Raw genomic sequence first — 57,519 nt, forward strand, 5'->3', positions numbered from 1 at the left:
GTCGAGCGCGCGTTCGCCGGCGTGCGCGGCGCTGTTGCCGCCCAGCACGATGGTCAGCGTCATCAGATTGGGCAGGGCCACGATCAACGCCAGCACCGCCGCGGCGCCGGCGGCGAATTTGCCGGCTCGGGTGCGCCATACCCGCACCGCGCCCAGCAGGAGCAACAGGGGGATCAGCGTGCACAGGAACCCGATCGCCAGGCCCGACCAGATGCCCTGGGCGAAGCTGCCGTGGCCGGACATGCCGGCGATCCGCTGCGCCCACCAGCGCGGAATGAAGGCCGACAGCACGAAATAGGCGACGACCAGCACGATGATGACCGCGAGCAGGCCGAGGGCTCGATTCCGCCACACGGTGGCTCGGGGTTTGGTCCCGGAGTTCGTGAGGGAGCTCGTCGATGTCATGAATCCAGCGTATGCGCGAGGCGCGCGGCGACGCCGGGAGAATCGTGTTGTGTCAGGCCGTCAGTGCGCTCTCACCAGGGGAAAGGCGGCGTGCACCCGGAGGCGGCCCGGTGTCCAGCTGGTCGATTCAGGCCCGGTGCTCGCGCAGGGCGGCCAGCGCGGCGTCGGCGTGGACGTTCGCGCGCAGTTCGCCCGAGATCACCGCCAGTACCGTGCGGTCGGTGTCGATCACGAAGGTCTGCCGCTTCACCGGCAGGAAGTTGCCGAGCAGACCGCCGATCGCCCCGGAACGTTTGACGCCGAACCGTTCCGCCACCGCGCCGTCGCGATCGGACAGCAGCGGATAGCCGAGGGTCTGCGCCTGCGCGAAACCGGCTTGGGTGTCGACCGAATCGGTGCTGATTCCCGCGCAACTCGCGCCCAGGGCCGCGAATTCGCTTGTCAGATCACGGAAATGGCAAGCCTCGGCGGTGCACACGGGAGTGTTGGCGGCGGGGAAGAAGAACAGCGTCAAAGGCCCGTCGGCCAGCAACGAATCGAGCGACCGGACGGTGCCGGTCTGATCGGGAAGTTCGAACCCGGGTGCGCGCTGGCCTTTTTTCACAATCGCGAGGGTACCGGGCGGCACGGTTGCCCGGTACCCGCCGCGGATCGCGCGGGTCGCGGCGGGGCCAGGAAATCTCGGTTGCGGCCGACTGGAATGATGAGCGATATGCACGGCGCCGCATTCGACCGTCCGGAAACCGCAACCACCACCACTCGGGACCAGTTCCGCGTGCTCGCGGCCGCGCACCGGGTGGTGCCGGTGACGCGCAAGGTGCTGGCGGATTCGGAGACCCCGCTGTCCGCCTATCGGAAGCTGGCCGCGGACCGGCCGGGCACCTTCCTGCTGGAGTCGGCCGAGAACGGTCGTTCGTGGTCGCGCTGGTCGTTCATCGGCGCCGGCAGCCCCACCGCGCTGACGGTCGTCGACGGCGAGGCGGCCTGGCTGGGCGCGACCCCCGCTGACGCCCCGGCCGGCGGCGATCCGCTGGAGGCGCTGCACGACACCCTGGAACTGCTGCGCACCGAGCGCCTGCCCGGCCTGCCGCCGCTGACCGGTGGGCTGGTCGGCTATCTGGGCTACGACATCGTGCGCCGTATCGAACGGCTGCCGGAACTGACCACCGACGATCTGCGGGTCCCGGAGATGGTACTGCTGCTGGCCGCGGATCTGGCCGCCTTCGACCATCACGAAGGCGCCATCACGCTGATCGCCAACGCGGTGAACTGGAACGGCACCGACGAGCGCGTCGACGAGGCCTACGACGACGCCGTCGCCCGGCTCGACCGGATGACCGCGGCGCTGGCCGCACCCGCCGAATCGACCGTGTCCGTCTTCGACCGTCCCGAACCGGACTACATCCGCCGCCGCACCAGCGAGGACTTCGGTGCGGGCGTGCGGCGGCTGGTCGGCGAGATCGAGGCCGGCGAAGCGTTCCAGGTGGTGTTGTCGCAGCGGTTCGAGATGGACTTCGACGGCGAACCGCGCGATGTGTACCGGATGCTGCGCGCCTCGAATCCCAGCCCGTACATGTATCTGATGCACATTCCCGACGGTGCGGGTGGCACCGCCTTCTCCATCGTCGGATCGAGTCCGGAATCGCTGGTGACGGTCAAAGACGGTGTGGCGACGACACATCCGATCGCCGGCACCCGGTGGCGTGGCGCCACCGAGGAGGACGATGTGCTGCTCGAGAAGGATCTGCTCTCCGACGAGAAGGAGAACGCCGAACACCTCATGCTCGTCGACCTGGGCCGCAACGACCTGGGCCGGGTGTGCGAGCCGGGCACCGTGCGCGTCACCGAATACCGCCACATCGAGCGCTACAGCCACGTGATGCATCTGGTGTCGACGGTGACCGGGCGGCTCGCGGCCGGTCGCATCGCCCTCGACGCCGTACGCGCCTGCTTCCCGGCCGGCACGCTGTCGGGTGCGCCGAAGGTGCGGGCCATGGAGTTGATCGAGGAGAACGAGCCCACCCGCCGCGGCGTCTACGCCGGAGTCGTCGGCTACCTCGACTTCGCCGGCGACGCCGATACCGCGATCGCGATCCGCACCGCGCTGCTCAAGGACGGCATCGCCTATGTGCAGGCCGGTGCCGGCATCGTCGCCGATTCCCAGCCCGACTACGAGGACGAGGAATCGCGCAACAAGGCGATGGCCGTTCTCAAGGCCGTCGCCGCCGCCCGCACCGTACGCACCTTCACCCCCGAACCCGACGGCACCCTGCTATGAGTAACCCGGAATCCGAACCAGCCGAACGACATTCGCCGAACGAGCCGGAGGTGAAGCCCGCGCCCGGCGCGAACGACGCGTCCGCGGCCGACGCGGCAGTGCGCCCGCGGCAGTCCGATGCCGACATCTCTGCCGCGGATCGCGCGCCGATTCCGAGCGGCCCCGTGGGGGATGCGGTCCGGTCCGGCTCCCGCCTCGACGACGCGGCCGCACGGGTGCATCCCGGCGACGGCGGCGACCCCGACCACTATGTCCCCGAGGCGGATGCGGGCGGCGCCGACAGCGTGCCCGGCAAACGCGCCCGCCCGGTGCTGCCGGTCCTCCTGCTGGCCGTCGGCGCGGCCGCGCTGTGGGGCTCCTCGCGCATGACCTGGGTGACCCTGCGGTCCTCCGACGGTCTGACCGAGCCGCGCACCCAGCATCTCAACGGCGGTCTCTGGTTCGGCGCGCTGACACCGCTGGCGCTGGTGCTGCTGGCCTCGATCGCGGCCGTCTTCGCCACCAAGGGCTGGCTGCGCCGGCTGATCGGTGTGGTGGTGGCGCTGGTCGCCGCCGTCGCCGCGGTGCCCGGCCTGGCGCTGCTGACCCAGCACGGCAAGATCGCCGAACGGGCCGCCCGGCTCGCCGAACTGCCCGCCCGCGCGCACGTCGACGCCGCCACGGCGGCCACGTTCCCGGCCGCACTCAGCGTCTTCGGTGCGCTCGCGGCCTTCGCCGCCGGCGTCCTGCTGGCCCGCATGCCCGAAACGACCGCCCGCATGTCGGGTAAGTACGATAATCCGGTCTTCCGCCGGGCCGCGGCCGCCGAACAGGTCGCCGAATTGCGCCGCACGGGTGATCCGGAATCGGCCGCCGACGCACCGCGGACGGCGACGTCGAAGTCCTCGCCGCACACCCCGGAACCGGAGTCGGGCGAACTCTCGCAGCGCGTGCTGTGGGACGCGCTCGATGCGGGCGCCGACCCGACCGACGACGAGCCGGGCCGATGAGCGCCCTACCACGGCACGCCGGGCGGCAGGCGTCACACCCCGCCGTCGGCTCGGCTTACCCTTCCATTTACTCTTTATCAGCATCGGTGAGACAGCACCTGGGGGGATTCTCAGGTAGCAAGTCCGTCTCCCCAGAAAGGATTCGAGCCAGATGACGGTACTCGACTCGATTCTCGACGGGGTCCGTGCGGATGTGGCCGCTCGGGAAGCCCTCCTGGATTTCCAGGCCGTCAAGAAGGCCGCCGCCGCGGCACCCTCGCCGCGCGATGCGCTCGCCGCTCTGCACGCGGACGGGATCGGAGTCATCGCCGAGGTCAAGCGCGCCAGCCCCTCGAAGGGTGAGCTCGCCGACATCCCGGACCCGGCCAGCCTGGCGAAGTCCTACGAGGACGGTGGCGCGCGCATCATCAGCGTGCTCACCGAGGGCCGCCGCTTCCACGGCTCGCTCGACGATCTGGACGCGGTCCGCGCGGTCGTCGACGTGCCGATCCTGCGCAAGGACTTCGTCGTCGGCCCGTACCAGATCCACGAGGCTCGTGCCCATGGCGCGGACGTGATCCTGCTGATCGTGGCCGCCCTGGAACAGGACGTGCTGGCCTCGCTGATCGATCGCACCGAATCGCTGGGCATGACCGCGCTGGTCGAGGTGCACACCGAGGAGGAGGCCGACCGCGCGCTCACCGCCGGCGCCTCGGTCATCGGCGTGAACGCCCGCAACCTGAAGACCCTCGAGGTCGATCGCGACGTCTTCGCCCGCATCGCGCCCGGACTGCCCACCGAGGTCATCCGGGTCGCCGAATCCGGCGTCAGCGGCACCGCCGACCTGCTCGCCTACGCCGGCGCCGGCGCCGACGCGGTTCTGGTCGGCGAGAGCCTCGTGACCAGCGGCGATCCGCGTGCCGCCGTCTCCGAGCTGGTGACCGCGGGTACCCATCCGTCCTGCCCGCGTCCGCTGCGGCGGGGTGTCACCCGATGACCGGCGTGCACGAGCCGCTGCCCCAGGCCAGCGAGGGTGTCACCCACCGCAGCCACGAACCGGATCTCGGCGGCCACTTCGGCGCCTACGGCGGCCGGCACGTGCCCGAGGCGCTGATGGCGGTGATCGAAGAGGTCTCCGCCGAATACGACAAGTCCCGCCTGGATCCCGATTTCCTGGCCGAACTCGACCGGCTGCAGCGCGATTACGCGGGCCGGCCCTCGCCGGTCTTCGAATGCAAGCGGCTCTCCGAACACGCCGGCGGCGCCCGCATCCTGCTCAAGCGCGAGGATCTGAACCACACCGGTTCGCACAAGATCAACAATGTGCTGGGCCAGGCGCTGCTCGCCCAGCGGATGGGCAAGACCCGGGTGATCGCCGAAACCGGCGCCGGTCAGCACGGTGTCGCGACGGCCACCGCCTGTGCGCTGCTCGGCCTCGAATGCGTGATCTACATGGGCGCGGTCGACACCGCGCGCCAGGCGCTCAACGTCGCGCGGATGCGGCTGCTCGGCGCCAAGGTGGTGTCGGTGACCACCGGCTCGCAGACGTTGAAGGACGCGATCAACGAGGCGCTGCGCGACTGGGTCACCAACGCGTCGGAAACCTACTACTGCTTCGGCACCGCGGCGGGCCCGCATCCGTTCCCGCTGATGGTGCGCGATTTCCAGCGCGTTGTCGGCCTCGAGGCGCGGGTGCAGGTGCAGGCGCAGACCGGTCGGCTGCCCGACGCCGTGGTGGCGTGCGTGGGCGGCGGATCGAACGCGATCGGCATCTTCCACCCGTTCCTCGACGACGAGGGCGTGCGGCTGATCGGCTACGAGGCAGCCGGCGACGGCGTCGAAACCGGAAGGCACGCGGCGACTTTCGCCGGCGGCCGGCCGGGTGCGTTCCAGGGCGCCTACTCGTACCTGCTGCAGGACGAGGACGGCCAGACCATCGAATCGCATTCCATCTCCGCCGGTCTGGACTATCCCGGCGTCGGCCCCGAACACGCCTATCTGAAGGACATCGGCCGCGCCGAGTACCGGCCGATCACCGATACCGAGGCGATGGACGCGCTGCTGCTGCTCTCGCGCACCGAGGGCATCATCCCGGCCATCGAATCGGCGCACGCGGTGGCCGGCGCTCTACAGCTGGGCCGCGAATTGGGTTCCGGCGCAATCATTCTGGTGAATCTGTCCGGACGCGGCGACAAGGACATGGATACCGCGGCGCGCTGGTTCGGCCTGTTCGACGACGACGCCGCCCCGGAGGAGAATCGCTCGTGAGCCGTCTGGAATCGACCTTCGCGGCCAGCCGCGGCGAGGGCCGCGCCGCGCTGATCGGATATCTGCCCGCGGGCTACCCGGACCTGGCCGGATCCATCGACGTGTGCACCGCGATGGTCGAATCCGGTTGCGACATCATCGAAGTCGGTATCGCCTATTCCGATCCGGTGATGGACGGCCCCACCATCCAGGCCGCCACCGAGCAGGCCCTGCGCGGCGGCGTGCGCGTGCGCGACGTCTTCGGTGTCGTCGAGGCGATCACCGCCGCCGGGGGCAATGCCGTGGTGATGACCTACTGGAATCCGGTGCTGCAATACGGCGTCGATCGTTTCTCTCGCGATCTCGCCGCGGCCGGCGGTCTCGGGCTGATCACCCCCAATCTGATTCCCGAGGAGGCGGGGGAGTGGTTCGAGGCCTCCCGCGCCCACGATCTGGACCGCATCTTCCTGGTCGCTCCCTCCTCCACCGAGGAGCGCCTGGTCAAGACCATCGAGGCCAGTAGCGGATTCCTCTACGCCGCCTCCACCATGGGCGTCACCGGCGCCCGTGACGCGGTGTCCTCGGCCGCGCCGGAACTGTGCGCGCGGGTGCGTGCCCACTCCGATATCCCGGTCGGTGTCGGCCTGGGCGTGCGCAGCGGTGCGCAGGCGGCCGAAATCGCTTCCTACGCCGACGGAGTGATCGTCGGCTCGGCGCTGGTCACGGCCGCGGGGCAGGGACTGGACCAGGTCCGCAAGCTCACCGCGGAACTGGCCGAGGGCGTGCGCTCGGCGACTGTCACCAGCTGATCGGAGACGCGAACTGGGCGGCGCGCGCCCCCTCCGTTACGGTGGGGCCCGTGACTTTTCCAGTCCTGGCAGACGGCGTCGATGTGCACGGTGGGGCAATACTGGCCTATATTCCCAGTCCGCCGCGAGGCGTATGGGATGTGGGGCCGTTCCCGCTGCGCGCGTATGCGATCTGCATCATCATCGGCATCATCGTCGCGATCTGGTGGGGTGAGCGGCGCTGGCGCGAGCGCGGCGGCGAGCAGGGCAAGGTGCTCGACGTGGCGATGTTCGCGGTGCCGTTCGGACTCGTCGGCGGCAGGCTCTATCACGTGGCCACCGACTGGGAGAAGTACTTCGGCGCCGGCGGGCATCCGATCAACGCGCTGAAGATCTGGGAGGGCGGTCTCGGGATCTGGGGTGCGGTGCTGCTCGGCGGTGTCGGCGCCTGGATCGGCTGCCGGGTGTATCGAATTCCGTTGCCCGCCTTCGGCGATGCCATCGCCCCGGCGATTCTGCTCGCGCAGGCCATCGGCCGCCTCGGCAACTACTTCAATCAGGAGCTCTACGGCCGCAAGACCGATCTGCCGTGGGGCCTCGAGATCTATCTGCGGTTCGATTCCGACGGCCAGCTGGACATGATGAACGGCGTTTCCACCGGCGTGGTGGAGAAGATCGTGCAGCCGACCTTCCTCTACGAGCTGATCTGGAATCTGCTGGGCGTTCTGGTGCTGGTGATGGTCGACAAACGCTGGCGGATCGGCCACGGTCGCTTGTTCGCCCTGTACGTGGCGATCTATACCTTCGGCCGCTTCTGGGTCGAGTTGCTGCGCGACGACGAGGCCACCCACATCTTCGGCATTCGGGTCAACTCCTACACCTCGGCGATCGTATTCCTCTGCGCGCTGGCGTATTTCGCCCTCGCCACCAAGGGCCGCGAAACCGCCGCCCAGCTCGCCTCCGGTGGTGAGCGCCCCTGGCCGTGGCAGTGGAGTGCGCTGCGCCGGTTCGGCGCCGCCGGACAGGAAGCCGCCGCCGAGAGCGCACCTGCCGCCACGGCCGACGAATCCGCCGCCGGCGAGAAGCCGGACGAAGCCGCGAAATCGGAGAAAGCTGCCGAATCCGAATCCGCTACTTCCGCATCCGGCGAATCGGACGATTCCACCCCAGGCCCTTCCGATTCGGTAGCGACCGGTACCGAGGCGACCGGCAACGAACTGGATCCGCCCGCCGATGACAAGGATGCGGCCGGTGTCACCACCGCCGGGAACAGCGAGCAGCGGGCCGAGGGCGAGTCGGGTAAGCCGGGCCGGAAGAAGGCGGACAAGAGCTGAGCGGGCCGACCGCTCGAATCAGGAGGACTTCGTGACCGACCCCTATCAGCCGCAGCCCGGCTACGGCCCGCAGTACGGGGCTCCGGGTACCGGGCCGGGAAATCCGGGCGGCTACGGCCAACCCGGCCCCTACGGAGGCGGGCAACCAGGCCCCTACGGGCCGGCCGGCTACAGCCAGCCCTACGGCCAGCCCGCAGACCCGTACGCCCAGCCGTACGCCCCGGTCCCCGGCTACCCGCCCGCGCCCTACGGCGGGGACCCGGAGGCGCCGTACGGGCGCAACATGTACGGCGAACCGTTCTCGGACAAATCGAAGCTGACCGCCGGGCTGCTGCAACTGTTCGTCGGTGGCCTCGGGATCGGCCGGTTCTATCTCGGCTACACCGGCATCGGCGTCGCCCAGCTCCTGGTCACGCTGTTCACCTGCGGTCTGGGCGGAATCTGGCCGTTCATCGACGCGATTTTGATCCTGACCGGCAAGGTTCGCGATCCGTACAACCGTCCCTTGCAGGAGTGACGACCATGCCGGTCGCGCATGTGATGTGCGTCATATTTTCGTCGATTGACAGTGGCGGGAGTGCCGATCAGCGCCACCGCGGCGGCAGGACTAGGCTCGGCTCGTGATGCGACGGACAAAGATTGTGTGCACCCTCGGGCCGGCCACCGCCACCGAGGACCGGATCCGTGAACTTGTCGACAGTGGCATGGACGTGGCCCGGTTGAATTTCAGTCACGGAGAACACGCCGATCACGCCGAGAACTATCACAAGGTGCGGCACGCCGCCGAGCAGATGGGTCGTGCGGTCGGCATCCTGGCCGACCTGCAGGGGCCGAAGATCCGCTTGGGCCGGTTCATCGAGGGCCGCACCATGTGGGCGACGGGCGAGGAAGTGCGGATCACGGTCGACGACGTGGAAGGCACCCACGATCGCGTCTCCACCACCTACAAACAGCTATCCGAGGACGCCAAGGCCGGTGACCGGCTGCTCGTCGACGACGGCAAGGTCGGGCTGACCGTGGTCCGCGTCGAGGGCAACGACGTGGTGTGCCGCGTCACCGAGGGCGGCCCGGTCTCCAACAACAAGGGCGTCTCGCTGCCGGGTATGGACGTGTCCGTTCCGGCGTTGTCCGAGAAGGACATCGAGGATCTGGAATTCGCCCTGCGGCTCGGTGTGGACTTCATCGCCCTGTCGTTCGTGCGGTCGCCGTCGGACGTCGAGCTGGTCCACGACATCATGGATCGCGTCGGCCGCCGGGTGCCGGTGATCGGCAAACTCGAAAAGCCCGAAGCCATCGACAATCTCGAGGCGATCGTGCTCGCCTTCGACGCGATCATGGTGGCTCGCGGCGACCTCGGCGTCGAACTGCCGCTCGAGCAGGTGCCGCTGGTGCAGAAGCGCTCGATCCAGATGGCAAGGGAGAACGCCAAACCCGTCATCGTCGCCACCCAGATGCTGGAGTCGATGATCGGCAACTCCCGCCCGACCCGCGCCGAGGCCTCCGATGTCGCCAACGCGGTACTCGACGGCGCCGACGCGGTCATGCTCTCCGGCGAGACCTCGGTCGGCCAGTATCCGATCGAAACGGTGCGGACGATGGCGCGCATCGTGCACGCCGTGGAATCGGAATCCTCGACCCGGGTGCCGCCGCTGACCCACGTCCCGCGGACCAAGCGCGGCGTGATCTCCTACGCGGCCCGCGATATCGGCGAGCGGCTCAACGCCAAGGCGCTGGTGGCCTTCACCCAGTCCGGCGACACCGTGCGCCGGCTGGCCCGCCTGCACACCACGCTGCCGCTGCTGGCGTTCACCCCGCTGCCGGAGGTCCGCAGCCAGCTGGCGCTGACCTGGGGTGTGGAAACCTTCATCGTCCCGCCGGTCGGTACCACCGACGAGATGATCGGCCAGGTCGACAAGGAACTGCTGTCGCTGAATCGCTACGCCAAGGGCGATCTCGTGGTGATCGTGGCCGGCTCCCCGCCGGGTACCGTCGGCTCCACGAACCTGATCCACGTGCATCGCATCGGCGAGGAGGACCACTGAGGTGAGCGCGTCACTGGGCGAATCGGTCGGCACCGGCCGTGAGAGCGGCGGCGATCTCGCCGTACTGCTCGGCCTGCTCGAACTCGAGGAGATCGGCGAGGACGTCTTCCTCGGTCACCATCCGGAGAAGGTGTGGAGTCGTACCTTCGGCGGCCAGCTGGTGGCGCAGGCGATCATCGCGGCCGGCCGCACGGTCGGGCCGGGGCGCCCGGTGCATGCGGTCAACGCTCATTTCGTGCGCGGCGGCGACGTGCGCAAACCGATCGAATACCGGGTCGAACGCCATCGGGACGGGCGTGCCTTCGCCAACCGCACGGTCACGGCGTATCAGGACGATCAGGAACTGTTCGTGATGCTGGCGGCGTTCCAGGACTGGGCCAAGGGCCTGGAACACGCCAGCCCGCAGCCGCAGGTGCCCGATCCGGACGGCCTGCCCCGGGTGGAGGAGTCCTTCTCCGGGTTCGAGGACAAACTGCAGATGTTCGTGCAGGCACCGCATCCGATCGATATGCGCTACACCAACGATCCGGCCTGGATCCTCAAGGGCACCGGCGGCACCCTGAACCACAATCGCGTGTGGATGAAGGCCGACGGCGAACTGCCCGACGATCCGCTGATCCACGTCGCGACGCTGGGTTATTCGTCCGACACCACGGTGCTGGATTCGATCATCACCACGCACGGGCTGTCGTGGGGCCACGACCGGATCGTGGCCGCCACGGTGAATCATTCGATCTGGTTCCACCGTCCGTTCCGCTTCGACGACTGGGCCCTGTACGCGACGCAGTCACCGGTGGCCGCCGGTTCGCGCGGCCTGGCCACCGGTCACTTCTATTCGCGGGCCGGCGAGCTGCTGGCCACTGTGGTGCAGGAAGGCGTGATCAGGCACTTCCCGGCGCGCAAGTAGCGCTGGGCGCCGGGAGTGCCGGTATCAGAGGCGTTCGCGGTTCTCGTCGAAGTCGTAACTGTCGCGATGGAGCGCGTGAATCGTGTAGGGGACGGCGTCGGCGGTGGTGGCGATCCCGAGGACCAGTCGATGCTCGAGTGCGGCCAGGCCGGATTCGGTCAGCTGATCGGGATCGCCCACCAGGCTGAGCGCTATCTCGTAGGTGCGCCGCGAGCCGGGGTCGCGGTGGGGGTGTTCCAGGCGCCACTGGGTCTCCAGGACCGTATGGCCGGGTTGATCGGCGTCGACGGGCAGGGTGAAGCGCCAGGCGAAAACATCGTGCTCGGCGAGGTGGTCGTCGACCACGCAGCGCACGGTGTGCACGACGCGGTCGAGCGTTTCCGGTGTGACGTAAACATGGAGTGAAACATCCGAAATTCGTTTCGGCATGTCTGTGTCCTGTTCCGGTGTCGAACCATCGGCGTCGGCAGTTACCGCGGGGAGTCTAACCCCGGATCCCGCTCCGCGGGAGGGCGGCATGCCCGGCGCCGGATTGTTCAGGCGTGGCGGCCGATTCGCACGGGCTCGATACCCCAGGGTGGGGTTTCGATACGTCCACCGGGCAGCAGCACCAGCCGGGGCCGGCCGGACTCCGTACGGCCCGCGTCGCGATGGGGGTGCAGGGCGAGCAGCAGCGGGACCAGCGTTTCGGCGATCCGATCGCCGACGGCACAGTACTTTTCGCTCGACAATCCCACCGGGTCGGCGATGTTCTCCCGGCCCACCAGCGCGAGATCGTTTCGCGCACTGTCGATCTGGGCGATCGTGCGGGCGCCGGAGACCTTCGTCACCCGGTAGGCCTCGAGCAGTGTGAAGGTCCGCGGCCGGGCTGCCGGAACCAGGTCGATGATGTGGTCGCGGATCTGCTCGGTCATCGCCAGCACGAGGTCCGCGCGCGTGACCATCTCCGGCTTCAACTTGCGTGCTGAGAAGTTGCCGGGATCCGCGCCGAGGCCTGTGATGGTCTGTGCCGCAAGGGGATCGACACCGAAGCCGACGAGCGCGCGGGTGCCGGCGCTCTCGGCGGTCAGGTCGTCGAGACCGTGTTCGGCCGCGACGGCGCGGGTCAGACGTTCGGCGATCACCGAGCGGCAGACGTTGCCGGAGCAGACGAACAGGACGTGCATGACCGCTACGGTAGGTCGCCGCGGGCCCCGGCAGAAGTCGAGGACGGCCGAAAACCGCTAATTTAACGCGATGTTCAGCTGCCGGTAGCGCGTCACGTTCGACCGTTTGCCGAATTTTCGCTGACCGGCTGGGTGACGGGTATGGCGCTACGGCTGCCGATCCGTGTCGGAACCCTCGGCGTCGTAGGCGTTTCGATAGTAGGAGGCTTCCTCGACGACCGGGGCGACCGTCGGTTCGGTGCCGAGATGAGCGTTGTCCGCGCCGGCGCGCGTGGCGTTGTCCTGAGCCCGGCCGCGTGCGCTGAACAGCGGTCCGCGCATGGACCGGGTCGGAGCGAAGGCGCCCAGTCCGGTGGGCGTGGTCATATCGTCGTACATGGTGTCGATGCCGCCGCGCAGGAAATAGGCCTCGTGCCAGAATCCGGTGCCGCCGGAGTCGCGCAGAAACCGCTGCCACCAGTCGCGATGCGGCTGGGACCGGGTCCAGCGCTCCAGGCTGTCCAGGTCGCGCCAGTATTGGCGGGCACCCCAGTGGGGCGGGAACAGCGACCAGATGATGTCCTCGTGCCGCAACAGGCCATCCGGCCGATCACGATGGGAGCGATACAGTTTCGGCCCCAAGCCGAGCAGACGCAACACCCCCCGCGGGGTCCGCACCCGCATCCCCAGATAGATCACCACCAGATCGGGATATCCCGAAAGATCCGCGGTGAGCCGGTTCACCCGCATACGCGACCTCCTCCTGCCCGGGGTCGTGTGCACCACCCTACGCGTAGTCACGGGTCATCCTGCCGATTCGGTTCGAATACGACAAAAGCGGCCCGATCGGACCGCCGACGATGGTGCCGAGTGTGGGACTCGAACCCACACGTCCGTGAGGACAACGGTTTTTGAGACCGTCGCGTCTGCCAGTTCCGCCAACTCGGCGCACCGGGAGGAAATGATAGCCGGTGGGTGCCCAGGTTACCGAATCGGTGCCGCGCGGGCGGGTTCCCGCTGGGTAGATGGGTTGTGAGCGAAGTTGAACGGTACGCTTTAGGACACTCGGCGTGCGTGGCCGGTGACAGGGTGGGACCGGAGGCGCACATCGGGTGTCGGCATCGGAATATCGAGGGGTCTGTCTATGGGAACGAATGCAGGGGGCGCGGGCGCGAAGCAGGACGCGCCGGCTGCCGCGAAGCGTGTCGTGGTGGCCGAGGACGAGGCGCTCATCCGGATGGACCTTGTGGAGATGCTCTCCGAGGAGGGCTACCAGGTGGTGGGTGAGGCCGGCGACGGCCAGCAGGCGGTCGACCTGGCCGTGGAACTGCGCCCCGATCTGGTCATCATGGATGTGAAGATGCCGCGGCGCGACGGTATCGACGCCGCCGGTGAGATCGCCTCCAAACGTGTTGCGCCCGTGGTGATCCTGACCGCGTTCAGCCAGCGTGACCTGGTCGAGCGGGCGCGCGACGCGGGCGCGATGGCCTATCTGGTGAAGCCGTTCACGAAATCGGATCTGGTGCCCGCGATCGAGTTGGCGGCCAGCCGTTTTCACGAGATCTCGGCGCTGGAACAGGAGGTCGCGAATCTGTCCGACCGCCTGGAGACCCGCAAACTGGTCGAGCGTGCCAAGGGCGTGCTGATGCAGACGCAGGGGCTGTCGGAACCGCAGGCGTTCAAGTGGATCCAGCGCACCGCGATGGATCGTCGCACCACCATGAAGGCGGTCGCGGAGGTCGTCCTGGAGAATCTCGCGCCGAAGTCCTGATCGCCCCTTGTGGTCGGCCGCGGCTCGTGTGCCGGCCGCGTGACGGTCGAGCGCGGGAGTGATCGAGTCGCGGCCCGCGCCGTCGGCGGGCTCGCTCGTGGGCTTCCGGTGAGCTCCTCGGGCGAACTCCGGCACCGATGCGGGAAAATCGCGGACATCGGCGAGCTTGTGCACGACCTCGCTGCCGGTCCGGTGGGGCGGATGTGGCCGGCGTGAAAGCGGGCAGCGTATCCGCGTGTGCGAATTCGAACGCGACACATGTCGGTCCGTGCCCGGTGGCCGGGGATGTCGGTGGATATCCCTAGACTCTGTGCCGTGACTCCAGCCTCCACCGATCAGCGTCAGGGCAGTGTGTCGTCCACCACCGCCGCAGCGGCCGCGCCGAAAGCCGGCAGTACGGCGCCGGGTGCTCCCGGCGAGCGGCCCACGCTGTTGTTGCTGGACGGCCATTCCCTGGCCTACCGCGCCTTCTACGCGCTACCGGCGGAGAACTTCAAAACCGTCACCGGGCAGACCACCAACGCCGTCTACGGCTTCACCGCCATGCTGATCAACCTGCTGCGCGACGAACGGCCCACCCATGTGGCGGCCGCGTTCGACGTCAGCCGGAAGACCTTCCGGGTCGAGGCCTATCCGGAGTACAAGGCCAACCGCATCACCACCCCCGACGAATTCCGCGGGCAGGTGGAGATCACCCAGGAGGTGCTGGGCGCGCTCGGCATCCCGGTGATGGCCATCGAAGGCTACGAGGCCGACGACATCATCGCCACCCTCGCGACTCAGGCTGTGCCGCAAGGCTTCCGGGTGCTCATCGTCACCGGCGACCGGGATTCGCTGCAGCTGGTCAACCCCGACGTCACCGTGCTGTACCCGAAGAAGGGCGTCTCCGAACTCACCCGTTTCACGCCGGAGGCGGTCGAGGAGAAGTACGGCCTGACCCCGGCCCAGTACCCGGATTTCGCGGCCCTGCGCGGCGACCCGAGCGACAACCTGCCCGGCATCCCGGGCGTGGGGGAGAAGACCGCCACCAAGTGGATTCGCGAATTCGGCGATCTGCCCACCCTGGTCGAGCGGGTCGACGAGGTGCGCGGCAAGGTCGGCGACGCCCTGCGCGCGAACCTGTCCAGCGTGGTGCTCAACCGGCAGCTCACCGAGATGGTCAAGGATGTTCCGCTGCCGTACACCCCGGAGCAGCTGGCGCAGCAGCCGTGGGACCGCGACAAGATCCACCGCCTGTTCGACGATCTCGAATTCCGGGTGCTGCGGGACCGGCTGTTCGAGACGCTGGCGCCGCCGGAGCCGGAGGCCGAGAGCGGTTTCGAGATCAGCGGCGGCCCGGTCGCGCCCGGCGCCGTCGCCGACTGGCTGGCCGAACACGCGAAAGCCGGTGTGCGCCACGGTGTGTCGATCGTGGGCACGACCACGCCCGTACAGGGGGATGTGAAGGCGATCGCGATCGCCGCCGCCGACGGGGAGGGTGGCTACTTCGACGTGGTCGCGCTGACCCCGGAGGACGAGCTCGCCCTCGGCCGCTGGCTCGCCGACGCCGGCACCCCGAAGGCGGTGCACGAGGCCAAGGCCGCCATCCACGCTCTGCGCGGGCGCGGCTGGCGGCTGGCGGGGCTCACCAGCGATACCGCGCTCGCGGCCTATCTGGTCCGCCCCGGGCAGCGCACCTTCAACCTCGACGATCTGTCGCTGCGGTACCTGTCGCGGGAGTTGCGGGTCGAGGCCGCCGAGGACGCCCAGCTGTCGCTGCTCGACGACGAAGACCAGGTCGACACCGAACTGGCCCAGGCCGAGATCCTGCGCGCCCGCGCGGTGGCCGATCTGGCCGAGGCGTTCGATGCCGAACTCGACCGCATCGAATCCGTGCCGCTGCTCACCGAGATGGAACTGCCGCTACTGGGCGTGCTGGCCGAACTCGAGCACGCCGGCATCGCCGTCGACTGCGACAAACTGGACGAGTTGCAGCGCGAATTCGCCGACCGGGTGGCCTCGGCCGCGGAGGCGGCCTATGAGGTGATCGGTGAGCAGATCAACCTCGGTTCGCCGAAGCAACTGCAGGTGGTGCTGTTCGACAAACTGGATATGCCCAAGACGAAGCGGACCAAGACCGGCTACACCACCGATGCCGACGCGCTCGAGTCGCTGTTCGAGAAGACCCAGCATCCCTTCCTCGAACATCTGCTCGCGCACCGCGACGCCACCCGCCTCAAGGTCACCGTGGACGGGCTGCTGAAGTCGGTGGCCGACGACGGCCGCATCCACACCACGTTCAACCAGACCATCGCCGCCACCGGCCGGTTGTCCTCGACCGAGCCGAATCTGCAGAACATCCCGATCCGCACCGACACCGGCCGGCGCATCCGCGACACCTTCGTCGTCGGCCCCGGCTACGAGTCGCTGATGACGGCGGACTACAGCCAGATCGAGATGCGGATCATGGCGCACCTGTCCAAGGACGCCGGGCTGATCGAGGCGTTCAATTCCGGCGAGGACCTGCACAGTTTCGTCGCGTCCAAGGCGTTCGACATCCCGATCGCCGACGTGCACCCGGAGATGCGCCGCCGCATCAAGGCGATGTCCTACGGTCTGGCCTACGGTCTGTCCGCCTACGGACTCTCGCAGCAGCTGCGGATCAGCGCCGAAGAGGCGAAGGCGCAGATGGAGGTCTACTTCTCCCGCTTCGGCGCGATTCGCGACTACCTGCGCGACGCCGTGGATCAGGCGCGCAAGGTGGGCTACACCGAGACGCTGTTCGGCCGCCGCCGCTACCTGCCCGATCTGGATTCCAGCAACCGACAGCGCCGCGAGGCCGCCGAGCGGATGGCGCTCAACGCGCCCATCCAGGGCACCGCCGCCGACATCATCAAGGTCGCGATGATCAACACCCAGGCCGCCATCGCCGAGGCCGGGCTACGTTCGCGCATGCTGCTGCAGATCCACGACGAACTCGTCTTCGAGGTCGCGTCCGGTGAGCGGGAGGCGCTGGAATCGCTTGCCCGAGAACAGATGTCGAGCGCCATCGACCTGTCGGTACCGCTCGAGGTCTCCGTCGGCGTCGGCCGGAGCTGGGACTCGGCCGCCCACTGACGGGCCGCCGAAGGCGCCGGCCGGCCCGGTCTCGCGCGGCGTATGGCGCCACAGACGGGGATGTGCCGCGCACAGTGCGCGAAATCGCACCCCGGCGGTCGGTGCGCGATCGACCGGTCGCAACGTAGGGTGGCGCGATGGGTGCAGTGGACTGGGATCACAACGCCTTCTACCACCGGACGCTGCTGCGGCAGCTGCCGCAGCGCTGTGAGCGGATCCTCGAAGTCGGTTGCGGGGCAGGCGCTTTGGCGGTTGAGATGGCGCGGCGCGCCGACCGGGTCGACGCGGTGGACCGCTCGCCGGAGATGATCGAGGCGGCCCGCGGTGTCGTCCCGGGCAACGTCGAATGCACCCGAGCCGACATTCTCGAGTACCCGCTGCCGGAAGCCGCCTACGACGCCGTCGTGTCGCTCACCACGCTCCATCACCTGCCCCTGGAACGGGTGCTGCCGCGGCTCGCGCACACGCTGCGGCCGGGCGGGGTGCTCGCGGTGATCGCGCTGCCGCGGGCAGATCCGCTGCGTGAACTGCCCGCGGAGATCGCGGGCGTGCTCGGCCATCGCCTCTTCGGCGCGACGTTCGCGACGCTGCGTGCCACGGGACGCGGCGCCTGGTACGCGCACGAACCCACGCATGCGGTGATGCCGGTCGTGCTCGATCCGCCACTGACCACGCGCGAGGTCGCGCGCCGGGCGGGCGACCTCCTGCCGGGCGCGCGCGTGCGGCGGCTGGTGTTCTGGCGCTATCTGTTGCGGTGGGACAAACCCGGGCAACCCCGGTGACGACACGCCGACCGTGTCCGGGGCCACATCCTGTGGACCCGCTGTGGCCTGCGCGAATGCGGCGTTCACCCCGGCACTGTCCGTTGGCATGCCGTTCACTCGAAAATGTGACGAAGTTACTCGTTGGTTCCGCCGCAATATTGTTGCCATCGACGCGGTGAGTCCATATTCTCGAAGCCGTGCCGAATCCCGCCGCAAGCCACAGCGCCGCGCGCAACGTCGCCGACCGCGACCGCGTGGTGCTCCTTCCGCTTACCGCGATGGTGGCTGCGGCGCGACTTCTCGTAGTACCTCGCCGTAGCGGGAGCTGATTCGGACCGGCCCCCTCGCTGCGGCCGTTACAAGTGTTTGCGCTGGTCCCCTCTGTCATCCGACCAACGACAAAGCTTCGGGAAGACCTAGTCCAATGACGATCACTATCGATACACATGCCTTCATCGCGGCCGCGCCCAAGGGGCTGCGCGCCGAATCCGCCGACCTGACTCCCGCGGAGTTCTACGACCGCTACTGCGCGCACACCGGCCCGGTCAAGCTCAGCGACTGGGCGCGGGCCGAACAGCGGGCGACCTACACCGCGACCATCGAACTGGCCGGACATGCGCGGACCGTGGTGTCCGCGGGGAGCCCGGTCGCCGCGCTGACCTCGGCGCTCTACGACGAGGGCTACCCGGTGGAGATTCTGCAGTTCCACCAGCGGCGTACCGGCGCCGGCACCGCCACCTTCGTGCAGTGCGAATGCAACGGCCGCCGAGGCTGGGGCGCCGCGCTCGCCGGGGACGGGCCGGAGTCGACCGTTCGGGCCATGATCGCCGGCATCAACAAACTCGGGAACTGAGCCGGTTCGGCAACCGAGCCGACACGCGAAAACCACTGTGCCGCATCCCCTTTCGTGAAGAATCGGGATGCGGCACCGGTTCGTGCGGGTCAGCCCTGCTGCTGTTCGGCGAGCTGCTTGCGCACCTCTTCCATATCGAGCGCCTTCACCTGGGAGACCAGATCTTCCAGCGCGGCCGGCGGCAGTGCGCCGGGCTGCGCGAAGACCAGGACGCCCTCGCGGAAGGCCATGATCGTGGGGATGGAGCGGATGTTGGCGGCGGCGGCGAGGCTCTGCTCGGCCTCGGTGTCGACCTTGCCGTGGACGACATCGGGATGCTGTTCCGAGGATGCCTCGAAGGTGGGCGCGAACGCCTTGCAGGGCCCGCACCAATCGGCCCAGAAATCGACCAGGACGACGTCGTTTCCGGTCACAATCTCGTCGAAGTTCTGCGCGGTCAGGGTCTGGGTGGCCATGGGTTCCTCTCGTCTCGTTGTATGCGGTGCAACGCGGGACGCTGTGCACATCTTCCGCGCGGCCGGCGTCCGCGGCTCAACCGTGGACCCCACCCCCTGGGGCGATCGGCCACTCGATCCGCCGATCACCGTCCCACCGCCGAATACCCACCACGGTAGCCGCAAAATCCCGCTCGGCGGCCACCGCGTCGATCGCCGCGGGCCAGTGCTCCGGTTTCAGCCGCCGTGCCAGCGTGACGTGCGGGGTCCACGCGTCCGGGCACATGTTCGCCGGAACGCCGGGGCACGCGTCGATGACCGCCGCGATGCGCCGTTGCATCGTCAGCAGGTCCTCGGTGGGCACCACCAGCCGTACCAGAATCGGATGGCGGGCGCCGAATATCAGCAGCCCGCCCAGCCGGATCGGGAGCGGCCGGAACGGCAGGGCGGCCAGCGTCTTGTCCATCCGGGGCCAGATCTCGCGGGCGACCGCGACGGTGATGTGCGGCCGGTGTTCCGGTGTGGGACTGTGCATTCCGGCCGTGGCCAGCGCACCCCACTGCCGGCGGACCTCGGCCTCCGCCGCCTCGTCGAGTACCAGTTCCACCGACTGCACCATGGTTCAGGCCAACTTACGCGCGCGGGCCGGGCCCGGTGCGCCGATTACCCGAGTTGCCGGGCAGGCCGGGCCCGCGGTCGGCTCGGCGATCCGGCACCCAATAGGGTGACCCGGTGCGCCGGGCCACGGACCGGCCGGGACGGGGTGGTGCGAGCAGAGGAGTGAGCGCGGTGGATGCGCGGCGGGCGGTGCGGCTCGGGCTGATCGAGGGCGACGGCATCGGGCCGGAGGTGGTGCGGGCGACCCGGGCCGTGGTGGACGAGGCTCTCACCGCGGCCGGTGCGGCGACGCCGGAATGGGTCGAGCTGCCGATCGGGCATGCGGCCATCGCCGAATGCGGGGAACCGCTGCCGGAGACCACGCTGTCCGCCCTCGCCGATCTCGATGCCTGGATCCTCGGTCCGCACGACAACGCCTCCTACGCCCCGCATCACCGGATCGGGGCCCCGCCGGGCGGGGCGATCCGCATACGCTTCGGCCTGTACGCGAATATCCGCCCGGCCCGGGCCTTTCCGGGCGTGCGGGCGGCGGCGAAGGACATCGATCTGGTGATCGTGCGCGAGAACAGCGAGGGCTTTTACGCCGACCGCAACATGTTCGCCGGTTCGGGCGAATTCCGGCCCACCGCCGATGTGGCGATGGCCGTGGCCGTGATCACCCGGGCCGCCTGCGAACGCATCGCGCATCAGGCCTGCATGCTCGCGGCAGCGCGGCGCGGCCGGTTGACGATCGTGCACAAGGCGAATGTGCTGCCGATGACGATGGGACTGTTCCGCGAGGTCTGCGCGGAGGTGGCCGCGGGATATTCCGGAATCGAGGTCGACGACGAACACGTCGACGCCGCCGCGGCCCATCTGGTCCGCGCGCCCGGTGACTACGACGTGCTGGTGACCGAGAACCTGTTCGGCGACATCCTCTCCGACCTCGCGGGGGAACTCGCCGGGTCGCTGGGCCTGGCGGCCTCGCTGAACTGCTCGGACGACAAGGCGATGGCTCAGGCGGTGCACGGCGCGGCTCCGACGCTGGCGGGGCGCAACCGGGCGAATCCGGGCGCACTGCAACTGTCGGCCGCGATGCTGTTGCGCTGGCTGGGCACCCGCGACGGCGATCCGGCGCTGCTGGGCGCCGCCGACCGGATCGAGCGTGCGGTGGCGGCGACCCTGGCAGCCGGTATCGCCACCGCCGACCTCGGCGGACTGGCCTCGACCAGTGAATTCACCGAGCAGGTCCGGGCTCGCGTGCATCGCAGGTGAATCGGCGTGTACCCCTGCCGCCGGTCGTGGCGCGCATTAACCTTCGGTAACCGACCGGCGCATCTCGTGCCGATCGCCTAGATTTTCGAATGGCTGCATTGCTACACGGCGACCCGCTCACGGTGGCGGGTCGCGCGAATACGGAGGGCCGCGTGTCAGTTCGACTCGGCGCCCGCGGGTACATCCTGCGAGCCGCGTGCGTGATCGTCGGTGCGGCGGTGCTGGCGGCGGGATGTGCGGACAACACCGAGGACGAATCGCCCAAGGTGCCCAAGGTGCCGGTGACGAAGGTCGAGTCGATCGCCGCGCAGCTGCCGCCGAAGATCGCGCGGGCGGGACGGCTCGTGGTCGGTGTGAACGTTCCGTACCAGCCCAACGAGTACCGCGATCCGCACACCGGTCAGATCATCGGATTCGACGTCGATCTGATGGATGCGGTCGCCGCTGTGCTCGGTGTGCGCGCCGACTACCAGGAAGCCGACTTCGAGAAGATCATCCCCGCGATCGAGGCCGGCACCGTCGACGTGGGAATGTCGTCGTTCACCGACAACCTGACGCGGGAGAAGACCGTCGACTTCGTCGACTACTTCTCCGCCGGCATTCAATGGGCACAGCGCAAGGGCCGTCCGATCGATCCGAACAACGCCTGCGGCAAGAAGGTCGCGGTGCAGCGCACCACGACGGAGGACATCGACGAGATCCCCGCGAAATCGAAGGCTTGCGCCGATGCCGGCAAGCCCGAGATCCACAAGATGTCCTACGACGAACAGAGTGCGGCGGCCACCGCCCTGGTCCTCGGCCAGGTCGACGCCATGTCTGCCGATTCCCCGGTCACCGCGTATGCGATCAAGCGCAATCCCGACACCATCGAGGCCGCGGGCCCGGTCTTCGAGGCCGAACCCTACGGCTGGCCGGTACCGAAGGGTTCGCCGCTGGCCCCCGTCCTGCAAGCGGCGCTGCAGCATCTGATCGATTCCGGCGTCTATCACACCATCGCCGAGAACTGGGGCGTGGAGGCCGGTGCGATCACCACCTCGGTCATCAACGGTGCGAAAGGCTGAGTGCACATGTCCGCGCAACCCCCCGCCGCCTCGCAGGCCGGGCCGCCCGAGGCGTCCATGCCGGAGCCGATCGAGGCCGTACCGCTGCGGCGGCCCGGACGCTGGATCGCCGCGGCGGTGCTGCTGATCCTGCTCGGGCTGTTCGTCTACGGCGCCGCCACCAACCCGGCCTATCGCTGGGACACCTACTGGAAATACCTGTTCGATCGGCGGATTTCCGAGGGTGCGGTGGTCACCCTCGAACTGACCGTGCTGGCGATGGCGATCGGCGTGGTTCTCGGCGTGATCCTCGCGGTGATGCGGCTGTCGCCGAATCCGGTGCTGCGGTCGGTGTCGTGGGTGTACCTGTGGATCTTCCGCGGCACCCCGGTATACATCCAGCTCGTCTTCTGGGGCCTGTTCCCGGCGCTGTACAAATCGATTCAGCTCGGAATCCCGTTCGGCGGGCCCAGTTTCGTGCAGTGGGATGTGCAGGACTGGTCGCAGCCTTTCATCTTCGCCATGATCGGCCTGGGCCTGAACGAGGCCGCCTACATGGCCGAGATCGTGCGTGCCGGAGTCAATTCGGTGGGTGAGGGGCAGCGCGAGGCGTCGGTGGCGCTCGGCATGTCGTGGGGACAGACCATGCGGCGCACGGTGTTGCCGCAGGCGATGCGGGTGATCATCCCGCCCACCGGCAACGAGCTGATCTCCATGTTGAAGACCACCTCACTGGTCACCGCGATCCCGCTGACCACCGATCTGTACGGCCGCGCCCGCGATATCTACGGCATCAACTTCCAGCCGATCCCGCTGCTGCTGGTCAGTGCGACCTGGTATCTGGCGATCACCAGTGTGCTGATGGTCGGCCAGTTCTATCTCGAGCGGTACTACTCGCGCGGGGTGACGCGGCAGTTGACCGGCCGGCAGCTGCGCGCACTGGCCACCACCCAGCAGACGACGGAGGTCGGCAAATGAGCAGCGCCGTGGCGGCCTCGGCCGATGTTCCGATGATCCGGGCCGAGCGGGTGTGCAAGAACTTCGGTGCGCTGCAGGTGTTGCAGGGAGTGTCGCTCGAGGTCGCGCGCGGGCAGGTGATGTGCCTGATCGGCCCGTCCGGATCCGGCAAATCGACCTTTCTGCGGTGCATCAACCATCTGGAACGGGTGAACGCCGGGCGCCTCTACGTCGACGGCGATCTGGTCGGCTATCGCGAGCGCGGGGGCAAACTCTACGAACTGCGTCCGCGGGAGTCGGCTCGCCAGCGTCGCGACGTCGGCATGGTGTTCCAGCACTTCAATCTGTTTCCCCATCGCACCGCGCTGGCGAATGTCATCGAGGCGCCGATCCATGTGAAGAAGCTCTCCCGCTCCAAGGCGGTCGCCCGGGCGCGGGAACTGCTCGATCGAGTCGGCTTGGCGGACAAGGCCGATGCCTATCCGGCGCAGTTGTCGGGCGGCCAGCAGCAGCGGGTCGCGATCGCCCGCGCCCTGGCGATGGATCCGAAACTGATGCTGTTCGACGAGCCCACCTCGGCCCTGGATCCCGAGCTGGTCGGCGAAGTCCTCACGGTCATGCGCGAATTGGCGCAATCAGGCATGACGATGGTGGTCGTCACGCACGAAATGGGTTTCGCCCGCGAGGTCGCCGACCAGCTGGTGTTCATGGACGGGGGAGTGGTGGTGGAGGCCGGAGATCCGCGCGAGGTGCTGGCGAATCCGCAACACGAGCGAACCCAGGCCTTCCTGTCCCGCATCCTGTAGAAGCGATCGAGGCTCAGTTCTCGTCGAACGCCGTTGCGCGCGAGACCTTTTCCCATTCGCCGATCTCGGCACGCACGGAGTCGAGGTGACCGAGCAGGGTGTCGACCGAATCGCTGCCCAGCGGCAGCCGCAGCGGGGTGCGCTCGGCCTCGAGTGCGGCGCGGATGGCGGCCGCGGCCTTGACCGGGTCGCCGGGCTGGGTGCCGTCGCCGCCCTCGATCATGCGGCGGGTCTTGCCCGCGGTGTCGGCGTAGACATCGGATTCGGCACTGAAATAGGCTGCGCCGGAACCGAACAGGCCGGTACGGAAGGCGCCCGGCTCCACGACGAGCACCCGGATGCCGAACGGCGCCACCTCGTCGGCCAGCGCCTCCGACAACCCCTCCAGCGCGAATTTGGTTGCGCTGTAGGCGGAGAAGCCGGCGAACGACATCTGGCCGCCCACACTGCTCATCATGACGATCGCCCCGCTGCCCTGGGCGCGCATCTGCGGCAGGACGGCGCGGGTGAGCGCGGCGGGACCGAAGACGTGCAGGTCGAACAGGTCCCGCAACTCCCGGTCGGTGGTTTCCTCCACCGCGCCGACCTGGGTGCGTCCGGCATTGTTGACCAGCACGTCGATGCGGCCGTACCGGGCGATCACATCGGTGACGACCGCGTCGACGCGGGCGGTGTCGGTGACGTCGAGGGCGACGGCCTCGATGCGATCGGGGTGGGCGGCGACCAGATCGTCCAGCGCGGCGGTGCGGCGGGCGACCGCGACGACGATATCGCCGGCGTCGATCGCGTTCTGGGCGATCGCGCGGCCGAAACCGCTACTCGCGCCGGTGATCAGCCAGACCTTGCCTGTGCTCACGGAAACTCTCCTCGGTAGTTCGGGGTACGAGATAAATCTTTGTCTGTCCCCAGTGGTGAAGTCCAAGACCTACGAGGCGCTGCTGAACGGCGACGGGGTGGTCCTGCTCGCGGCGGGCAACGTCCCGCTGGTCGCGCACGAGGGCGTGGTCGCCCGGGAAGTGCGGGGAATCGGCCCGGGCGAGCTCGCGCTCGCGTGGCGGTGCGGCGAGTCGCGGCCGCTGGTTCGCGGCTACATCGAGGCGTGCCGCCTGGTGGTCGGCAGTCGATAGCAGGGTCTTGCGTGGGCGTTCATCGGTGCGCTGTCCTCCGGGGGCCCAGCGCGATCCGCAACTGCCCGAGCAATACCTTCGCGGCCGGTGCCGCCGGCCGATCCGACCGCCAGACCAGGGCGAGCTGTCCGTACATCTCGGGGTCGGTGATCTCGATCATCCGGACTCCCGCGGCCTCGGCGTGGGCGGCACCGAGGGCCGGTACCACGGCGATACCCAGTCCTCCGGCGGCCAGTTGAACGAGCAGCGGCGGCGCGGCGGCCTCGAACTCGATCATCGGAGTGAATCCGGCAGCGGCACAGCAACGTTCGAGCACGCCGCGGATTCCGGTGCCTCGTGGCAGACAGATCAGGGAGTGCTCGCGCAACTCGTCCAGTGCGATCCGGGAGCCGAACGCGTGATCGTCGCGCGCTACGGCAGCGGCCAGGCGCGTCTCGAAGACGACGTCGGCGGCGAGGCGTTCGTCGAGTGTCTCGCCGGTCAGCCCGACCAGGGCGATGTCGAGTTCGCCGTGGGTGAGCGCGGCGAGCATGCGGTCGGTGGTGTCCTCGGTGAGGGTGATGCCGACCTGCGGATGATCGCGGTGGAAGGCCGACAGGACCGTTGCGACGTCGAACTCCTCGGTCGCCGCCCCGGAGATCAGGCCGATGCGAACCTGCCCTCGCAACAGTCCGGTGAACTCGTCGACGGTGAAGGAAACCTGTTGTGCCGCCGCCAATGCCGCCCGCGCGTGCGGCAGCACGGCGGCGCCGGCGGCGGTCAGTGTCACGGTGCGTCCCGACCGGTCGAGCAGCGGCTGACCCAATTCCCGTTCCAGCTGCCGGATCTGCGCCGAGAGACCGGGCTGGGCCAGATGCAGCCGCTGGGCCGCCCGGGTGAAGTTGGCCTCCTCGGCGACGGTGACGAAGTAGCGCAACTGCCGCAGTTCCATAACAGTTCATTCTAGTAACGAGAAGAACTATCTGTTTTACTTCTCATACGCCCGGCGGCAGAGTTCCGGACATGACGAACTCGAACTTCCCCGCCGAACTGCCCACCGTCACCGGCCCGGTCTTCCGCCCGGGTGACGACGGCTACGACGCCGAGGTCTCCGGCTTCCAGACCGCCTATACGCACCGGCCCGATCTGGTCGTCGGTGCGCTCCACGCCGAGGATGTGCGCGCGGCGGTGGAATTCGCCGCCCGGCACCGGCTGCCCGTCGCCGTGCAGGCGACCGGGCACGGGCTTTCGGTGCCGGCCGCCGGCGGCGTGCTGATCAGTACGCGCCGGATGACCCAGGTGCGCGTCGATCCGGGCGCCCGCACTGCCTGGGTGGCCGCCGGCGTGCAGGCTGAGGCGCTGATCGCCGCGGCGGTCGCGCACGGTCTGGCGCCGCTGAACGGTTCCTCGCCCTCGGTCGGCGTGATCGGTTATCACCTGGGCGGCGGGCTCGGCATTCTGGCGCGCACCTTCGGCTACGCCGCCGACCGGGTCCGTGTCCTGGAACTGGTGACGGCAGACGGCCGGTTGCGCCGCCTCACCCCCGGCGACGAATTGTTCGGCGCCGCACTGGGTTCCGGCGGCAACTTCGGTGTGGTCACCGGCATGGAAATCGAACTGTTCCCGATCACCGAGGTCTACGGCGGACAGCTCACCTTCGACACCCCGCTGGTGGAACCCGCCCTCGAGGCGTGGCGGCAGTGGACCGCCGAGGTCCCCGAGGAGATGACCTCGGCGATCACCATGATGACGATGCCCGATGTCGCGGCGATTCCGGAGCCGCTGCGCGGGCGCTATCTGGCCACCGTCAACATCGCCTTCACCGGGTCGGCCGCCGACGGTGAGCGGCTGGTCCGGCCACTGCGCGAGGTGGGCGCCCGGATCGCCGACGACCTGCGAACGATGCCCTACATCGACACCCACGGCATCTACCGCGATCCGAATTTCCCGCACGCCTATACCGCGACCAACGCACTGCTGTCGGATCTGACCGCGGACGCGGCCTCGGCGCTTCTCGATGCCACCGGCCTCGAGGCGCCGGTCGCGGCGGTGGCGGGCTTCCGGCATCTCGGGGGAGCGCTGCGCCGCCCGGGTCCGGCGGGGATCGCGATGGATCACCGGGAGGCCGAATACAACGCGCGCGTCATCACGATGCCGAACTCGGACGGCCCGGATCCGCGGGGCTACCACGATCTGGTCGCGAAGACGTTGGCGCCGTGGACGATCGGCCACAACCTGAACTTCCTCTACGGCGCCGGGGAGTGGGCCGATGAGAACCAGACCCGGGCCGGTTACTCGGCGCGGACCTATGCGCGGTTGCAGGCGCTGAAGTCCGAGTACGACCCGGCCAACCTCTTCCGCTTCAACCGCAACATCCGGCCCGCCTGAGCGGAGTCCGCCGACCGGACCTCTGGCGTCTGAGATATCTCTGCGCTATCGTCGTGATATCACTTCAATATTGGGAGGATGTCATGTCGCTGCGTCCGGCCTTCCGGCTGAACGGGTTCTTGATGCTGTTGGTGCTGCTGGTGGTCGGTACCGCCGGACTGATCGGCGGGGTCGCCGCCTCCAGCGCCGCCGGTTCGGGCGGGGGCGCCGGTGCGGCGATCGGCGCGGCCGCGGGATACGTGATCCTCGCGGTCGCGGTGATCCTGCTGACCGGGCTCACCACGGTCGGCCCGAACGAGGCCAAGGTGCTGCAGTTTTTCGGCCGCTACGTCGGATCGGTCGCCGACGCCGGTTTCTTCTGGGCCCTCCCGCTGACCACCAAACGGCGAATCTCGTTGCGGGTCCGTAATTTCGAGACGCAGAAGTTGAAGGTCAACGATTTCGACGGCAATCCGGTGGAGATCGCGGCCGTGGTGGTCTACCGGGTCGTGGACAGCTTCAAATCCGCCTTCGCCGTCGACGACTACGAGGAGTACGTGCAGACCCAGTCCGAGGCCGCCGTCCGGCACCTGGCCACGGTGCACCCCTACGACGCGGCCCCCGACGTCGTGCCCGCGGCCGTGGCGATGACGCCGGCCCTCTCCGGGGCAGACGACCCGGCCCCGACCAGCCTGCGCAACGGCGCCGAGGTCGCCGAGGAACTGACCACCGAACTGCGCGAACGTACCGCGCTCGCGGGTATCGAGATTCTCGAAGCGCGGATCACGCACCTGGCGTATGCGCCGGAGATCGCCCAGTCGATGTTGGTCCGCCAGCAGGCCGCGCAGGTGGTGGCCGCGCGCAGCCGCATCGTCGAGGGCGCGGTCGGCATGGTGGGCATGGCGCTGCAGCGGCTGACCGAGGAGGGGATGGTCGACCTGGACGAGGAACGGCGGGCCTCGATGGTGTCGAATCTGCTGGTGGTGCTGTGCGGTGATCGATCCGCCCAGCCCGTCGTCAACACCGGAACGCTCTACTCCTGATGGCCAAGCGCGAGCCCAAGAAGGTGCTCGTCCGGCTCGATCCGGCCGTCCACGAGGCGATAGCCAAGTGGGCGGCCGACGACCTGCGCAGCATCAACGCTCAGATCGAGTTCGCTCTGCGGATGGCGCTCGATCAGGTGGGGCGCTCCCCGCGGCGGTCCGGGGAGACCCCTGAATGAAAACAAACCTGACACCCGTTTCGTCCGATATTTATTACCAGGTGGTCACGCCTTGAACACAAAACGCCCCAGGAAGTGCGAAAAGGTCACAGATGGGTAGCTTGGTTGCGTGCCAATCGTGTTCGAAACCGGGGGACTGCAGCAGCTTGACCAGACCACGTGGGGGAATCCGGCCACCCGTGACATCATCACGCTGAGCTATATCGATCTGGTACCGGACTTACCCGCCCCGCTGTCCGACATCGACACGTTGCGCCGCCGCCTCACCGAACTGCAGGCCGAGTTCGGCTGCCTGATCGAGGCACATGCCATCACCGTGGATTCCCAGCCGGCCCTGCTGCGCCTGGAGAAGTTCCCGCTGGCCGATCAGGCGTCCGGACTGGGCTTCACCGCCGGAATCGTCGTGCCCAAGGCCGGATGCAGCGCGATCGTGAAGATCATGTGTCCCGAAACCGGCCGCTCCGGCGTGCGGGAGGCCGCGGTCGTGCCGAAGGTCGGCTTCGCGAACATGTTCCCGCCGCATCCGTACGCGCCCGAGGTCAAGGGCAAGCTGCCCTACAACATCGCCGACGACGCGCGCTGGGATCCGCAGTTCCCGGACCATCCGCTGACCCGCGCGCGGCGCTGGATCACCCACGTCAGCCGGACCGCGCGTATCGACCCGCGGTTCGCGGCCCTGCCGCCGTTCGCGGGTCCGGCCGGCGCGGAGGCGTCGAGCGGTAAGGCAGCGCCCACCGGTAAGACACCGCCTATCGGTAAGACACCGCCCACCGGTAAGGCGGAGCCCGCCGCCGCGCCCGCCGCGCCGGTGGCCAAACCCGATCCGGGCAAGACCACGCCCATTCCCGCGCAGAACTCGGTGTCCGACGGCAAGGCGACGGCGGCGCCGCCGCTGCCGCGGGCCGCGCGGGCTAATGCCGCGGCGGCTTCTCGGTAACGAAAATGGCTGTGCCGGGGAAGATCTCACCGCGCAACGGGCTCCACTGACCCCATTCGCGCTCGAGCCACTCCGGCCATTCGGGTTCGACGATGTCGAGCAGGATCAGGCCCGCGCCGACGATGTCGCGGACCCGATCGCCGATCGTGCGGTGATGTTCGACGTAGATCGGTTCGTCGTCGGCGTCGACCTCGACGTAGGGCGTGCGGTCGAAGTAGGGGATCGTGGCGCGCAGTCCGTCCGGGCCCGGATCGTCGGGGAAGATCCACCGCATCGGGTGATTGACCGAGAACACCCAGCGCCCGCCCGGCCGCAGCACCCGGGCCACCTCCCGCATCACCCGGGCGGCATCGGCGACGAACGGGACCGCGCCGAACGCCGAACAGGCCAGATCGAACGATTCGTCCGCGAACGGCAGCGCCTCGGCACCGGCCTGCACCAGCGGCACCCGCGGTCCGCCGCGCGCCATGGCCGCGAGTCCGCGGTCGAGCATCGCCCGCGACAGATCCAGTCCGACCGGATGCGCGCCCTGGGCGGCCAGCCAGCGCGAACACGGCGCCGATCCGCATCCGATCTCCAGTACTCGCCGCCCGGCGACCTCGCCCAGCAGATGCCAGTCGCCCTCGTGCAACCCCTCCGGGCACCAGACGAATTCTCCGGCCTCGGAGTCGACGCCCAGGAAATCGGCGTGCGTCTCGTGGTACTGCGCGGCATCGGCATCCCACCAGCGCCGGTTGGCGCGCTCGCTGACCGCCGACCCGACGGTCGCGCGGGTCACCCGCGCGGTGCCGAGCAGGGCATTGGCCTGGGCGTGGCGCTCGTCGTCGAGGAGGGCCGGATGCGGGTCGTCGGACATGGTTCGCAGCGTATGGCACGGCCCGGTCCGCGCCCCCGCGGACGCCTTCTCCGATCCGGCCGGCCCGGGCGCGCGACCGGGGTGCTTACGTCTCGGCCGTGACGGGTACCACACTGTGCGGGAACGGTGTTCGATGCCGGACGTATGATCATGGTGCGGGCGGGGGCCCGTGTTTGCTTGGCGTAACTCACGTCGCGTACGCTGTTTCCCGCGAGTGTCTTCGGCATTTGCGTAGCCGCTGTCGGTACTGTAGCGCTCGGTACCGGGCGCAGGGGTTACGGATTTCGGAAGTCGCCCGCGGGCTGTGATTTCGCAGCCGGTGCTGTGAGTTTCTGCAGTGAGTACAGCGTTGTGCTGTGTCGCAGCGATGTGCTGTGCATGGCCGTCAACGTAGTTCCACCGCTGTGACTTCACAGCAAAACCGAGAGTTCCAATGTCCACTACCGACCACAATCCGTCCGGAGCAACCCAACATATGCCCACCACCGTCACCTCGCCGCAGGTAGCCGTCAACGACATCGGCTCCGCCGAGGACTTCCTCGCCGCCATCGACAAGACGATCAAGTACTTCAACGACGGAGATATCGTCGAAGGCACGATCGTCAAGGTCGACCGCGACGAGGTTCTGCTCGACATCGGTTACAAGACCGAAGGCGTCATCCCTTCCCGCGAACTGTCCATCAAGCACGATGTCGACCCGGCCGAGGTCGTTTCCGTGGGCGATGAGGTCGAGGCCCTCGTTCTCACCAAGGAGGACAAGGAAGGCCGCCTGATCCTGTCGAAGAAGCGGGCTCAGTACGAGCGGGCGTGGGGCACCATCGAGGAGCTCAAGGAGAAGGACGAGGCCGTCAAGGGCACCGTCATCGAGGTCGTCAAGGGTGGTCTGATCCTGGACATCGGCCTGCGTGGCTTCCTCCCGGCGTCCCTGGTCGAGATGCGCCGCGTTCGCGATCTGCAGCCGTACGTCGGCAAGGAGATCGAGGCCAAGATCATCGAGCTGGACAAGAACCGCAACAACGTGGTCCTGTCCCGCCGCGCCTGGCTGGAGCAGACCCAGTCGGAGGTTCGCAGCGAGTTCCTGCACCAGCTGCAGAAGGGCCAGGTCCGCAAGGGCGTCGTGTCCTCGATCGTCAACTTCGGTGCGTTCGTCGATCTCGGCGGCGTCGACGGTCTGGTGCACGTCTCGGAGCTGTCCTGGAAGCACATCGACCACCCGTCCGAGGTTGTCGAGGTCGGCATGGAGGTCACCGTCGAGGTTCTCGACGTCGACCTGGACCGCGAGCGGGTTTCGCTGTCGCTCAAGGCCACCCAGGAAGACCCGTGGCGTCAGTTCGCCCGCACCCACGCCATCGGCCAGATCGTGCCCGGCAAGGTCACCAAGCTGGTTCCGTTCGGTGCGTTCGTGCGCGTCGAAGAGGGCATCGAGGGCCTGGTGCACATCTCCGAGCTGGCCGAGCGCCACGTCGAGGTGCCGGACCAGGTTGTCGCCGTGGGCGACGACGCGATGGTCAAGGTCATCGACATCGACCTGGAGCGTCGCCGGATCTCGCTGTCGCTGAAGCAGGCGAACGAGGACTACCACGCCGAGTTCGACCCGTCGAAGTACGGCATGGCCGACAGCTACGACGAGCAGGGCAACTACATCTTCCCCGAGGGCTTCGACCCCGAGACCAACGAATGGCTCGAGGGCTTCGACAAGCAGCGGGAAGAGTGGGAAGGCCGCTACGCCGAGGCCGAGCGTCGCCACAAGATGCACACCGCTCAGATGGAGAAGATGGCGGCCGACGCCGCCGCCGAGGCCGCCAACGGTGGTGCCTCCGGTAACTACTCCTCCGAGAGCGGCGCGCAGAGCTCGTCCTCCAGCTCCTCGGAGCCGGCCGGCGGTTCGCTGGCCAGCGACGCGCAGCTCGCCGCGCTGCGTGAGAAGCTGTCCGGCAACGCGTAATTCGCTGAGCTGAAGCGAAGGCCCCGGTCCATCGGACCGGGGCCTTCGCCCATCTCCGGGCTACTCGTTCAGCCCGTCGTCACCGCGTCGATGCCGCCGGTCCATTATTCTCGGCGAGGATCTGCCACTGTCCTCCGTCAGCCGGCATGGTCTTGTCGGCCGGCACTGTCCTGTCAACCGGCACTGTTCATTTCACCGACGCGGAAGGTCTCGGCACCGGCATGGGTCTGTTCGACGGCATCAACAGGCGTGATTTTCTGGCGAAGGCCATGGCGGCCGGCGGAGTGGGGGCCCTGGCCGCCTGGGCGAATCCGATCATCGAGCGCGCGCACGCGGCCGACCCGGCGGGGATGGGCGGGCTCGGCGATATCGAGCACTTCGTCCTGCTCATGCAGGAGAACCGCTCGTTCGACCACTACTTCGGAACCCTGTCCGGTGTAAGGGGTTTCGACGACGCCTCGTCGGCGTGGAAGCAGTACGGCTACGCACCCGGCGTCGGGCCAACCGCCGACGGGTTCATCGTCCCGTTCCGGCTCGACACCACCCGCGGCGCTACCCTCGACGGTGAGTGCATCAACGATCCCGATCATTCCTGGGCCGGAATGCACGAGGCGTGGAACGGCGGCCGCAACGACCGCTGGATGCCGATGTCGGTGGCCAGCGTCGGCGCTGCCAACGGTCCGGCGGCCATGGGGTATTACACCCGCGCCGATATTCCGGTTCACCACGAGCTGGCCGATGCGTTCACCCTCTGCGACCACTACCACTGCTCGATGCTCGGCCCGACCGACCCGAACCGGCTGTACTGGATCTCCGCCACCATCGACCCCGACGGTCTGGCCGGCGGGCCGCTGGTGGAGACGCCGACGCTGATCCCGCAGAACGCCTATAGCTGGCGCACCTATCCGGAGAACCTCTCGGAGGCCGGCGTCGACTGGAAGATCTACAACAATCGCGATGTCGGACCGATCTCGTCGGTGATCCTCGACGGCATGATGGGTTGCTTCACACAGGCCGCGGACCCGAATTCCGAACTCGCCAAACGCGGCAAGGCCCCGGTGTATCCGCAGGACTTCGCCGCGGACGTGGCCGCCGACCGGCTTCCCTCGGTGTCGTGGGTGATCCCGCAGCTGTTCAACTGCGAACATCCCGCGCTGCCACCCGCGTTGGGCGCGGTGGGCATCATGCAGGTGCTCGACATCCTCACTTCCAATCCGAAGGTGTGGGAGAAGACCGCGCTCATCGTGAGCTACGACGAGAACGGCGGCTTCTTCGATCACGTCACCCCGCCGACCCCGCCGCCCGGCACACCGGGGGAGTACCTGATGGTGGATCTCGGCCGGGTACCGGCGGCCAAGGGTATCGCCGGCCCGATCGGATTGGGTTATCGCGTCCCGTGCTTCGTCATCTCCCCGTATTCACGCGGCGGGCTGGTCGCTTCGCAGACCTTCGACCACACCTCGCAATTGCGTTTGCTGGAACGCCGTTTCGGCGTGGAGGTGCCGAATGTGACCGCCTGGCGGCGCAGCGTCACCGGCGATATGACCTCGGCATTCGATTTCGGTTCGACGCCCGATTCCGTGCCGCCGCGAATTAGCGATCCGAAACCGAAATCGGATGCCGCACTCGCGCAATGTGGGCCGAATATCGCGCTCGGTACCGAGGATAAGGGAATTCCCTATCCGGTGCCGCCGAATGCGATGCCGAGCCAGGAACCGGGCTCGCGCCGGGCCCCGAGCGGCCTGGTGTGAAAAACGGGCGGCCCACCGAATGCGCGGTGGGCCGCCGAACGTTCGTTGTACTGGTCAGCTCGCCGTGGCGGGAATCCAGCGGGTGATCCCGCCCCGGCTGCGCATGGCCGCGAAGCTGTGCCGTGCCGGGCTGAGTAGGGCGGTCAACCACGAACGGCGGTGTTCGGCCAGTGCTGCCGCAACGGCGGGAATCCGAATGCAGTGCACGGTGCCTGCCATACCCAGCCGGTGGCGACCCGACTGGATGTTTGTGGTGCCCAATGATCTTCCTTCGCTAGCTCGGATGGCCTGGATCGCCCGCGGCGAAACAGTAGCGGAACAAAAGTGCGGGGTTGCGGATTTTGCGTGACTTCGAGCCCGGCGTGTCGGAAAGTTGCCGACCCCAGGTCGGTATCGGGCGGAAAAAGTTGCGAATTGATATCACCGGCGTCACGGAATGAGTAATACCGCGCGGTTGAGGTGAAAAGGATTCACGCAGTGGGTAATCAGCCCGATCGCCCCGCGGCCGGGGTGCGGGCGCGGGGCGCGGTGGTGGGATGCGAGACTGGGGAAATGTTGCGTATCGGTCTCACCGGAGGCATGGGAGCGGGTAAGTCGACGGTGGCGCGGCTGCTGGTGGAATACGGGGCTGTTCTGGTCGACAGCGACGCCATCGCCCGCGAGGTCGTCGAACCAGGCACCGAGGGCCTCGCCGCACTCGTCGCGGCGTTCGGCCCGGAAATCCTGGCCGAGGACGGCAGTTTGAACCGCCCCGCGCTCGCGGCGGTCGCCTTCGCCGACGAGCAGTCGCGCACGACGCTGAACTCGATCACCCATCCGCTGGTCGGCCGGCGCACGACCGAGCTGATCGCCGCCGCGCCGGCGGACGCGATTGTGGTGCAGGATGTTCCGCTCCTGGTCGAGAACAATCTCGGCGCGATGATGAATCTCGTCGTGGTGGTGATGGCCGACGAACAGACGCGCGTGCACCGGCTCGAGCAGTTCCGCGGCGTGAGCCGCGCGGACGCGCTGGCGCGGATCAAGGCACAGGCCAGTGACGACCAGCGGCGGGCGGCCGCGGATGTCCTGCTGGACAACAACTCCGACGCCGAGGCGCTGGCGCCGCAGGTGCGGGCGCTGTGGGAGCAGCGCCTGCTGCCGTTCGAACACAATCTGCGCACCCGGACCCCGGCGCGCTCGACCGGGGCGGTGCGGCTGGTCGAGCCGGATCCGCAGTGGCCGGCGCAGGCGCAGCGGTTGATCGGCCGGCTGTGGCTGGCCTGCGGTGGTGATGCGCGCCGGATCGATCACATCGGTTCCACGGCAGTGCCCGGGCTGGTGGCCAAGGATGTGATCGACATCCAGATCACGGTCGCCGACCTCGCGACGGCCGACGCACTGCGAGACCGGTTGGCGCTCGCCGGTTTTCCTCTGGTCGACTCGGTCACCGGCGACAACCCCAAACCGACGCCGCAGGATCCCGCGGGCACCGATGCCGAACTGTGGGCGAAACGTCTGCACGGCAACGCCGACCCCGGGCGGCTCGCGAATATCCATGTGCGCGTGGACGGTTCGCCGGGGCAGCGCTTCGCCTTGGACTTCCGCGACTGGCTGCGCGCCGACGCCGACGCCCGTACCGAGTATTCGGAGATCAAGCGCCGCGGGGAGGCGGAGGCGGCGGGCAAGGTGGGCGACGAGGCCATCGAGGCCTACCTGTCGGTGAAGGAACCCTGGTTCGACAAGATCTACGAGCGAGTTCCCCGCGCCTGATACGGGCACCACCGCGATCGGACGCACCGGCCGAGCGCTTTTCGGCGGGGCGCCCATACCCGCGGTCAGCGCGATACGGAGGTGATCCGGTCGATCTCCGCGAGGTCCTGGGCGGTGGGCTGCCACTGCCCGGCCCGGACATTGGCCTCGACCTGTTCGGGTGAGGTGGCGCCGGCGATCACCGAACTCACCGCGGGCTGCGCGGCGAGACCGCCGATGGCGACGTCGAGCAGGGTGATCGAACGCTGCGCGGCGAAGTCCTCCAGCTGTTCCAGGATGTCGAAAGCCGCGTCCGTGAGTGCGGATTCCCGGCCCCACGCCTGGATCCTGCTGCCTTCGGGCGCGGGCACGCCGCGCTTGTACTTACCGGTGAGCAGACCGCTCGCCAAGGGGAAGTAGGGGAGCAGCCCGATCCCGTAGTGCTCGAGCGCCGGCACCAGATCGGCCTCGATCCCACGCCGCAGCAGGCTGTACTCGTTCTGCGCGCTGATGAATCGCTCGAGATTGCGCGTGCGTGCGGTCCACTCGGCGTCCGCGGTCTGCCAGCCGGTGAAGTTCGAATGGCCCAGGTACCGGATCTTGCCCTCGTGGACGAGATCGTCCAGCGCCGACAGCGTCTCCTCGATCGGCGTCGCCGGATCGGGGCGATGAAGCTGGTAGAGATCGATCCAGTCCGTGCGCAGCCGGCGCAGCGACTGCTCGACCGCCCGGCGAATGTAGCGGCGCGAGCCACGCGCGCCCCAGTCCTCGCCGTTGTCCCCGCCGAGGCGGCGCACGTCGCTGCCGAACTTGGTCGCGATGACGACGTCGTCGCGTGCGCCCTGCAGGATCTCGCCGATTCGCCGCTCCGATTCCCCGTAGGAGTCGGCGGTATCGATCAGGTTGATGCCGTGGTCGAGCGCGGCGTGCAGCACCGCCCTGCTCTGCTCGAGATCGAGCTTCATCCCGAAATTGTTGGTGCCCAGTCCGACGACCGATACCGCGAGCCCCGAGTTCCCGACCCGGCGCAGCGAAGACGACTCACCCATGGCTCTCCTTGTTCTCGAGGTCGCGTAGCTCGGCCCGTACCGTCACCGCCAGCCGATCTCGATACCTCGCGAGCGCAGCCAGGACTCGAAATCGTAACCGTGCGAGGCGATTCCGTCGATCGCCCGGGTGGCGGCCTCGATCGCCTGTTGCGCCTGCGACGCGGTCAGATATCCGGCGGCGTGGGCGGCCAGGAGCTCGTCGACGTCGAGCAGAATCGCCTCTCGACCGGTACGGACCACGATGTCGAGGTAGTGGTCGACCGACTTCCACATTTGCGGCCCCGCCGCTTCGAAATCGCCGATATCGAGGTAGAAGTCCTGGTCACGCCGGTGGGTGGGGCGGAAGTGGAAGATGGTGGCGCGTAGCGACAGCTCCGGCAGCAGCCAGGATTCGAGGTAGTGGAATTCCGGATGATCGGCGGTGCGGGCCATGTAGAGCCCCCACGGTTCGGTCCGATACGTCTCGACCGGCCGCACGAAGCCCTTCGGATCGGTGTTGGTGGACCCGGCGAGGTCGAAGTATTCGACTTTCGGCCGATGCAGATCGACCACATGCCCCTGCGTCATGCCCCGAATCTACCGCCGCGGGCCCGCGAAACGCCCGCTCGCGCCGCGATCCGGATGATCATCGGCGCGAGCGGGCGGGACGCGGCTACAGCCAGTGCAGGGTGATGCCCTGGGTGGTGAGCCAGCGTTCGAAGTTGTGATCGTGCGAGGCGATACCGTCGACGACCGCGGTGGCCTGTTCGAACACGCGCTGAGCCGTCTCGGCCGTTACGTGGCCGGCCGCGTGCGCGGCGAACAGTTCGTCGACCCCGTGCAGTTCGCAGACGTGGCCGTTTCGGGCGACGATGTCGATGTAGTGGTACTCGGCCCGCCAGCGCTTCGGCTCGATCTTGGCGAAGTTGCCGATATAGATGTGATAGATCGGATCGCGATCGTGCGCCGCGTTGACGTGATGCATGGTGACGCGGATCGACTGCCTGGGCAGCAGCCAGGTCTCGGTGTAGCGGTAGGGCGGGGTATCGGCGGCCCGGACCAGATACAGCCCCCACGGCTCGGCGTGATAACTGTCGACCGAATGGACGAAACCGCGGGAATCGGTTCTGGTGAGATCGGCGATATCGAAATATTCGACGTGCGGTCTGTGTGCCGTACCCGATGGTGGCACCGGAATCGGTGCTTTTCGGCCCGGAATGTTGCGATTCGACGGCATTGGGCTGACTCCATTGGGCGCGGCAGTGCGCAGAGTCCGGGTGACACGTTCAGCGAGGAAACCGGCCATAACACTTGCCCTTCTCGACTTCCGACCGGATCAGCGTACACCCGGGCAACCCCCTCCGGCGGGGTGAAAACGACACGGAATTCGGCTGATTCGGCCGTGCCGTGATCATCGAGGCGGCTTGTGCTACCGGACATTTCGGGCATCTGGTCGGTTGATCCAATGCTGCGCGCGAGGTTGCCGGGGCAGTGCTCCCGAGGTCCCGGCAAACCTCCGGCCAGACCGGCCGCAATGGTCGGCGGCGGGGTCTCGGAGGTGCCGGTGGGCGGGGGTGCGGCCGGGCGTTGGGGGAATTGTCGAATTATTGTGCGGGATAATGTTTTCGGCCCGCAGTGGCCGAGACGTGGTGGCCTATCTCGAATTGTTCGAAATGTCTGAAAGCGTCGGCGGAGAATTGAGCTACCGGTAGCGCGGGCCGGGTCGGCCGGAGTACCGCTGATTTTGCCGCGCGGTTGCCCCGGGCGGTCGTTGCGCACGCCGGGCTGGTCGCGCCGTCCGGGCGGTGCCAGGGCCGTGCGCCGGTGGGCCTGCTGCCGCCGATACGTAGTCGTGGCTGAAAAATGATCATCGGGTGTGTGCGTGTGCCCGCGGTCATGGCGCCGGAACTTGTCGGTGCCGCGGCTTACCCTGGTGACCATGGCTTTCGCAACGGAGATCCCCGCGGATTCGGACGCACCCGGCGGGCAGCCGCTGGCGCATTCGGAATTCCGGCCGATCGGGGCGATCGAGCGCTCCGACGGGCGATTCGAGGTCGTCAGCGAGCATCAGCCCGCCGGTGACCAGCCCGCCGCGATCGCCGAGCTGGAGCGGCGGTTGCGTGGCGGCGAGAAGGACGTGGTGCTGCTCGGCGCCACCGGCACCGGCAAGTCGGCCACCGCGGCCTGGCTGATCGAGCGGGTGCAGCGCCCGACCCTGGTCATGGCGCCGAACAAGACCCTGGCGGCCCAGCTGGCCAACGAACTGCGCGAGATGCTGCCGCACAACGCGGTGGAGTACTTCGTCTCCTACTACGACTACTACCAACCCGAGGCCTATATCGCGCAGACCGATACCTATATCGAGAAGGACTCCTCGATCAACGACGACGTGGAGCGGCTGCGCCATTCGGCGACCTCGAGCTTGCTCTCGCGGCGCGATGTCGTGGTGGTCGCCTCGGTCTCGTGTATCTACGGTCTGGGTACGCCGCAGTCCTATCTGGACCGCTCGGTGCAGCTCGAGGTCGGTACCGAGGTCGAACGCGACCGGCTGCTGCGCCTGCTGGTCGATGTCCAGTACACGCGCAACGACATGGCCTTCACCCGCGGGTCGTTCCGGGTGCGCGGCGACACCGTCGAGATCATTCCCTCCTACGAGGAGCTCGCGGTCCGGATCGAATTCTTCGGCGACGAGATCGAGGCGCTGTACTACCTGCATCCGCTCACCGGCGATGTGGTGCGTCAGGTCGACACCTTGCGTATCTTCCCGGCCACCCACTACGTGGCCGGGCCGGACCGGATGGAGCGCGCGGTCGCCGATATCGAGACCGAACTCGAACAGCGGCTGGCGGATCTGGAGCGGCAGGGCAAACTGCTCGAGGCACAGCGGCTGCGCATGCGCACCCAATACGACCTGGAGATGATTCGGCAGGTCGGGTTCTGCTCCGGTATCGAGAACTACTCGCGGCACATCGATGGCCGCCCGGCGGGGTCGGCGCCGGCGACGCTGCTCGACTACTTCCCCGAGGACTTCCTGCTGATCATCGACGAGTCGCACGTGACCGTCCCGCAGATCGGCGGCATGTACGAAGGCGATATGTCGCGCAAGCGCAACCTCGTCGAATACGGCTTCCGGCTGCCCTCGGCGGTCGACAACCGCCCGCTCACCTGGGAGGAGTTCGCCGACCGGATCGGTCAGACCGTGTACATGTCGGCCACGCCCGGCCCGTACGAGCTGGGCAGTACCGGCGGTGAATTCGTCGAGCAGGTGATTCGCCCGACCGGTCTGGTCGACCCGCAGGTGGTGGTCAAGCCGACCAAGGGCCAGATCGACGATCTGGTGCACGAGATCCGCACCCGCACCGAACGCGACGAACGCGTACTGGTCACCACCCTGACCAAGAAGATGGCCGAGGATCTCACCGACTATCTGCTGGGCATGGGTGTTCGGGTGCGCTACCTGCATTCGGAGATCGACACGTTGCGCCGCGTCGAACTGCTGCGGCAGCTGCGGCTGGGTGAGTACGACGTGCTGGTCGGCATCAACCTGCTGCGTGAGGGCCTCGACCTGCCGGAGGTGTCGCTGGTCGCGATTCTGGACGCCGACAAGGAAGGCTTCCTGCGCAGTGCTACCAGCCTCATCCAGACGATCGGGCGCGCCGCGCGCAACGTCTCCGGCGAGGTGCACATGTACGCCGACAAGGTGACCGATTCGATGCGCCAGGCCATCGACGAGACCGAACGCCGGCGGGCCAAGCAGATCGCCTACAACGAAGCCAACGGCATCGATCCGAAACCGCTGCGCAAGAAGATCGCCGATATCCTCGATCAGGTCTACCGCGAGGCCGACGAGACCGAGGTCGAGGTCGGCGGATCCGGACGCAATGCCAGCCGCGGACGCCGTGCCCAGGGTGAACCCGGCCGCGCGGTGAGCGCCGGCGTGTACGAGGGCCGCGATATCGCGAATATGCCGCGCGCGGAACTGGCGGATCTGGTGGCCCAGCTGACCGATCAGATGATGAACGCCGCCCGAGAGTTGCAGTTCGAGCTGGCCGGGCGATTGCGCGACGAGATCGCCGACCTGAAGAAGGAGTTGCGGGGTATGGACGCTGCCGGGCTGAAATGAGTTCCCGCACAGCATCTTTCCCGCGGATGCGGCGGTGCCCCGGCCGGACCGGGGCACCCGCGCGTCCCGCTTCAGCTCTGCGTGGCCATCCACTCGTTGACCCGGCGCTCGCCCTCCTCGCGCGAGACGTCCTCGACCCGGGTCATGACCACCCAGCGATGTCCGAACGGATCCATCACCAGCCCGTAGCGGTCGCCGGTGACGAACGTCTGCGGCTCCTCGACCCGGGCTGCGCCGTGTTCGGCGGCGCGGGCGACGACCGCGTCGACATCGGGGCAGTAGTGCACGATGCTGGTGTGCACCCAGCCCGCTTCGGGTGCGCGCACCCCGTGATCGGGGATGGGCATACCCATCTGGATGGTGGAATCGCCGATCGCCAGTTCGGCGTGCGCCGGTTGCCCGTCGGGAAGGTCGTTGCGGCTGAGCACCTTCGCGCCGAAGACCGCGGAGTAGAACTCGATGGCCTTGTTGCCGTCGGGTACGGCCAGGAAACAGTTGATGGAGTGATAACCCTCGGGAATGGGATTGACGTCGTTGCTCATAGAGACAACTCTCGGCCATCGCGGGGAGAAGATCTTGGAAGAAAGCGACAGTCTCGTCCGCGGCGGGAGACGCGCCGTGCCGGCCGGTGATGCACGCGCGAAAAGCGCTGCGCTGCAACCGGTTCCGGTACCCCCGCCGGAAGTGACCAAGGGCATCCTGCATCCCCGGGAACAGGAGCGCCACCGCCGGCTGATCCGCTTGCCGGCCGGTCCGCACACCGCCGAATTCGTCGAATGGTATTGGTCGGTCTCCTGGGATCTGCGCGGCCGGCCGCCCTATCAGGCGCAGGTGCTGCCGTTTCCCTCGGTCAATGTCAGCTTCGAGCGGTCCGCCACCCGCACCGGCGGGTTCGTGACCGGTGTGACCACCGGCAAATTCGTCCGCGAACTGGTGGGGGAGGGTGAGACCTTCGCCGCGAAGTTCCGTCCCGGCGGCTTCGGCGCCTTCACCGGGATCGATGTGGGCGCCCTGCGCGATACCGCGATCGAACTGACCGAGGTGCTGCCGGAGGCCGCGGGCCTGACCGAACGCGTGCTGGCGGCCGACAGCGCCGACGAACGCCGCGACATCGTCGACGCCTACTTCGCCCGCGCCGCCCGCCGCCGCACGCCCGACGACAACTATCTCCTGGTGCTGCGCATCATCGCCGCGATGGAAGCCGATCCGGACCTGACCCGCGTCGACCAGGTCACCGCCCGTTTCGACATCCCGATCCGCACCCTGCAACGCCTCTTCCGCCGCTACGTCGGAGCGGGACCGAAGTGGGTGCTGCGCCGCTACCGGCTTCAGGACGGTGCACAACTGCTGGCGCAGGGCCGCACCGACGATCTGGCGACCCTGGCCCTGGAACTCGGCTATTTCGATCAAGCCCATTTCAGTCGCGAATTCTCGAACGAGATCGGAATGGCGCCGCTGGAATACGCGCGCGCATCGCTACTGTCACACCACGCCTCACCGCGGGACTCGGCGCCGGATCGCTGATTCGTTTCGGCCGAACCGGTTTCGGGAATAACCGAACACATAAGTAGTTGAATGCTGTACTACAGCCCGGCGGCGGTGCTGCCGGCCCGACAGAGGAGTTGGCGATGAGTGTTCTGGTGCTGATCGGGCGCATTCTGTTCGTCATATTGTTCGCGAGTTCGGCGATCGGGCATCTGACCCAGGCCGATGCGATGACCGGTTACGCCCGCAGCAAGGGTGTTCCGATGGCGAAGGAGGCGGTGCTGGGTTCGGGGGTGGTGCTGCTGCTCGGAGCCTCGAGCGTGCTGCTCGGGGTGTGGGCCGATCTGGGTTCACTGCTGCTGTTCGTATTCCTGTTGCCGACCGCATTCCTCATGCATCCCTTCTGGAAGGAATCCGATGCTCAGGCCAAACAGGGCGAGATGATTCATTTCAACAAGGATCTGGCATTGGCCGGTGCGGCGCTCATGCTGTTCGCCTTCTTCGCTCATGTCGACGATCTCGGCGCCACAATCACCGGACCGCTATTCCACCTCGGATGATCGCGGAACGGCCGCATTCGGCATTCCGTTAATTGCCTCGCATATCCGGTAAGCGCCGGAATCGGTTCCGCCGCCGGGAATTGTGAGTTCTCACCATCGCGCCCGGGTGTCGTTGTGCACCCGGGCAAACGCGGTCGGCGCAATTGGGGAATACCGCTTCTGTGACGAAAATCCCAGGGCCACAAGCGGGTTCGTAACTGCGACGACGATCGCAGCGAGAGGCGTCCGCGGTCGGGATCCGCGCTGGTGGGACGGGTCGTGCGGCCATCCGGGCGGCTAATGTGGCGTGGGGATCGCGAGGCGCACCGATGTGATGTATTGCGATTGTCGATGATTCCGGCGCGATAACGGTTATGGTCTAGCGCAGTTGCCCGCGCGGGTTTCTGCTCCGGAATTGCGCGCAGGCATCCGCCCACTTGTACGTTTGGAGGAAAGATGACCGCCTACCGGTCCATTGTCGTCGGTACCGATGGCTCGGATTCGTCGTATGTCGCTGTCGAGAAGGCTGCCGCGCTGGCCGGCGACGCGGGCGCCACCCTGTACGTCGCATGCGCGTACTACCCGACCGACGACCGCGATGTGGCCGCTGCGGCCGATGTCCTCAAGGACGAGGCCTACCAGGTGCGCGGCTCGGCCCCCACCAACGAGATCCTGCGGGTCGCTCGGGACAAGGCCGTCGCCGCCGGTGCGACCAACATCGTGGAGCGCGCCGTCGTGGGCGAACCCGTCGAATCGCTGCTGAATCTGGTCAAGGAGGTGGAGGCCGATCTGCTGGTGGTCGGTAACCGCGGCCTCAACACCCTGGCCGGGCGCCTGCTCGGCTCGGTGCCCTCCGACGTCGCGCGCAAGTCGCGCAGCGACGTCCTGATCGTGCACACCGTCCGCTGACGTTCGCCCGACCCGCCGCCCGGGGCCTCAGCGCAATGCGCCGAGGACCTCGGGCAGTGTGCCGGTGTGGACCACCGATAATCGCTGTGTGGCACGGGTGAGTGCCACGTAGAGATCGTTGAGCCCGCGCGGCGACTCGTCCAGGATGGCCTGCGGCTCCACCAGCACGACCGCGTCGAACTCCAGGCCCTTCACCTCCGCCACCGTCAGCACCTGCACGGAATCGCCCGCCAGCGAGGCGAATTCGCTCACCGTCGCATGCGGGGCGAGCACGGCGGTGATTCCGGGCTTGTCGGCCTCGGCGTCGACGAGTTCGGTGACCGCGGCCAGCGAGCCGCCGGCCGCGACCTGCACGGCCCGCGGCGGATAGCCGGATTCCCGGACGGAGCGGGGAATGGTCGCCTCCGGGTCGATCGCGGCCAGCACATCGGCGGCCACCGCCATGATCTCGGCGGGCGTGCGATAGTTGACCGTCAGCTCGGTGAGTTTCCAGCGCTGTGCGACATAGGGTTCCAGCATGCGCTGCCAGGACGAGGCGCCCGCCGGATCTCCGGTCTGCGCGACATCGCCGACCACCGTCACCCAGCGATTCGGGATGCGCCGCATCACCATTCGCCACGCCATCTCCGACAGTTCCTGCGCCTCGTCGATGATCACGTGTCCGTAGGTCCAGCTGCGATCGCCGGCAGCCCGCTCGGCGGTCGTCTGGCGGTTGCGCACATGCTGGCGTTCGGCGAGCTGTCCGGCGTCGATCAAGTCGTAGGCCATGAGGATTTCCGGATCCAGATCGTCTTCGAGATCCTGCGGCGCCGAACCGGTCAGGATGTCGAGCGCCTCCTGCGCCTCGGCCAGCTGCGCGCGCCACCGCCGCCGCGAGCGTTCTCGCTCCTCCGCGTCGTCGATGCCCAGCAATTCCGCCAGTTCGTCGAGCAGCGGCGCGTCCGCCGCCGCGAAAGCGGGCCCGTGCTGCGGGTCGAGCGCGCGGAACAGCTCCTTGCGGTCCTCGGCGCTGAGCCGGTCCGCGGCATGCGCCAGCCGCTCCGGCTCGGCCCACAGGTCGGCGAGCACCTGCTGCGGGGTCAGGATCGGCCACAACTGCGCGATCGCGCGCTGAATGCCGGCGTCGGCACGCATCTCGTCGCGAATCTCGGTGAGGTCGGCCTGGCTCAGCAGATTGCGCCCGGAACTCGACGGCCGCCGGCCCGCGGCGGCATCCGCCTCGTCGACGGTGTCGGCGAACTGGTCCTTGCCGATGATCTGTGCCAGCTGGTCGGTCAGCGCGTCGACCACCGAGGCGGCGAAGATCGGGCGGGCGAGGTTGTGCGGGCGGCGCGAGGAGCGTGCCCGGCCGCGCGCACGGGTGGCGATCTTGCGATCCAGCGTCAGCTCGTACCCGTCGAAGTCGAGGCGGACCGGGTCGCGCGGCACCTCCTGCCGGTCGCGCACCGCCTTCTTCAGCACATCGATCATGTCGAGCGAACCCTTGAGTTCGCCCGCGCGCAGCGAATCCTCCAGTGTCGCTTCGACTCCCGGATACAGATTGCCGATCGTGGACAGCAGCACGCCGGTCTCGCCCAGCGACGGCAGCACCTGGCCGATGTAGTCGAGGAAGGTGGAATTGGGGCCGATGATCAGTACGCCGGCCTTGTCGAGCTGCTGGCGGTAGGTGTAGAGCAGATACGCCGCACGATGCAACGCGACCGCGGTCTTCCCGGTACCCGGACCGCCCTGGACCACCAGCACGCTGCGGTGTTCGGAGCGGATGATGGCGTCCTGCTCGCTCTGAATCGTCTCGACGATATCGGTCATGTGGCCGGTGCGCGCCGCGTTCAACGCGGTGAGCAGGGCGCTCTCACTGCCGACGCCGCCGTCGTCGGAGTCGATCGCGCCGGCCCGCCGTGCCATGTCCAGATCGAGGTATTCGTCGCTGATACCGGTCACGTTGCGGTTGCGTGAGCGGATGTGCCGGCGCCGGGTCACGCCGTCGGGGGCGGCGGTGGTGGCGAGGTAGAACGGGCGCGCCAGCGGGGCCCGCCAGTCCAGCAGCAGGGTGTTGTAGTCGTCGTCCTCGTCGAGGATGCCGAGGCGGCCGATGTAGCGGTACTCGCCCTCGGCGCCCTCGTCGCCGGTGTTCTCCGCGGCCAGATCGATCCGGCCGAAGCACAGCCCGTTCTCGGCGGCGTCGTATTTGGCGAGGTCCTCGGAGTAGAGCTGGGTGAACGATTCGCGTTCGCTGCGAGCCTGCGGGGTGCCGCCGGTCTCGAGCAGCACCGTCTTCAACCGGCGCTGCGCGTACTCCCGCATACCGTCGAGCCGCTGATACAGCAGGGTGAGATAGCTCTGCTCCCGCTCCAGTTCGGCAGCGCGAGCGGTGGCGGGGCGATCCTCGGTGAGGCGGTCGGGCAAAACGGAACTCCTTGTCACCACAGGGGCCGAGCGGGCCGCGCGCGAAGAGAACGGAATCGTCGAGTCTAGTTCGGGTTCGCCGGACTCGCCGTAGTCGCAGGTGAACGCGTCGTGACGGTAGTGAAATGTTGCACTACCGGGGCGTCGAACGCCGCCTCAACTCGGCCGTGCGATCGGGCCGGACGGGCAGCAGCGCGTGTTCGAGGATCATCGCGGATCTTTCAGGAGGCGTGAGTGTTGTTCGGCCGCCGTCCCAGGGCGTTGCTCTCGGAGGTCGCCGGTTTGGCACGGTACATCGCCAGATCCGCGTCGTGCAGCACCGCTTCGGGAGTACGCGGATCACCCGGGCGCAGCGCGGTGACGCCGATCGATGCCTCGATGTGGATGCGGTGGCCGCGGGCGATGATCGGCTCGGCCATGGTCTGGCGCAGCCGGGCGATCAGGCCGTCCAGGTCGTCCGGCTGGGTGCGGCCGGACAGCAGTACCAGGAATTCGTCGCCGCCGATCCGGCCGACCACATCGTCGGTGCGCAGGCCGCGCTGCAGTCGCTGGGCCACGATCTGCAGCACGGTATCGCCGATCGCGTGGCCCAGGGTGTCGTTGATGGCCTTGAATCCGTCGAGGTCGATGAACAATACGTTCGACACCGGCGACTGTTCGTCGACGCCCAGCGCGGTCGCCAGCCGCGAGAGCACCAGCGATCGGTTGGCCAGTCCGGTGAGCGGATCGTGGGTCGCCTGATATTCCAATTGCCTTCGGCTGGCACGGAATTCGGTGACGTCGTTGAACGAGGAGACGGCAGGCGAGTCGGCTGCGCCCGGGTTGAGCAACCGGCTCGAACCCGACAGCCAGCGCCGCTGCCCGTCCGGGCGGTCCACGCCGAACACGTAGCGGGAGATGGTTTCTCCCGTGGCGAGGGTGCGTGCCACCGGGTGATGGCTCGGGGCCAGCGGCTGGGCGTTCGCGTCGAGCAGCGCCAACGGCAGCGAATCGATGCGGCGGCCGACCAGATTGTCGCCTTCCTGCCCGAAGATGCGCAGCGCCGCCGGGTTGATCGATTCGATCCGGCCCTCGCGGTCGATGACGACCACACCCTCCTCGAGTTGCGACACCACGGCCGTGAAATGGTGTTCGGCCCGGCGCTGCGCGGCCTCGGCGCGGCGCTGAGCGGTGAGGTCGTGGATCACCACCTGATAGGCGAGCCGGTTCTGCCAGACGGTGAGCACCGAGACCGTCTCGACGTCGACCGCCTGGCCGTCGCTGCGGATCAGGGTCATTTCCGCTGTCTCGGACGCGTCGCCGGTCTGGTGCAGCCGGTCGATGCGCTCGAGCATCGCGGGCACGTCGCGATGCGCCACGAACTGGATGACCGGATGTCCGACCACCTCGTCCATTCCGGGGGCGGCCAGCAGCCGCACGATCGCCGGATTGGCGTACACGACGATGCCGTCCTCGTGCACGACGACGCCATCGGGACTGTGCTCGACCAGGGTGCGGTACCGCTGGGCGAGCAGTTCGGCGTCCATCACGGCCTCGGGCCGGTTCTCACCTGCCTCAACCACATGTAACCCCCTGATCATGGTCTGTTCAGGTCAATTGGCGCACGGGATCATTCTGATGGTGACGTACCGCGGATCACAGCGCGGACGGTATTGGTTCGGTCACAGTTCAGGTTCTTATCGGGCCTGTGAGTGATCATGACAGGTGCCCGTTCCCGCGGTATCGGCGGAGGGTACGCTGTCGGGTTCGGGTTCGGTCCGGTCGGGGGGCCGGACCGGGTGTTACGCCGGAGGCAGTTGCCCAGGCCGGGTGTAGGAGCGCGAATGCCTAACACAACCCCGATGTCAACTCGAGAATATCAAGATCGTATGCCGATCGCAGGTATCGGCGTCGTCAGCGGTTACGGCTGGGGCAGGGAGACGCTGTGGCGCGGTCTGCACACCGGTAAGGCGGCCGCCGGGCTCTATCCCGGCTACGGCGCCGACCGCGACGAATACGCCTGGATCGCCCTGGTACCCGACGGCGGCGACGAGTCGCTGAGCCCGAGCCGCTACGCCCGGGCGGTTCAGGAGGCCGCGCGCGAGGCGATCGCCGATGCGACCGAACGTGGCTGGCGTCCGGGCCGCACGGTCGGGGTGATCCACGCGATCGTGCTCGGCGACGTCCGGGACTGGGAGGACTTCTATCTCGCCGACGGCGGCAGCCGCCGCTCCCGCGACTATCTGCGGCTGCTGCCATCGACTCCGATCTCGCTGCTGATGCAGGAATTCGGCTTCCACGGTCCCTCGATGAATGTCTCGGCGGCCTGCAGTTCGGCCAACGTCGCGCTGATCACCGCGCAGATGTGGCTGGATCAGGGTTTCGCCGACGACGTGATCTGCGTGACCACCGACCTGTCGGCGAGCCCCGACATGGTCCACCACTTCGTGCAGATGGGTGCAGCCGTGATCGACGCCGATCCGCTGGAGGCGTGCCGGCCGTTCCAGGAGGGCAGCCGGGGATTCAGCTTCGGCGAGGCGTCGGTGGCGTTCGTGGTCTCCCGGCAGGTGGAGCGGCCGTACTGCGCGATGCTGGGCGGGGCGATGACCAATGACGCTTATCACGTCGTGTCCGTCGACCCCGGTCTGGAGCGGATACTGGACTGTACGCGCCAGGCCCTCGACCGGGCCGGGGTGCGCCCCGGGGACGTGAGCTACTACAACGCCCACGGACCGGGAACCCGGCAGTGCGATGTGGCCGAACGGGCCGTGCTGGCGCGGATCTTCGACGACCGCCCGCAGGTCTATTCGATCAAGCCGCTGACCGGACATTGCATGGGTGCGGCGGCCGGCGTCGAGATCGCGGCGACGGCGCTGGGGTACGAGCGCGGCGTCGTGGTGGCGCCGCCGATCGTGGCCGAGGCGCATCCTCGCCTGCTGGACGGACCCACCCCGTTCGACGGCGGATTCACGGTGAAGACCTCGCTCGGAATGGGCGGGCACAACTCCGTGGTGGTGCTCGGCCCGGCGTGAGAGCCGGGGCCGCTCGCGGTCGTGTCGCCGAACTTGTCGGTGGGTGTGCTTAGCATGGCGTCTGGGGAGATTCTGGACGCCGAATTTCGATGGAGAAGGGACAGCCGGTGGCGGATCTGTTGACCGTGCGCGGAGCTCGGGAGCACAACCTGAAGGGAGTGGACCTCGACCTGCCACGCGACAGCCTCATCGTGTTCACCGGACTGTCCGGGTCCGGTAAATCCAGCCTCGCCTTCGACACCATCTTCGCCGAGGGCCAGCGACGCTACGTCGAATCGCTGTCGGCGTACGCCCGCCAGTTCCTGGGGCAGATGGACAAGCCCGATGTGGATTTCATCGAGGGACTCTCTCCGGCGGTGTCGATCGACCAGAAGTCGACCAACCGCAATCCGCGCTCGACCGTCGGCACCATCACCGAGGTCTACGACTATCTGCGCCTGCTGTACGCCCGCGCCGGAACCCCGCACTGCCCGGTCTGCGGCGAGCTGATCGCCAAGCAGACCCCGCAGCAGATCGTGGATCAGGTGCTGGAGATGGAGCCCGGCACCCGCTTCCAGGTGCTGGCCCCGGTGGTGCGGACCCGCAAGGGCGAATTCGTGGACCTGTTCGACCAGCTCAACACCCAGGGTTACTCCCGGGTGCGGGTCGACGGTGTGGTGTATCCGCTCACCGAGCCGCCGAAGCTGAAGAAGCAGGAGAAGCACGACATCGAGGTCGTGATCGACCGGCTTGCCGTCAAGCCGACTTCCAAACAGCGGCTGACGGATTCGATCGAGACGGCGCTGCGGCTGGCCGACGGCATCGTGGTCCTGGACTTCGTCGACCGCGACGAACACGCCCACGACCGCGAGCGGCGGTTCTCGGAGAAACTGGCCTGCCCGAACGGTCATCCGCTGGATATCGAGGATCTGGAACCTCGTTCGTTCTCCTTCAACTCGCCGTACGGCGCCTGCCCGGACTGCACCGGTCTCGGCATTCGCAAGGAGGTCGATCCGGATCTGGTGGTGCCGGACCCGGAACTGAGCCTCAACGACGGCGCGATCGCCCCGTGGTCGCGCGGGCAGACCGCCGAATACTTCAACCGGCTGCTGTCCGGACTGTCCGAGGCGATCGGCTTCTCGATGGACGCGCCGTGGAATACGTTGCCGCTCAAGGCCCGTAAGGCGGTGCTCGAGGGCAGCTCCGATCAGGTGCACGTGTCCTACACCAACCGCTACGGCCGCAAGCGGTCCTACTACGCCGACTTCGAGGGCGTGATGCCGTTCCTGCAGCGGCGGTTGGAGAGCACCGAGTCCGAGCAGATGAAGGAGCACTACGACGGGTACATGCGCGATGTGCCGTGCCCGGTCTGCAGCGGTGCGCGGCTGCGCCCGGAGATCCTGGCCGTCACCCTCAACGCCGAAGGCGGACGCCGTTCCATCGCCGAGGTGTGTGATCTCTCGATTCGCGACTGCTCGCGGTTCCTGAACTCGCTCGAGTTGGGGGAGCGGGAGGCCGCGATCGCCGGTCAGGTACTCAAGGAGATTCAGGCCCGGCTGGGCTTCCTGCTCGACGTGGGCTTGGAATATCTGACGCTGTCGCGGGCGGCGGCGACGTTGTCCGGCGGTGAGGCGCAGCGCATCCGGCTGGCGACCCAGATCGGTTCGGGACTGGTCGGCGTGCTGTACGTGCTCGACGAGCCGTCCATCGGCCTGCATCAGCGCGACAACCGGCGCCTGATCGAAACCCTCACGCGGCTGCGGAATCTCGGCAATACGCTGATCGTGGTCGAACACGACGAGGACACCATCCACTCCTCGGATTGGGTGGTCGACATCGGGCCACTGGCCGGTGAGCACGGCGGACAGGTCGTGTACAGCGGCCCGTACCCGGGTCTGCTCGAGGATCCGAATTCGCTGACCGGCGCCTATCTTTCGGGCCGCGAAGTGATCGAGGTGCCGCTGGTACGCCGGCCGGTATCGAAGAAGAAGCAGCTCACCGTGGTCGGCGCGAGTGAGCACAATCTGCGCGGCATCGATGTGGCCTTCCCGCTCGGCGTGCTGACCTCGGTCACGGGCGTCTCCGGTTCCGGCAAGTCGACCTTGGTCAACGACATCCTGGCGACCGTGCTGGCGAACAAGCTCAACGGCGCGCGGCAGGTGCCCGGCCGGCACACCCGGATCAACGGCCTCGACCACCTCGACAAGCTGGTGCAGGTCGACCAGTCCCCGATCGGGCGCACCCCGCGCTCGAACCCGGCCACCTACACCGGCGTCTTCGACAAGATCCGCACCCTGTTCGCGGCCACCACCGAGGCCAAGGTGCGCGGCTATCAGCCGGGCCGGTTCTCCTTCAACGTCAAGGGCGGCCGGTGCGAGGCCTGTTCCGGTGACGGCACGTTGAAGATCGAGATGAACTTCCTGCCGGATGTGTACGTGCCCTGCGAGGTGTGCCACGGCGCCCGGTACAACCGGGAAACCCTCGAGGTGCACTACAAGGGCAAGACCATCGCCGAGGTGCTCGACATGTCGATCGAGGAGGCGGCCGAATTCTTCGAGCCGGTCACCTCGATCCACCGATACCTCAAGACCCTGGTCGATGTCGGCCTGGGGTATGTGCGGCTGGGGCAGAGTGCCCCGACGCTGTCCGGTGGTGAGGCGCAGCGCGTGAAGCTGGCCGCCGAACTGCAGAAGCGCTCGACCGGGCGCACGGTCTACATCCTCGACGAGCCGACCACCGGCCTGCACTTCGAGGACATTCGCAAACTGCTCGCGGTGATCAACGGATTGGTCGACAAGGGCAACACCGTCATCGTCATCGAGCACAACCTCGACGTCATCAAGACCTCCGACTGGGTGATCGACATGGGTCCCGAGGGCGGCTCCGGCGGTGGCACCGTGATAGCGCAGGGCACCCCGGAAGACGTCGCGGCCGTTGACGACAGCTACACCGGCCAGTTCCTGCGCGAGGTCCTCGACAAGCCCGCCGCACCGGCGAAGACGACGAAGACCAAGAAGGCGACGGCCACCAAGTCGGCGGCTGCGAAGCCCGCCGGGCGTCGCAAGACGGCTGCCGTCGGCTGAGCATCGCGCGGCGGACCCGCTGGGTTTCCAGCGGGTCCGCCGCGCCTCGGTCGACGCTGCACGGGTGGTATTTGTGCCACCGCGCCGGGTCCGCGATCAGCTAGGCGAATGTTGTCGTCTCTCAACGACGTCGATGGGTATCTGCGGCGCCGAATGGGCCCGGGCTCGTTCAGACCGCATCCCAGCTGTCGGCGCCGCGGCGGCGGCCTAGCTGCCGGCGCCGGAAGAAGACCTCCTCCACCGAGACCGAACTGGCAGCCACCGCGCCGGCCACCGTGGTCAGCCGCGGGTCCTCGCTGCGTTCGTCCAGATGCCATTGCACGCCCGCGCGGCGTTCCGGCGGCAGCATCGCCCAGCGGCTGCCGATCCGCGCCTGGACCGAATGATCGCCCGCCGCAATGATTTCCAGCAGGACGGGCCACAGATCGGCCTCGGTGGCATGCGAGGGCAGCGCCGCGATGGTGGCGTCGGACTGCTGGGCGAGCATATCGGCCAGCGCCGGCCGCATCGCGGGATCGAGCTGTGCGAGCAGGGCGAACAACCCGCGCCAGGGCGCCGGATCGGAGCAACCCTCCAGGCCCTGCAGCAGGGCGGCGGCCACCGCGGTATCGGTGAAGATCGGCAGTTTCGCCATCGCCGCCAGGGCGGGAGGGCGCAAGGTGTCGACGAATACGGCCATATGGCGCACCGCCCGGCCGTGGATCGCGGTCGTCACCAGATTGCCCAGGAGAGCGGGCGTCCCGACGCCCAGCACGATATCTCCCACGTCGGCGACGACATCGGTATCGCAGCGCGCGAAGATCGACAACGCCGCCAGCCGCAACTCCGGTGACCCGTGCAGGACGGTCTGGATCATGCGTGGCATCCGGCGCGCCGGGCCGTTCAGCAACTGGCGCAGCACGGAGGTCAGGGCGCTGGTGGAGAAGGCGAACGACGCCGAGAAGATCAGGCCTTCGTCGTCGGGAACGCCGCGCTCCACGGCTTCGATCAGTCGGGGTGACGCGTAGCCGAGGAACGGCCCCGCGGTGATGTAGTCGCGCCGGCGCAGCACCTCGTTGACGATCTGCATGATCGGTTCCGGCGGCGCGATATCGGCCAGTTCACCGACCGTGCGCGGGTCCAGATACGGCGCACAGTCGGCCGCGTAGCCGATGCCGAGCAGTGCGACGGTTTCGGCGGCCTTCTTCGGGTGATCGACGCCCACCGCGCCGGCCGCGCGCCCGGTCAGCGCCGGCGGCACCAGCTTCTGTACCAGCGGCATCGAGATGCCGAGCGGAATGATCGGCACCAATCTGCTGATCCGCTTGAAGGTTTCGGCATGCTGATCGAAGACGATCGCGGCCATCCGCTGCTGCAGTTCGTGCAGATTCCGGGCGCCGAGGCGCTCCAGATGAGCGAGTCGTTCCGGTGGAACGTGCAACGTGCGGGCGAGCAGGATGAGCTGGGCGCGGGTTACCGGATCCGTCATCAGTCCAGCAGGTTCCCGAACATGATCTTCTTCGCCGGCGCGCGCAGCGGCCGCGGCAGGGCGCTGATCATCGCGTCCACCGACTGCGACAGCGCCTGCGCCTCCTCACGACGTGCCTGCGTGAACAGCAACAACAGGTCCGCGCACTCGTGATCGGTCAGTAGATCCGTGGCGGCGATCGGCCCGCCGAGTTCGTGGTCCAGATCTCTTCTGGCGGTCATGCTGCACCCCGGTATTCGTCACGTCTTCCGCTGGAACGTACCCATGAAGACATCCGGCGAATCATAGAAGCCGGCTACCGCGCGGCGAGGGCGAAAATGCCCGCGTTGGGGTAAGTCACCGCGAAAAGCGGCCAGTGCTCGAGCACGACAACGACCGGCCGGTCCGCACGCCGCCGTCAGGTCTGCCGCGCACACCTGCGACGATCGGGGCATGGCGATCCCGACCGCATTCACCGACATCCTCTCCGTCCGCCACCCGATCGTGTCCGCGCCCATGGGTGGCGAAGCGGGCGGGGCTCTGGCCGCCGCGGTCTCCGAGGGGGGCGGTCTGGGGCTCGTCGGTGGTGGTCGCGGCGACCGGGAATGGGTCGAACGCGAACTGCGACTGGTGCGCGAGAACACCACCGCGCCATGGGGAGTCGGCTTCCTGAGCTGGGCGATCGACCGAGCCGTGCTCGACCACGCGCTGTCGTTCGATCCAGCCGCGGTGATGCTGTCCTTCGGTGACCCGATGCCGCTCGCGGCCGCCGTCCGGGACGCGGGTGCGGTGTTGATTGTGCAGGTCACCGATGCCGACGAGGCGCGGCGGGCGCTGGACGCGGGCGCGGATGTGCTGGTGGCGCAGGGCAGCGACGCCGGTGGTCACTGTGCGGCCCAGGGCATCGGGACGCTGTCGTTCGTGCCGACGATCATCGATCTGGCCGGCGCGGTGCCGGTCCTCGCCGCCGGTGGCATCGCCGACGGCCGTGCGATCGCGGCCGCGCTGGCGCTCGGCGCGGCCGGGGCGATGGTGGGCACCCGCTTCCAGGCGACCCACGAGGCTCTCGTGCCCGCCGAACTGGGCAAGGCTCTGGTGGACGCCGCCGGCGCCGATACCGAGGTGAACTGGACGCTCGACATCGCACGCGGCGCACCGTGGCCGGAGAAATATCCGGCCCGCACCCTGCGCAACACCTTCCTCGACCACTGGCGCGGCCGCGACGAGGAACTGCGCACCGACGAAGCCGCCCTGCGTGAGTACCGCGAAGCCGCCGCCCGTAACGACCTCACCGCCGTTCCGGTCTGGGCGGGTCAGGCCGTCGACCGGATCACCTCGATCGCTTCGGCCACCGAACTGGTGGGTGTGCTCGCCGCCGAGACCGAAGCCGCGCTGCGCCGAATCACGGTGCGCGAGGACTGAGTTCGACAACGGCGCCGCCGTCGTAGCGACGTTCGCGGTAGGGCCGGAATTCGCCTGCACCTTGACCACAGGGTGGCGCGTCCATCACTATGAACACACGTTCATGAACAGACGTTCATAATGACTCGAAGGAGATTCCCATGGCCGCGATCGTCAACACCGCCCAATCGGAGGCGTGGAACGGGTACGAGGGTGAACACTGGGCCGGGAACGCCGACCGCTACGACGCGGTGAACTCGGGGATCAACGAGCCGTTGCTGGCGGCGGCCGGTATCGCCGCAGGGGATCGGGTCCTCGATATCGGCTGCGGTAACGGTCAATTGACGCGCGAGGCGGCCCGGCGGGCGGCCTCGGCGACCGGAGTCGACCTCTCCGGGCCGATGCTAGCGCGGGCGCGCTCGCTCGCCGAAGCCGAAGGCGTGCACAATGTTTCGTTTCATCAAGGCGATGCGCAGGTGTTCGAGTTCGCGCCCGGATCCTTCGATGTGGCGGTGAGCCGGTTCGGCATCATGTTCTTCGCCGACCCGGTGGCGGCGTTCACCAATATCGCCCGCGCGCTGGGGACGGGCGGGCGGCTCGCGATCGCCGTCCCGGCGATGTCGGATTCCGACGTCAGTGCCGTATTCGCCGCGGCGGCAACACATTTGCCCGGATTCGAGGTGGGGCACGGCTTCAACGCTTTCGCCGATCCCGAGGCCACCGCCGACCTGCTCGGCGCGGCGGGGTTCGCCGATGTCGCGAACGAACTCGTCGTCACCGACAGCGTCTGGGGCGCGGATGTCGACGATGCCACCGAATTCGTCGTGGGCTGGGGGCCCGTGCGATATCACCGGCTGCGCAACGACTTCGCCACCGATACCGAGGTGCGGACCGCCGTCGCCGCCGCTCTCGCACCGTTCGCCGGCGACGGTCCGATCCGGTTGCGCGCGGCCTCCCGGCTCGTCACCGCCACCGTCGCACTACCGTAGGTTCCATGTCACCCCGACGGGCGGCGGCGCTGCACGACCGCGACGATCGCGATCTGCGCGCCCATCTGATCGCCACGGCCGAGAAGCTGTTCGCCGAACAGGGCAGCGCCGGGCTCACCGTGCGTGCCATCGCGCGGGCGGCCGGGGTGTCCGACGGGGTGCTCTACAACCATTTCGCCGACAAGGAGGAGTTGCTCGCCGCGGCGCTGCGGGCCCACGTGGAATCGGTGGATCGGAGCTTCCCGCCGCTGCCCGCCGCCGGTAGCGGCGATCTCGCGGAGAATCTGGCGGTGTGCCTGCGTCAGGGGCTGGCGCTGCATCAGGCGGTATTGCCGGTGTTCGCGGGCCTGATCACCCAGCCCGCGGTCCTCGCCAGATTCGCCGAAACCGAAGGCCGGCAACGAATCTGGCGCGAGGATTTGGTGGTCTATCTGCGCGCCGAACGCGATCTGGGCCGACTGGCGGCCGACGCGGATGTCGACGCGGCCGCCGCCGTCCTGGTCGGCATCTGCCACGACGCGGTGCTCTCGTCGTTGCTCTCGGGAACGCCGCGTCCGTTCGCGCCGCCCCCGGTCGACGCCGTCGTCGCCACCCTGCTGTCGGGGATCGCCGTGCGGTGATCGGCCCGGCCCACGCCCGAGCTCAGTACACCGGCCCGGTGTACTTCTCGCCCGGTCCCGCGCCCGGCGCATCCGGATGCGCCGACGACTCCCGGAACGCGCGCTGCAGCGACTGCAGACCCTCGCGGATGGGTCCGGCGTGCGGGCCCAGATATTCGACCGACGCCGTCACCAGCCCGGCGAGGGCCGTGATCACGCGCCGGGCCTCGTCCAGATCGCGACGCGGGCTGGAATCGGGGTCCTCGTCGGCGAGGCCCAGCTTCTCGGCGGCCGAGCTCATCAGCATCACCGCGGCCCGGCTGATCACCTCGACGGCGGGGATATCGGCCAGCTCCCGCACCGTTTCCGGATCCGCGGACTCACTCAGGGCCGACGGGTCGCCGGCATGCTCGCTCATATCCGTAGCATGTCATCGGGTTCGCGTCGCCGGGTTGCGGGGGCGGCCGATTGGGAGTAGAGGCGCCTCCGGTGTTAAAGTGGTCGGCGACGACCGCCCCGGTCCCGTGCTGGAACCGATCCAGCGCACCGGCTCGGGGCTGTAAGTGGAGCCCGACTCCCACCATCGGCCGGCCTGCGTGCCAGGTTCGATGGTCCGGTCACCCGCCGTATGCGGCGGGTTTCTCGCTCGGATCCGTCCGTGGCGAGGTCGAGGTGGCAGTCCTGTCGATGGACGCCCGCGGCGACCGGTCGACATTCGGGCCCCGTAGCGGTGAAATACCGCGGCGGGGCTTTCGTGTTGGGTATGGGGTTGCAGTTGTTGCTCGCGGTCGTTGGATGACACCGCTTGACCTAGGAGGCCCCATCAGCACTGAGACCCGCATCAACGATCGCATCCGCGTGCCCGAGGTCCGACTCATCGGACCGGGGGGTGAGCAGGTGG

Annotated in this window: 55 protein-coding genes and 1 tRNA gene (1 of these 56 only partly in view); 35 read left to right on the forward strand and 21 right to left on the reverse strand. The window is 68.1% G+C overall.

The genetic code is table 11. The annotated features are described in order from the left end of the window. Positions 1-405: permease (locus NE2_RS21145; RefSeq protein WP_174553966.1), on the reverse strand; the 405-nt coding region annotated here is incomplete at its 3' end. Between the two features lie 127 nt (positions 406-532). Then, entirely contained in the window at positions 533-1,009 is a 477-nt protein-coding gene (locus NE2_RS21150) for a peroxiredoxin (protein WP_030514636.1), read from the reverse strand. Between the two features lie 96 nt (positions 1,010-1,105). Between NE2_RS21150 and NE2_RS21155 the strand changes: the two genes are divergently transcribed. The 9 genes from NE2_RS21155 (at position 1,106) to NE2_RS21195 (ending at position 10,969) form a co-directional block, all read left to right on the forward strand. After that, positions 1,106-2,683, forward strand: a complete 1,578-nt coding sequence (locus tag NE2_RS21155) for an anthranilate synthase component I (RefSeq protein WP_369801514.1) — start codon at positions 1,106-1,108, stop codon at positions 2,681-2,683. Continuing rightward, complete coding sequence (locus NE2_RS21160; protein WP_084494213.1) at positions 2,680-3,672, forward strand: TIGR02234 family membrane protein; 993 nt, start codon at positions 2,680-2,682, stop codon at positions 3,670-3,672. Before NE2_RS21155 ends, NE2_RS21160 begins: the two co-directional genes overlap by 4 nt. Positions 3,673-3,823: 151 nt before the next feature. Further along, positions 3,824-4,648 (forward strand): indole-3-glycerol phosphate synthase TrpC, encoded by an 825-nt coding sequence (gene trpC, locus NE2_RS21165; protein WP_030514633.1) that lies wholly within the window; start codon positions 3,824-3,826, stop codon positions 4,646-4,648. Further along, positions 4,645-5,919, forward strand: coding sequence for a tryptophan synthase subunit beta (gene trpB / locus NE2_RS21170; RefSeq protein WP_063028746.1), 1,275 nt, complete (start codon positions 4,645-4,647; stop codon positions 5,917-5,919). The genes trpC and trpB overlap by 4 nt, the downstream gene beginning before the upstream one ends. Further along, positions 5,916-6,707 carry a tryptophan synthase subunit alpha gene (gene trpA / locus NE2_RS21175; protein ID WP_030514631.1) on the forward strand — a complete coding sequence of 264 codons (792 nt, stop codon included), beginning with the start codon at positions 5,916-5,918 and terminating at the stop codon, positions 6,705-6,707. Before trpB ends, trpA begins: the two co-directional genes overlap by 4 nt. Before the next feature lie 83 nt (positions 6,708-6,790). Beyond that, positions 6,791-8,020: a prolipoprotein diacylglyceryl transferase gene (gene lgt, locus NE2_RS21180; RefSeq protein ID WP_106958522.1), complete on the forward strand. Its 1,230-nt coding sequence runs from the start codon at positions 6,791-6,793 to the stop codon at positions 8,018-8,020. Between the two features lie 31 nt (positions 8,021-8,051). Next, entirely contained in the window at positions 8,052-8,537 is a 486-nt protein-coding gene (locus NE2_RS37545) for a TM2 domain-containing protein (protein ID WP_063028748.1), read from the forward strand. Positions 8,538-8,640: 103 nt separating this feature from the next. Beyond that, positions 8,641-10,062 (forward strand): pyruvate kinase, encoded by a 1,422-nt coding sequence (gene pyk / locus NE2_RS21190; protein WP_084494216.1) that lies wholly within the window; start codon positions 8,641-8,643, stop codon positions 10,060-10,062. Position 10,063: 1 nt separating this feature from the next. Further along, complete coding sequence (locus NE2_RS21195) at positions 10,064-10,969, forward strand: acyl-CoA thioesterase (protein ID WP_062966168.1); 906 nt, start codon at positions 10,064-10,066, stop codon at positions 10,967-10,969. A 24-nt stretch (positions 10,970-10,993) separates the two neighbouring features. On the opposite strand, the gene NE2_RS21200 is transcribed toward NE2_RS21195, so the two are convergent. The 4 genes from NE2_RS21200 to NE2_RS21215 form a co-directional block, all read right to left on the reverse strand. Then, entirely contained in the window at positions 10,994-11,398 is a 405-nt protein-coding gene (locus tag NE2_RS21200; RefSeq protein WP_030514626.1) for a hypothetical protein, read from the reverse strand. A 107-nt stretch (positions 11,399-11,505) separates the two neighbouring features. Beyond that, complete coding sequence (locus NE2_RS21205) at positions 11,506-12,135, reverse strand: arsenate reductase/protein-tyrosine-phosphatase family protein (RefSeq protein ID WP_063013010.1); 630 nt, start codon at positions 12,133-12,135, stop codon at positions 11,506-11,508. 147 nt (positions 12,136-12,282) lie between these two features. Beyond that, the gene (locus tag NE2_RS21210; RefSeq protein WP_063028750.1) at positions 12,283-12,864 is read right to left on the reverse strand and encodes a phenylacetaldoxime dehydratase family protein; all 582 of its coding nucleotides are present in this window, start codon (positions 12,862-12,864) and stop codon (positions 12,283-12,285) included. Positions 12,865-12,975: 111 nt separating this feature from the next. Beyond that, a tRNA-Leu gene (locus tag NE2_RS21215) sits at positions 12,976-13,062 on the reverse strand. Positions 13,063-13,258: 196 nt separating this feature from the next. Here NE2_RS21215 and NE2_RS21220 point away from each other — a divergent pair. From NE2_RS21220 to NE2_RS21240, 4 genes are all read left to right on the forward strand, one after another. Beyond that, positions 13,259-13,885, forward strand: coding sequence for an ANTAR domain-containing response regulator (locus NE2_RS21220; protein WP_030514623.1), 627 nt, complete (start codon positions 13,259-13,261; stop codon positions 13,883-13,885). 315 nt (positions 13,886-14,200) lie between these two features. Further along, positions 14,201-16,981: a DNA polymerase I gene (gene polA, locus NE2_RS21230; protein WP_373862267.1), complete on the forward strand. Its 2,781-nt coding sequence runs from the start codon at positions 14,201-14,203 to the stop codon at positions 16,979-16,981. 137 nt (positions 16,982-17,118) lie between these two features. Continuing rightward, on the forward strand, positions 17,119-17,763 hold the full coding sequence (locus NE2_RS21235) for a class I SAM-dependent methyltransferase (protein ID WP_063028756.1): 645 nt from the start codon (positions 17,119-17,121) through the stop codon (positions 17,761-17,763). Positions 17,764-18,169: 406 nt separating this feature from the next. After that, positions 18,170-18,598, forward strand: coding sequence for a 2-isopropylmalate synthase (locus NE2_RS21240; RefSeq protein ID WP_063013019.1), 429 nt, complete (start codon positions 18,170-18,172; stop codon positions 18,596-18,598). A gap of 89 nt (positions 18,599-18,687) precedes the next feature. Here the strand turns inward: NE2_RS21240 and trxA are convergent, their stop codons facing one another. Next, a complete protein-coding gene (trxA, locus tag NE2_RS21245; protein ID WP_030514619.1) occupies positions 18,688-19,053 on the reverse strand; it encodes a thioredoxin in 366 nt (121 codons plus the stop codon). Positions 19,054-19,129: 76 nt separating this feature from the next. Then, complete coding sequence (locus NE2_RS21250; RefSeq protein WP_233429847.1) at positions 19,130-19,639, reverse strand: 2'-5' RNA ligase family protein; 510 nt, start codon at positions 19,637-19,639, stop codon at positions 19,130-19,132. Positions 19,640-19,812: 173 nt separating this feature from the next. Here NE2_RS21250 and NE2_RS21255 point away from each other — a divergent pair, with 173 nt between their 5' ends. From NE2_RS21255 to NE2_RS21270, 4 genes are all read left to right on the forward strand, one after another. Next, positions 19,813-20,904 carry an isocitrate/isopropylmalate dehydrogenase family protein gene (locus NE2_RS21255; protein ID WP_373862269.1) on the forward strand — a complete coding sequence of 364 codons (1,092 nt, stop codon included), beginning with the start codon at positions 19,813-19,815 and terminating at the stop codon, positions 20,902-20,904. 152 nt (positions 20,905-21,056) lie between these two features. Next, positions 21,057-21,965 (forward strand): ABC transporter substrate-binding protein, encoded by a 909-nt coding sequence (locus NE2_RS21260; protein WP_233429848.1) that lies wholly within the window; start codon positions 21,057-21,059, stop codon positions 21,963-21,965. A gap of 6 nt (positions 21,966-21,971) precedes the next feature. Then, entirely contained in the window at positions 21,972-22,922 is a 951-nt protein-coding gene (locus tag NE2_RS21265) for an amino acid ABC transporter permease (RefSeq protein WP_063028877.1), read from the forward strand. Then, positions 22,919-23,707, forward strand: a complete 789-nt coding sequence (locus NE2_RS21270; RefSeq protein WP_063028760.1) for an amino acid ABC transporter ATP-binding protein — start codon at positions 22,919-22,921, stop codon at positions 23,705-23,707. The genes NE2_RS21265 and NE2_RS21270 overlap by 4 nt, the downstream gene beginning before the upstream one ends. A 13-nt stretch (positions 23,708-23,720) precedes the next feature. Here NE2_RS21270 and NE2_RS21275 read toward each other — a convergent pair whose 3' ends face one another. Then, entirely contained in the window at positions 23,721-24,563 is an 843-nt protein-coding gene (locus tag NE2_RS21275) for an oxidoreductase (protein ID WP_063028762.1), read from the reverse strand. Positions 24,564-24,615: 52 nt separating this feature from the next. Here NE2_RS21275 and NE2_RS21280 point away from each other — a divergent pair, with 52 nt between their 5' ends. Next, positions 24,616-24,834, forward strand: a complete 219-nt coding sequence (locus NE2_RS21280; RefSeq protein WP_063028764.1) for a type 2 periplasmic-binding domain-containing protein — start codon at positions 24,616-24,618, stop codon at positions 24,832-24,834. Positions 24,835-24,853: 19 nt separating this feature from the next. Here NE2_RS21280 and NE2_RS21285 read toward each other — a convergent pair whose 3' ends face one another. Then, entirely contained in the window at positions 24,854-25,765 is a 912-nt protein-coding gene (locus NE2_RS21285) for a LysR family transcriptional regulator (RefSeq protein ID WP_063028766.1), read from the reverse strand. Positions 25,766-25,836: 71 nt separating this feature from the next. On the opposite strand from NE2_RS21285, the gene NE2_RS21290 reads away from it, so the two are divergent. The 4 genes from NE2_RS21290 (at position 25,837) to NE2_RS21305 (ending at position 29,339) form a co-directional block, all read left to right on the forward strand. After that, a complete protein-coding gene (locus tag NE2_RS21290) occupies positions 25,837-27,201 on the forward strand; it encodes an FAD-binding oxidoreductase (protein WP_063028768.1) in 1,365 nt (454 codons plus the stop codon). 83 nt (positions 27,202-27,284) lie between these two features. Continuing rightward, a complete protein-coding gene (locus tag NE2_RS21295; protein ID WP_063028770.1) occupies positions 27,285-28,223 on the forward strand; it encodes an SPFH domain-containing protein in 939 nt (312 codons plus the stop codon). Then, complete coding sequence (locus NE2_RS21300) at positions 28,223-28,402, forward strand: type II toxin-antitoxin system antitoxin (RefSeq protein WP_030514608.1); 180 nt, start codon at positions 28,223-28,225, stop codon at positions 28,400-28,402. Before NE2_RS21295 ends, NE2_RS21300 begins: the two co-directional genes overlap by 1 nt. Positions 28,403-28,511: 109 nt before the next feature. Continuing rightward, positions 28,512-29,339, forward strand: a complete 828-nt coding sequence (locus NE2_RS21305; protein WP_063909449.1) for a hypothetical protein — start codon at positions 28,512-28,514, stop codon at positions 29,337-29,339. Here the strand turns inward: NE2_RS21305 and NE2_RS21310 are convergent. Next, complete coding sequence (locus NE2_RS21310; RefSeq protein ID WP_063028772.1) at positions 29,314-30,195, reverse strand: class I SAM-dependent methyltransferase; 882 nt, start codon at positions 30,193-30,195, stop codon at positions 29,314-29,316. The two genes, NE2_RS21305 and NE2_RS21310, sit on opposite strands and share 26 nt — an antisense overlap. A 475-nt stretch (positions 30,196-30,670) precedes the next feature. On the opposite strand from NE2_RS21310, the gene rpsA reads away from it, so the two are divergent. Next, a complete protein-coding gene (rpsA, locus tag NE2_RS21315; protein WP_039777576.1) occupies positions 30,671-32,140 on the forward strand; it encodes a 30S ribosomal protein S1 in 1,470 nt (489 codons plus the stop codon). A 221-nt stretch (positions 32,141-32,361) separates the two neighbouring features. Further along, on the forward strand, positions 32,362-33,891 hold the full coding sequence (locus NE2_RS21320; RefSeq protein ID WP_063028880.1) for a phospholipase C: 1,530 nt from the start codon (positions 32,362-32,364) through the stop codon (positions 33,889-33,891). Positions 33,892-33,945: 54 nt separating this feature from the next. Here NE2_RS21320 and NE2_RS35830 read toward each other — a convergent pair whose 3' ends face one another. Further along, the gene (locus NE2_RS35830) at positions 33,946-34,152 is read right to left on the reverse strand and encodes a hypothetical protein (RefSeq protein ID WP_146165248.1); all 207 of its coding nucleotides are present in this window, start codon (positions 34,150-34,152) and stop codon (positions 33,946-33,948) included. A 291-nt stretch (positions 34,153-34,443) separates the two neighbouring features. Between NE2_RS35830 and coaE the strand changes: the two genes are divergently transcribed. Continuing rightward, a complete protein-coding gene (coaE, locus tag NE2_RS21325; protein WP_063028774.1) occupies positions 34,444-35,640 on the forward strand; it encodes a dephospho-CoA kinase in 1,197 nt (398 codons plus the stop codon). A 65-nt stretch (positions 35,641-35,705) separates the two neighbouring features. Here coaE and NE2_RS21330 read toward each other — a convergent pair whose 3' ends face one another. From NE2_RS21330 to NE2_RS21340, 3 genes are all read right to left on the reverse strand, one after another. Next, on the reverse strand, positions 35,706-36,668 hold the full coding sequence (locus tag NE2_RS21330; protein WP_063028776.1) for an aldo/keto reductase: 963 nt from the start codon (positions 36,666-36,668) through the stop codon (positions 35,706-35,708). Between the two features lie 42 nt (positions 36,669-36,710). Next, positions 36,711-37,235 carry a ribonuclease FAU-1 family protein gene (locus NE2_RS21335; protein WP_063028778.1) on the reverse strand — a complete coding sequence of 175 codons (525 nt, stop codon included), beginning with the start codon at positions 37,233-37,235 and terminating at the stop codon, positions 36,711-36,713. A gap of 85 nt (positions 37,236-37,320) precedes the next feature. Further along, positions 37,321-37,884 carry a DUF402 domain-containing protein gene (locus NE2_RS21340; protein WP_084494225.1) on the reverse strand — a complete coding sequence of 188 codons (564 nt, stop codon included), beginning with the start codon at positions 37,882-37,884 and terminating at the stop codon, positions 37,321-37,323. A gap of 702 nt (positions 37,885-38,586) precedes the next feature. Between NE2_RS21340 and uvrB the strand changes: the two genes are divergently transcribed. Then, complete coding sequence (gene uvrB, locus NE2_RS21345; protein ID WP_063028884.1) at positions 38,587-40,770, forward strand: excinuclease ABC subunit UvrB; 2,184 nt, start codon at positions 38,587-38,589, stop codon at positions 40,768-40,770. A 71-nt stretch (positions 40,771-40,841) separates the two neighbouring features. Here the strand turns inward: uvrB and NE2_RS21350 are convergent, their stop codons facing one another. Then, complete coding sequence (locus NE2_RS21350; RefSeq protein ID WP_063028780.1) at positions 40,842-41,312, reverse strand: VOC family protein; 471 nt, start codon at positions 41,310-41,312, stop codon at positions 40,842-40,844. Between the two features lie 142 nt (positions 41,313-41,454). Here NE2_RS21350 and NE2_RS21355 point away from each other — a divergent pair, with 142 nt between their 5' ends. From NE2_RS21355 to NE2_RS21365, 3 genes are all read left to right on the forward strand, one after another. Continuing rightward, complete coding sequence (locus NE2_RS21355; RefSeq protein WP_233429849.1) at positions 41,455-42,294, forward strand: AraC family transcriptional regulator; 840 nt, start codon at positions 41,455-41,457, stop codon at positions 42,292-42,294. 104 nt (positions 42,295-42,398) lie between these two features. Beyond that, a complete protein-coding gene (locus NE2_RS21360) occupies positions 42,399-42,815 on the forward strand; it encodes a DoxX family protein (RefSeq protein ID WP_063013048.1) in 417 nt (138 codons plus the stop codon). Between the two features lie 435 nt (positions 42,816-43,250). After that, positions 43,251-43,703: a universal stress protein gene (locus NE2_RS21365; RefSeq protein WP_063028782.1), complete on the forward strand. Its 453-nt coding sequence runs from the start codon at positions 43,251-43,253 to the stop codon at positions 43,701-43,703. Between the two features lie 27 nt (positions 43,704-43,730). On the opposite strand, the gene NE2_RS21370 is transcribed toward NE2_RS21365, so the two are convergent. Together NE2_RS21370 and NE2_RS21375 are read right to left on the reverse strand one after the other, a co-directional pair. Beyond that, positions 43,731-46,109, reverse strand: a complete 2,379-nt coding sequence (locus NE2_RS21370) for a HelD family protein (protein ID WP_063028784.1) — start codon at positions 46,107-46,109, stop codon at positions 43,731-43,733. A gap of 221 nt (positions 46,110-46,330) precedes the next feature. Next, positions 46,331-47,671 carry a diguanylate cyclase domain-containing protein gene (locus NE2_RS21375; RefSeq protein ID WP_307617866.1) on the reverse strand — a complete coding sequence of 447 codons (1,341 nt, stop codon included), beginning with the start codon at positions 47,669-47,671 and terminating at the stop codon, positions 46,331-46,333. Positions 47,672-47,977: 306 nt separating this feature from the next. On the opposite strand from NE2_RS21375, the gene NE2_RS21380 reads away from it, so the two are divergent. Both NE2_RS21380 and uvrA read left to right on the forward strand, forming a co-directional pair. Beyond that, entirely contained in the window at positions 47,978-49,120 is a 1,143-nt protein-coding gene (locus NE2_RS21380) for a beta-ketoacyl synthase N-terminal-like domain-containing protein (protein ID WP_063028788.1), read from the forward strand. Between the two features lie 107 nt (positions 49,121-49,227). Continuing rightward, entirely contained in the window at positions 49,228-52,182 is a 2,955-nt protein-coding gene (gene uvrA, locus NE2_RS21385) for an excinuclease ABC subunit UvrA (RefSeq protein WP_174553968.1), read from the forward strand. Positions 52,183-52,351: 169 nt separating this feature from the next. On the opposite strand, the gene NE2_RS21390 is transcribed toward uvrA, so the two are convergent. Both NE2_RS21390 and NE2_RS21395 read right to left on the reverse strand, forming a co-directional pair. Next, positions 52,352-53,650 (reverse strand): hypothetical protein, encoded by a 1,299-nt coding sequence (locus tag NE2_RS21390; RefSeq protein ID WP_063028792.1) that lies wholly within the window; start codon positions 53,648-53,650, stop codon positions 52,352-52,354. Continuing rightward, positions 53,650-53,871 (reverse strand): hypothetical protein, encoded by a 222-nt coding sequence (locus tag NE2_RS21395; RefSeq protein ID WP_063028794.1) that lies wholly within the window; start codon positions 53,869-53,871, stop codon positions 53,650-53,652. Before NE2_RS21395 ends, NE2_RS21390 begins: the two co-directional genes overlap by 1 nt. Before the next feature lie 211 nt (positions 53,872-54,082). Between NE2_RS21395 and NE2_RS21400 the strand changes: the two genes are divergently transcribed. The 3 genes from NE2_RS21400 to NE2_RS21410 all read left to right on the forward strand — a co-directional run bounded on the left by NE2_RS21400 (position 54,083) and on the right by NE2_RS21410 (position 56,639). Next, positions 54,083-55,051, forward strand: coding sequence for an NAD(P)H-dependent flavin oxidoreductase (locus NE2_RS21400; protein WP_063028796.1), 969 nt, complete (start codon positions 54,083-54,085; stop codon positions 55,049-55,051). Between the two features lie 140 nt (positions 55,052-55,191). After that, a complete protein-coding gene (locus NE2_RS21405; RefSeq protein ID WP_063028798.1) occupies positions 55,192-56,019 on the forward strand; it encodes a class I SAM-dependent methyltransferase in 828 nt (275 codons plus the stop codon). Positions 56,020-56,024: 5 nt separating this feature from the next. After that, entirely contained in the window at positions 56,025-56,639 is a 615-nt protein-coding gene (locus tag NE2_RS21410; RefSeq protein WP_063028800.1) for a TetR/AcrR family transcriptional regulator, read from the forward strand. Positions 56,640-56,661: 22 nt separating this feature from the next. Here NE2_RS21410 and NE2_RS21415 read toward each other — a convergent pair whose 3' ends face one another. Next, positions 56,662-57,036 carry a DUF1844 domain-containing protein gene (locus NE2_RS21415; protein ID WP_030518933.1) on the reverse strand — a complete coding sequence of 125 codons (375 nt, stop codon included), beginning with the start codon at positions 57,034-57,036 and terminating at the stop codon, positions 56,662-56,664. A gap of 377 nt (positions 57,037-57,413) precedes the next feature. Here NE2_RS21415 and infC point away from each other — a divergent pair, with 377 nt between their 5' ends. Beyond that, positions 57,414-57,519: the beginning of a translation initiation factor IF-3 gene (gene infC / locus NE2_RS21420; protein WP_030518932.1), read on the forward strand. 575 nt of this gene lie beyond the right edge of the window; only the first 106 of its 681 coding nucleotides appear in the window; the start codon lies at positions 57,414-57,416; its stop codon lies beyond the right edge, outside the window.

Source organism: Nocardia elegans NBRC 108235, assembly GCF_001612845.1.
GTDB classification, from domain to species: Bacteria; Actinomycetota; Actinomycetes; order Mycobacteriales; family Mycobacteriaceae; genus Nocardia; species Nocardia nova.

Bases quoted from the DNA above. Each gene is read 5' to 3' on its own strand.
- NE2_RS21270 (WP_063028760.1), top strand. From the start codon at position 22,919: ATGAGCAGCGCCGTGGCGGCCTCGGCCGATGTTCCGATGATCCGGGCC.
- NE2_RS21340 (WP_084494225.1), bottom strand. From the start codon at position 37,884: ATGCCGTCGAATCGCAACATTCCGGGCCGAAAAGCACCGATTCCGGTG.
- NE2_RS21235 (WP_063028756.1), top strand. From the start codon at position 17,119: ATGGGTGCAGTGGACTGGGATCACAACGCCTTCTACCACCGGACGCTG.
- NE2_RS21290 (WP_063028768.1), top strand. From the start codon at position 25,837: ATGACGAACTCGAACTTCCCCGCCGAACTGCCCACCGTCACCGGCCCG.
- rpsA (WP_039777576.1), top strand. From the start codon at position 30,671: ATGCCCACCACCGTCACCTCGCCGCAGGTAGCCGTCAACGACATCGGC.
- NE2_RS21220 (WP_030514623.1), top strand. From the start codon at position 13,259: ATGGGAACGAATGCAGGGGGCGCGGGCGCGAAGCAGGACGCGCCGGCT.
- NE2_RS21350 (WP_063028780.1), bottom strand. From the start codon at position 41,312: ATGAGCAACGACGTCAATCCCATTCCCGAGGGTTATCACTCCATCAAC.
- NE2_RS21265 (WP_063028877.1), top strand. From the start codon at position 21,972: ATGTCCGCGCAACCCCCCGCCGCCTCGCAGGCCGGGCCGCCCGAGGCG.
- NE2_RS21320 (WP_063028880.1), top strand. From the start codon at position 32,362: ATGGGTCTGTTCGACGGCATCAACAGGCGTGATTTTCTGGCGAAGGCC.
- NE2_RS21395 (WP_063028794.1), bottom strand. From the start codon at position 53,871: ATGACCGCCAGAAGAGATCTGGACCACGAACTCGGCGGGCCGATCGCC.
- NE2_RS21210 (WP_063028750.1), bottom strand. From the start codon at position 12,864: ATGCGGGTGAACCGGCTCACCGCGGATCTTTCGGGATATCCCGATCTG.
- NE2_RS21360 (WP_063013048.1), top strand. From the start codon at position 42,399: ATGAGTGTTCTGGTGCTGATCGGGCGCATTCTGTTCGTCATATTGTTC.
- NE2_RS21155 (WP_369801514.1), top strand. From the start codon at position 1,106: ATGATGAGCGATATGCACGGCGCCGCATTCGACCGTCCGGAAACCGCA.
- NE2_RS21330 (WP_063028776.1), bottom strand. From the start codon at position 36,668: ATGGGTGAGTCGTCTTCGCTGCGCCGGGTCGGGAACTCGGGGCTCGCG.
- NE2_RS21400 (WP_063028796.1), top strand. From the start codon at position 54,083: ATGGCGATCCCGACCGCATTCACCGACATCCTCTCCGTCCGCCACCCG.
- coaE (WP_063028774.1), top strand. From the start codon at position 34,444: ATGTTGCGTATCGGTCTCACCGGAGGCATGGGAGCGGGTAAGTCGACG.
- NE2_RS21405 (WP_063028798.1), top strand. From the start codon at position 55,192: ATGGCCGCGATCGTCAACACCGCCCAATCGGAGGCGTGGAACGGGTAC.
- NE2_RS21415 (WP_030518933.1), bottom strand. From the start codon at position 57,036: ATGAGCGAGCATGCCGGCGACCCGTCGGCCCTGAGTGAGTCCGCGGAT.
- NE2_RS21240 (WP_063013019.1), top strand. From the start codon at position 18,170: ATGACGATCACTATCGATACACATGCCTTCATCGCGGCCGCGCCCAAG.
- NE2_RS21160 (WP_084494213.1), top strand. From the start codon at position 2,680: ATGAGTAACCCGGAATCCGAACCAGCCGAACGACATTCGCCGAACGAG.
- NE2_RS21335 (WP_063028778.1), bottom strand. From the start codon at position 37,235: ATGACGCAGGGGCATGTGGTCGATCTGCATCGGCCGAAAGTCGAATAC.
- NE2_RS21200 (WP_030514626.1), bottom strand. From the start codon at position 11,398: ATGCCGAAACGAATTTCGGATGTTTCACTCCATGTTTACGTCACACCG.
- NE2_RS21380 (WP_063028788.1), top strand. From the start codon at position 47,978: ATGCCGATCGCAGGTATCGGCGTCGTCAGCGGTTACGGCTGGGGCAGG.
- NE2_RS21410 (WP_063028800.1), top strand. From the start codon at position 56,025: ATGTCACCCCGACGGGCGGCGGCGCTGCACGACCGCGACGATCGCGAT.
- NE2_RS21310 (WP_063028772.1), bottom strand. From the start codon at position 30,195: ATGTCCGACGACCCGCATCCGGCCCTCCTCGACGACGAGCGCCACGCC.
- trxA (WP_030514619.1), bottom strand. From the start codon at position 19,053: ATGGCCACCCAGACCCTGACCGCGCAGAACTTCGACGAGATTGTGACC.
- NE2_RS21365 (WP_063028782.1), top strand. From the start codon at position 43,251: ATGACCGCCTACCGGTCCATTGTCGTCGGTACCGATGGCTCGGATTCG.
- NE2_RS21295 (WP_063028770.1), top strand. From the start codon at position 27,285: ATGTCGCTGCGTCCGGCCTTCCGGCTGAACGGGTTCTTGATGCTGTTG.
- NE2_RS21205 (WP_063013010.1), bottom strand. From the start codon at position 12,135: ATGCACGTCCTGTTCGTCTGCTCCGGCAACGTCTGCCGCTCGGTGATC.
- uvrB (WP_063028884.1), top strand. From the start codon at position 38,587: ATGGCTTTCGCAACGGAGATCCCCGCGGATTCGGACGCACCCGGCGGG.
- NE2_RS21300 (WP_030514608.1), top strand. From the start codon at position 28,223: ATGGCCAAGCGCGAGCCCAAGAAGGTGCTCGTCCGGCTCGATCCGGCC.
- NE2_RS21285 (WP_063028766.1), bottom strand. From the start codon at position 25,765: ATGGAACTGCGGCAGTTGCGCTACTTCGTCACCGTCGCCGAGGAGGCC.
- NE2_RS21390 (WP_063028792.1), bottom strand. From the start codon at position 53,650: ATGACGGATCCGGTAACCCGCGCCCAGCTCATCCTGCTCGCCCGCACG.
- trpC (WP_030514633.1), top strand. From the start codon at position 3,824: ATGACGGTACTCGACTCGATTCTCGACGGGGTCCGTGCGGATGTGGCC.
- trpB (WP_063028746.1), top strand. From the start codon at position 4,645: ATGACCGGCGTGCACGAGCCGCTGCCCCAGGCCAGCGAGGGTGTCACC.